We start from the raw sequence: 56,717 nt of genomic DNA, 5'->3' as shown, positions 1-56,717 counted from the left end.
CCGGCGGGGTGATCGGTCTACACTCCGGACTGCTACTGGCCGCCCAGACTGAAGGGGAGCTGGCGTCGGTACTGGCGCACGAACTGGCCCACCTCAGTCAGCGCCACTTTGCCGCCCAACTGGAGGAACAGCGCCGCAACCAGCCCTTCATGGTCGCCGCCCTGCTGGCCAGCCTACTGGTGGCCGCCGCCGACGGTGAAGCCGGTGGTGCCGCGCTCAGCTCGACGCTGGCCGCCAGCCAACGCGCCCAGCTGGCGTTCAGCCGCCAGAACGAACGCGAAGCCGACCGTATCGGCATGCAGAATCTGGTCGCCGCCGGCTATCCCGCCGACGCGATGCCGGCGATGTTCGGTCGCCTGCTGGAAGCCTACCGCTTCGCCTCCCGGCCGCCGGAGTTTCTGACCACCCACCCGGTCACCGAAGCCCGCATTGCCGATTCCGCCGGCCGTGCCGCACAGCTCGGTCGCAGCCGGGGGACGATCAGCGGCGACAGCCTCAGCTTCAGCCTGGTCAAACCGCGCGTCGTCGCCTACCACAGCGACAACCCGGAGCAGCTGCTGGCCCGCCTGCAGGGACAGCTCAAGGAGAGCAACCAGCCGCAACAGCGCCAGCAACTTCTGTACAGTGTATTCACCACCGCCGTGACAGCCCGCCGGTTCGAACAGGCCAACCAAGCCTACCAGCAGCTGAATGACAGCATGAAAACACACTGGCTGATCCGCCTGACCCGTGCCGAACAGGCACTGGCGGAACGACGGCATGAGGCCGCATTGAGTGAGCTGGAACAGCTACGCAAGCTGTACCCGGACCACTATCCGATTGAGCAGCGCTATGCCGAAGCCCTACACCAGGCAGGCCATTCGCGGCCGGCATTGCAAACTTACCGGGCATTGGCGCTGAAACGCCCCACCGACAGCCTGATCCACTACCAGTTGGCAGAGATGTACGGCCTGGCCGACGATCGGATTGGCGTGCACCAGGCACGCACCGAGTATTTCCTGCTGACCGGCAACGTGGACCGCGCCCTGCGCCAGATCAAGTTCGCACTGCGCGAGCCCGGCCTCTCCGATAGCGACCGGGCACTGCTCCAGCGCCTGGAGCAGGAAGCCAAACAGGTGCGCGAGGATATGGAACTCGACTACTGAGCCCGGCGACAGACGACCAACGGCCAAACCGGCATTGCGCCGGCCAGCGTGCGCCTCTATGCTAGCCTGTTCGCCTGCCCGTGCCCCTGAATGATGTCCGACAATATTGACTGGACCCGCGAGAAAGGGATCCGCAGCGGCCGGCCGTTGTTCAACCATTACAGCTAAAGTTGTTGCCCGCTTGAAAACCAACCGTCTTGCCGAAGCCCGGCTACTGTTCGCCCTCGGCGGCCCGATCATGATCGCCCAGTTGGCCTACGCCGCCATGGGCTTCGTCGACACCCTGATGGCCGGCCAGGTCGGCGCCCAGGACCTGGCCGCCGTGGCACTGGGGTCCAGCCTCTGGCTGCCGCTGTTCCTGGCGCTGCAGGGCATCCTGATGGCCACCACCCCGCTGGTCGCCCACCAGGTCGGCGCCGACCAAACCCGGGCCAGCGTCCACACCCTGCACCAGGGCAGCTGGATCGCCCTGGCACTCGGCGCCCTGGCCTGGTTGCTGCTGAACAACTGCGCCCCGGTCCTGCAGCTGATGCAGGTCGAACCGGCGCTAGCCGCCAAGACCAACGACTACCTGAAGGCGATCGCCTGGGGTTTCCCGGCGATCCTGCTCTACCAGGTTATTCGTAGCTATAGCGAAGGATTCGGCCAGACGCGACCGATCATGAAGATCGCGGTGCTCGGCCTGCTCTGTAACATTCCGCTGAACTATGTGCTGATCTACGGAAAATTGGGACTGCCGGCGATGGGTGGCGTCGGCTGCGGCTGGGCTACCGCGCTGGTGATGTGGATCATGCTGGCTTGCGGTACCCTCTACCTGAAAAGATCAACGCTGTTCCAACCGCTGTCGCCATTCGGGCGACTGCGCCGCCCCGACCCGGCCGCACTCTGGCCATTCCTGAAACTGGGCATCCCGATCGGCAGCGCACTGCTGATGGAGTCGAGCATGTTTTCGGTGATCGCCCTGCTGCTGGCCAGCCAGGGTGAGACCGCCATCGCCAGCCACCAGATCACGCTGAGTTTTACCGGTATGACCTTCATGGTGCCATTGAGCATCTCGATGGCGATCACCATCAGGGTCGGCCAGCTGCTCGGCCGCAACGACCGGGCAGGCGCCCGCTTCGCCGCATTTACCGGGTTGCAGCTGACCCTGCTGTGCGCACTCTGTTCTTCGAGCCTGATGCTGGGCCTGCCCGAGTTCATCGCCGGCTGGTATACCAGCGAAGCACAGCTGATCGAGCTGGCCGCGGGGCTACTCGGCATCGCCGCCCTGTTCCAGTTTTCCGACGCCATTCAGGTGGCCTGTGCCGGCGCTTTGCGCGGCTACAAGGATACCTTTGTCCCTCTGACACTGGTATTCGTCGCCTACTGGGTGATCGGCCTGCCGACCGGCTACCTGCTCGGCCTGACAGACCTGCTGCGTCCGGCAATGGGTCCGGCCGGCTTCTGGATCGCACTGGTCATCGGCCTAAGCGCCGGCGCTATACTGCTGTTATGCCGCCTGCTGATCATTACCCGCCGCTCACCCCCTCTGCCCGCCTCGGCCTGATTCTGCTGCTTCTGCTGGCCCTGGCCGGCTGCAGCCAGGAGCCAAGCCGGGCGATGCTGGAAAACTATCTATATCGGCTCGGCAACGCGACCGAGCAGTCGATCGATAAAGACCTGCGCCAACTGCCGCCAACAGCCGCCTACCCGCCACGCCGCGAGCGGTTGCGACCGGAACTGGAGCTCCGCGAAGGACTGGTAGATACCCTCAGGCTGCGACACTGCAACAACCTGCTCGGCTTGATTGCCGAACGCAACAGCTCGCTCGGCCGGGTGATGCCGGTATCGAAGAAACTGGTCTATGAATTGCGCTTCTTTACCGCGATCCGCGACTGTCGCACGGAACTGCCGGAAGACGCCGCAGCGGAACTGCGCCAGCAACTGGACGAAATCTACCAGCTGAAAAAGCGCAATCTGGACAACGTGGCTTGGAACGCGTTCTACAACGCGCCGGAGATGGAGGCTAACTTCGCCCTCGGCGAGCCACCGCTGGCACCCGCCGATGACGGCGGTATCGGCCCGGTGCTGGACGGCCTGAAGCGCTTCGAACAGCTGGCCCGGCTGATCCACCGCGACGATGGCTGGCAGCTACCGGCGTTCCTGGAACAGATCGAGCGGGATTACCAGATATTGAACAACAACCGCTTCGGCGCCCGCTGGCTCAGCGGCTTACGCCTGCTGACCGAGACCCTGGAGCGCGGCAGCGACGCCCTGCAGGCCCGACTGGAACAGCGCGCACTGTGCCCGCTCGGCCGCAGTACACCACAGGCCAAGATCCTGCACCGGGTGTTCATAAAATTTTATGCCGGCGAGGTACAGCCCTACATGGCACTGCTGCACCGCAGCGGACAGCGCTGGCTACAGCAGCAACAACAACTGCTCGAGCAGCTGGCGCACAGCGACCTGCTATCCGCGTACCGCGAGGCGGTGCTATCACCGCACAGCAAACTCTGGCGTGATTACGAGCAGGCCCGCCGCCGCCACGTAGAACTCTGGCAGCAACAACTCGGCCAGTGCGGCCTGATGCCGTCTCGCTCCTGATGCATCAGGCTGAGTGCGCACGCAGCCAGCTCAGCAGCTGATTCAACTCCATCACGCCCGCCTGGCGTGCCACTTCCCGACCGTTTCGAAAGATCAGCAGTGAAGGGATGCTGCGGATGGCATAGCGTGTCGCCAGCGACTGCGCCTGCTCGGTATCGATCTTGACCAGCACCGCCTCGGTCGTCAGCCGGGCGGCCGCTTCGGCAAAGATCGGCGCCATCATCTTGCAGGGGCCGCACCAGTCGGCCCAGAAGTCCACCACAACTGGCAGATCGGTATTCGCAATCAGCTTACCAAAGCCGGCCTCTTCCAACGCCAGTGGCTTGCCGGTCAACAGCGGCTGCCTGCAGCGCCCGCAATTGGGCCGCTGGGAAAGACGCTCGCTGGGTACGCGATTGGTGGTCAGACAGTGGGGACAGCTAAGGTGGGTAGTATCAGTCATACGGGAGCCCTTGTTCGATATACTGCGGATATATGGGCTCCCGCACTCTGCTTCAAGCAGACAGCCGGCAAGATAAAGATCAATCCTTGCGGTTTTTCTCCAGCAGCTGCTCGAGCTTGTTGCTCATCCGCTCTTCGCGTTCGCGCTCAACCTGTTGCTGGCGACGCTGCTTGTTGATATCGCGCAGCTTGTTCTTGGCGTGCAGCGCCTCTTCGGCCGTCACCAGGCCGGCCGGCTGACCATTGATGTCGATCCGCTCGACACCTTCACGGATCGAACGGATATAGTTCAATGAACGCACATAGCTGGCCAGGGCGCGCTTGATCTTGTTCTTGGCGACCTTCTCATCGGCGATCAGGTCCTCCTGAATGCCAATTTTCAGCGGCCGCATGTTGTTGCGATCGAACACGCTCGGGTAGGCGTCCATCAACTGCTGCAGAGCCGCCATGTTGGCCGCGCGGTTTTTGGACTTGGACTTACTGGTGCTGGGGGTGTTGCTGGGGGTTTCGCTCACCTTGGTGGCCCTTGTTTGCTGGCGCTGTTCCCGTTCCGTCAACATCTGGTCCAGCTGATCGATCAACTGAAAAGTTGCCGCGGTATCACGCTCAATCGAAGAATTCATTACTGCTCAGCTACCTTTGCGAATCAGATATTCAAACCGATCGTCCGCTGCCGCCTGGTCCAGCAACTCGTGGCCGAGGAAAGCGCAGAATTTGGGAATATCCCGCTGGGTCGAAGGGTCGGTGGCAATGACCCGCAACACCTCACCCGCGACCATATCGCGTACGCGGTTGTGCAGCATCATCACCGGTTCCGGACAATAGAGCCCGCAGGCGTCCATTTCATAATCGACTTGGATATCCAACGCAAAGTACCTGTACTCAAAATCAGCGCTATTGTCGCAAATTCGACAAGGGAGCGGAAGCGCCAGTCGCCACCCCGATCAGGCGCCAGCAACACCACCAGCGCCAGCGCCAGCGCCAGCGCCAGCGAAAAACCCGACCGCTCAGGCCGATGTCGCATTTCTACGGCAGTTACGCCATGATTAAGGCATCTGCGTGGCACAGTCAGTAAGGAGCACACTGATGATTCGTGTATTGATCGAACGCCATATCGCCGATGGTCTGGCGGAACATTACGAAAAGACAGCCCGGGAAACATTGCAGAAAGCGATGCAGGCACACGGCTTCATCACCGGTGAAGCTTTGCACAACACCGAGGACCCAAACCACCGGGTGGTGCTGGCGACCTACCGCACCATTCAGGACTGGCAACGCTGGGCCCGCTCGCCGGAGCGCCAGGAGATGCTGGACCAGCTGATGCCGATGCTGGAAAGCGAGGAAAAGGTCACCATCCTGGAGCACTGACCGCCGCCATTCATCAGGGGGCGGCCAACGAGCCAGCCGCCCCCCGATAAAATTCAGCCACGCCCCGGCCACGGGTTGCCTCAGAGCAACCGCAGGTGGCAGGTCACCTCTTCGCGGTCGTGATACAACTGCTTGGCACGCAGTTCATAGGGCAATCCCTGCTCCACCAACGCCTCGTCGATGAGCTGCAGGCAGCTGGCGGTTTCCTTGTAGCGCTGCTTCATCGGCAATTTAAGGTTGAAGATCGCTTCCCGGCACCAGCCGTTCAGCGCCCACTCCACCACCATCGCCGCGGTGCGGGCCGGCTTGTCGACCATATCGCAAACCATCCAGTCAACCGGCTTGTCTGGCCGATACAGGTAGCCGTCTTCGCGACAGTGCTCCACCTGCCCGGTAGCCATCAGATCGTCGTTCATCGGCCCATTATCGACCGCCGTCACGAACATCCCCCGCCGGACCAGCTGCCAGGTCCAACCACCGGGCGCCGCACCCAGGTCGACCGCCGTGCCGCCGGCAGCCAGACGCCGCTCCCATTCGGCGCTCGGCAGGAACCAGTGCCAGGCTTCCTCCAGCTTCAGGGTCGAGCGACTGGGCGCATCCTTGGGAAACTTCAAGCGCGGAATCCCCTGCAACCAGGGCGCAGAGTTTGCCGGCGGCACCACTCCCAGGTAGATCTGTTCACCGCTCACCACGAACAGCTGCAAGCGCAATGCATCGCCCGGCGCCCGCCGCTGCAGACGACCATCCCGCTTGAACTGCTGCGCCAGCGCCGAGCCGAACTTCCGGCTGAATGCGGCCAGTTCACGCCCGTCGGTGGTATCCGGATACTCCACCCATACTTCGGTGAAACCGGGCCAGCCGTCCATCTGCGCCTGCAACTGACCGATACGGTCGTCGCGCGCCAACGACAGCAGATCGGTACAGGCCATCCATTGGCGGACAAAGACCAGCTCGTCGAATTGCAGCTCCTGTACCGCCCGCCAGGCATCGCCCGGGTCATGGGGTATAAACAGCAGATAGCCCTGGTCATCCTGTAGCTGGCAATAACCGTAGATTCCCAGCGCACTCAGCCGATCGCTGATCTCGCCCGCCGCCTCTTTTTCAAATCCTGCCCGGCACTGCAGCAGCAACCGCGTTATGTTCTGCACTCGATGATATCCTTGATCTGGCTGATAACAGTCGCCAGGTGCTGTTCCTGGCTGTAGCCGGAAGCCTTGCGGGGCTTGAGGTCATGATTGCCATCCGGCAACCAGTGCAGCTGCACCCGGTCCGCCAGCGGATAGCCCGCCACTTCCGTTTCATCGCCCATGGTATCGCGACTACCCTGGAAGATGTGAATCGCCCGGGCCGGCGACTGCAAATGTTCGATGCGCAGATTATCCGGCTTACCCGGCGGATGGAACGGATAGCCAAACGCCCAGCCGCCCCGCCCAACCCCGTCGGCGGCCAGCATGGTGGCGACCCGGCCGCCCATCGACTTGCCCGCCAGCCAGAGCGGCAAGCCATCCTGCGGCAGCTGCTCAACCACCTGACGAAACGCCTCCAGCAGCTTAGGCATCCGATCCGGCGGACGCTTCTTGCCATCCTCACGCCGCTTCTGCATGTACGGAAACTCGAAGCGCACCACCTGCAAACCGATCCCGGCCAATCCGGCGGCGATATTTGTCATAAACTCAGTATCCATCGGGGCGCCTGCGCCATGGGCCAGAACAACCCGCCCATTTTCCGCCCGACCATCGATAATCATATTGCTCTCCGCGACCAAAACAGCGGGGCGAGATGATACACAAAAGCCGATTTGATCTATATCAAGCAAACCGGAAATACGCGTTACCGCACCCGCACAACAAGCTCCCCCAAAAGTATGGTTTTCGCTTAATTAAAGCGCGGACAAAGCCACCACCAAAATTACTAAAACACTTAATTTATCCTTATTATTCAACAAGTTAAGAGTCAGACACAAATATCGAAAGAAGGCCGACCGAAAGGTCTGAAAAAGCTGTTCCATATGCGACATTTTGCCCCACCAAACGCCCGGATCACATTGAAACCAAAGGCTGATTTCACGATAATGGCGCCCGAAACTCTACATTCCATAACTTAGCTTGTTGATGAGAGCCTGACATGAGCACAGCAACTGAACACCCCACCTACAACTATAAAGTGGTGCGCCAGTTCGCCATCATGACGGTGATCTGGGGCATTGTCGGCATGGCCGTCGGTGTACTGATCGCCTCACAGTTGGTATGGCCACAACTCAACTTTGAAATACCCTGGCTGACGTACGGTCGTCTGCGTCCGCTGCATACCAACGCGGTTATTTTCGCCTTCGGCGGTTGCGCCCTGTTCGCGACCTCCTACTACGTGGTACAGCGTACCTGCCAGGTTCGCCTGTTCTCCGACGGGCTGGCGGCATTCACTTTCTGGGGTTGGCAGGCTGTAATTCTGGCCGCAGCGATCACCCTGCCGCTGGGCATCACCTCCTCCAAGGAGTACGCCGAGCTGGAGTGGCCGATCGACCTGCTGATCACCGTGGTCTGGGTTGCCTACGCCGTGGTGTTCCTGGGCACCGTCAAGAACCGCAAGACCTCCCACATCTATGTGGGTAACTGGTTCTACATGGCCTTCATCATCACCGTAGCGGTACTGCACATCGTCAACAGCATGGCGATGCCGGTCACCTTCTGGAAATCCTACTCCGTCTACCCGGGTGCCGTGGATGCGATGGTACAGTGGTGGTACGGCCACAACGCGGTAGGCTTCTTCCTGACTGCGGGCTTCCTGGGCATGATGTACTACTTCGTACCGAAGCAGGCTGAACGCCCGATCTACTCTTACCGCCTGTCCATCGTGCACTTCTGGGCACTGATCGCCACCTACATGTGGGCCGGTGGCCACCACCTGCACTACACCGCGCTGCCGGACTGGACCCAGAGCGTTGCGATGGTAATGTCCCTGATCCTGCTGGCTCCGTCCTGGGGTGGCATGATCAACGGTATGATGACGCTGTCCGGTGCCTGGCACAAACTGCGCACCGACCCGGTTCTACGCTTCCTGGTGGTATCCCTGTCCTTCTACGGCATGTCCACCTTCGAAGGCCCGATGATGTCCATCAAGACCGTCAACGCCCTGTCCCACTACACCGACTGGACCGTTGGTCACGTACACGCCGGCGCCCTGGGCTGGGTTGCAATGATCTCCATCGGTGCGGTGTACCACATGATCCCACGCCTGTGGGGTAAGGCCCAGATGGCATCTGTTGGCCTGGTAAACACCCACTTCTGGCTGGCGACTATCGGTACCGTACTGTACATCTGCGCGATGTGGGTCAACGGCATCCTGCAGGGTCTGATGTGGCGTGCAGTAAACGAAGACGGCACCCTGACCTACAGCTTCGTTGAAGCACTGGAAGCGAGCCACATGGGCTACTTCGTACGTGCCCTGGGCGGCGCCTTCTTCCTGACCGGTATGCTGCTGATGGCATACAACGTATGGCAGACCGTTCGCAAAGACAGCACTGCGCCGGCAGCAGACGCTTCCGCACAGGCAGCTTAAGGTCGTAGGAGCAGATAACGATGATCAAACACGAAACGATTGAAAAGAACATTGGCCTCATGATCCTGCTGATCATCCTGGTGATCAGCGGCGGCGGCCTGGCGGAGATCGTTCCGCTGTTCTTCCAGAGCGCAACCACCAAACCGATCGACGGCCTGCGCACCTATTCGGCACTGGAGCTGGAAGGCCGTGACATCTACATCCGTGAAGGCTGCAACGTCTGTCACTCCCAGATGATCCGTCCGTTCCGCGCCGAAACCGAGCGTTACGGCCACTACTCCACCGCTGACGAAGGCGTTTGGGAACACCCGTTCCTGTGGGGCTCCAAGCGTACCGGTCCGGATCTGGCCCGCGTTGGCGGCCGCTACTCCGACGACTGGCATCGCGCCCACCTGTATGACCCGCGTGACGTCGTACCGGAGTCCAAGATGCCGGCTTACCCGTGGCTGTTCGAAAACCGCCTGTCCGGCAAGGATACAGCCAAGAAGATGGAAGCACTGCGCAAGCTGGGCGTACCGTTCGCGGACGAACAGATCGCTGGCGCACAGGACGCTGTCAACGGTAAGTACGAGATCGATGCTCTCGTAGCGTACCTGCAGGCGCTGGGCAAGCTGCATTCCAACTACGACAAACAGCGGTAAGTAACCTGTGAGTTACGATGTTTATGGTCCCTACCTGCCGGTGATCATGCTGATCACATTCCTCGGCCTGTTCGCCTGGGTGCTAATGCCCGGCAATAAGAAGAGGTTTGATGACGCAGCCAATCTGCCCTTCGCAGATGACGGTAAAACGGAAGGACAAGAGACCGATAACGGGAGAATCGAAAAATGAGTGCTTTTTGGAGCGCGTGGGTAACTGTAATTACCCTGGCCGTAATTCTGGGATGTGCCTGGCTGCTGTTTGCGACCAAGAAAAGCCAGAACTACGACGAAACTACTGATGAAACGCTGGGCCACGAGTTCGATGGCATCGCCGAGTACGACAACCCGCTGCCGAAGTGGTGGTTCCAGCTGTTCGTCGGCACCGTTGTGTTCGGCCTGGTTTACCTGGTGCTGTACCCGGGCCTCGGTAGCTTCCCAGGCCTGCTGAACTGGACCTCGACCGGCCAGTGGGAAGAGGAGATGTCGCATGCCGAGGAGAACTACCGCCCGCTGTTCGCCAAGTATGCGTCACTGAGCATCGAAGAGCTGCAGAAGTCGGAAAATGCCACCGGCCTGAAAATGGGCCAGCGCATGTTCGCCAACAACTGCGCCCTGTGCCACGGTTCCGCGGCTACCGGTGCGCACGGCTTCCCGAACCTGACCGACAATGACTGGCTGTACGGCGGCGAACCGGCCACCATCAAGCAGACCATCAGCGAAGGTCGTACCGGCGGCATGCCGCCGTGGGGCCAGGTACTGGGTGAAGACGGTGTACGCGACATGACTCACTACGTACTGTCGCTGAGCGGCCGCGAAGCGGACAGCGAAGCGATCGCCCGTGCCAAGCCGCAGTTCCAGGCTCTGTGTACTGCCTGCCACGGCGCCGACGGCACCGGCATGCAGGCGCTGGGCGCGCCGAACCTGACCGACGACATCTGGCTGTATGGCGGCACTTTCGAGAAAGTGGCCCACACCATCCGGACCGGTCGTAACGGCGTCATGCCGGCTCACAAGAACCTGCTGAGCGAAGACAAAATCCACCTGATCTCTGCTTACGTTTACAGCCTGTCCAACAAGTAAGGCGTAACGAAGCACACCGAAAAGGCGATATGATGCAGATCATATCGCCTTTTTTTTGCAGGGACTTATAATATTCAGGTTTTCTAATGGACGAGAGTCCATTAGAGGTGAGGTCAATAATACGTAGTGGTGAGCAGTGGTATGAACCAGATACCCGTACAAGATGTAACCCCGAAGAAGTCAAACGGCGGCAAGGAGCTCTATGCCGAGCGGGAACACATCTATGTGAAGTACTATCGCGGTTTGTTCAAGAACTTCCGCACCATCTCCAGCGCCATCATGCTGTTGATGTTCTTCGGTTTTTCCTGGGTCCAGTGGGATGGCCGCCAAGCGGTACTGTTCGACTTGCCGAACCGCCAGTTTCATGTCTTCGGCATGACTTTCTGGCCGCAGGACTTCATGCTGCTCTCCTGGCTGCTGATCATTCTGGCGTTCACCCTGTTCTTCGTCACCGTATTCGCCGGTCGGCTATGGTGCGGCTATGCCTGCCCGCAGTTCGTCTGGACCTGGTTTTTCATCTGGGCCGAGCGCATCACCGAGGGCGACCGCAACAAGCGGATCAAACTGGACAAGGCTCCCTGGAGTGGTGAGAAGATCCTCCGCAAAACCGCCAAACACCTGATATGGCTGACCATCGCCGTTGCCTCGGCAGTGGCTTTCGTCGGCTACTTCTCGCCGATCCGCGAGCTGCTGCCCAATATCCTGAGCTGGGAACTCGGCCCCTGGGAGACCTGGTGGCTGGGCTTCTTTGCGGTCGCCACCTACGGCAATGCCGGCTGGCTGCGCGAGCAGGTCTGCATCTACATGTGTCCGTACGCCCGCTTCCAAAGCGTAATGTTCGACGAGGACACGCTGGTCATCTCCTATGACGAGAATCGCGGCGAGAATCGCGGCAAGCGCAAGAAAGGCGCCGATTACAAGGCCCAGGGACTGGGTGACTGTATAGACTGCGGCAACTGCGTGCATGTCTGCCCGGTCGGCATCGATATCCGTAACGGCCTGCAGTACGAATGTGTCGCCTGCGGCGCCTGTGTCGACGCCTGCGACGACATCATGGATCGAATGAACTACCCACGCGGACTGATCCGCTACACCACCGAACACGCCCTGGAGGGTAAGACCACCCACCTGATGCGGCCACGCCTGATCGGCTATTTCGCCTGCCTGCTGGCCATGTGCATCGCCTTTGCCTACACCATTTACAGCCGGGTACCCGTGGAACTGGATATCATCCGCGACCGTGGCCAACTGTTCGTGGAAACCCCGAACGGGCTGATCGAGAACAGCTACATGTTGAAGATCGCCAACAAGAGCCAGATCGACCAGGTTTACCGGCTCAGCGTCTCCGGCCTGGACGGCATCAAGCTGATCGGCGACGAGCTGATCCGGGTCAAGACCGGTGAACTGGCCGATCACAGCGTACGGCTGCAGATCGAACCCAAATACCTCGATCAGGCCAACACCAACGTCAACTTCAGCATTACCGCCGAGGCTGACAGCAGCATCAGCACCACTGAAGAAAACCGATTCATCGGTCCCGCACCACGACGCTAGTCGCTGGCAGACCTAACAGGCTAAAATAGCTGCCCTGCACTGCCGAGCAGCTATTTTTTCTTTGAAGGATTTATATGAGTAAGCAGAATCCTGCCGTCGCCCCCTGGTACAAGCAGCCCTGGCTGTGGTTTATCCTGGCCCCGCTGATCGCGGTGTTCATCTATGGCACCTTTTTCCTCTACCTGTCGATCATCACCGCCGACGGGCTGGTGAAGGACGACTACTACAAGGTCGCCCGGGGTTTCGAACGGGACAGCAGCAAGACACTGGCGGCGGCCGACCTCGGCATCAAAGGAACGCTGACGGTCGACAACCTGACCGGCGACCTGGTGTTGCAGCTGACCGGCCAGCCGCAACAGTGGCCGGAACAGATCACCATGGAGCTGATCCACCCGACCCATCAGCAGTATGATTACCCGGTCACCCTGCGCCAGATTCCCGGCAGCCATGCCTACCGCGGCAGCCTGCGTAGCGCGCTGCAAGGCAAGCGTTATCTAGTCATCACCCCGCAGGACCAGAGCTGGAGCCTACGCAGCGAAATTCTGCCGCCGTTTGACCAGCGCACCTTCCAGATCAATCCGACCGGAAATTGATCGATGGCAGTAACGGATCGGGTGGCGGAGCCCTGCTACCACTGCGGGCTGCAGGTGCCAGAAAGTACCGATTTCATTACCCTCATCGACGGCCAGCCGCGGCGGATGTGCTGCCCCGGCTGCCTGGCGGTGGCGGAAACCATCGTCGGCAGCGGCCTGGACACCTACTACCGGCACCGTACCCAGCCGGGCAACTCGCCCGAGTTCAGCAGCCGTCAACTGCCGGAGCCGTTGCAGCAGGAGCTGGCGCTGTACAACCAGCCGGAGGTCCAGCGCAGTTTCGTAAACCAGTGCGACGCCGGATTGGAAGCGATCCTGGTCATCGACGGCATCACCTGTGCCGCCTGCGTCTGGTTGCTGGAGCACCACCTGCAGGGATTGGACGGCGTCAACAAGGCGTCCGTCAACCTGACCAACCATCGCGCCCGGATCCAGTGGTCACCGGAGCAGATCGAACTCAGCACCCTGCTCGGCGAGATCTACCGGATCGGCTACCAGGCCCACCCGTTCCATCCCGATAAAGAGGAACAGTTGCTGGCCCAGGAGCAGAAACGGGCGATCCGTCGGCTCGGCATCGCCGGGCTTGGCATGATGCAGGTGATGATGATGGCGATTGCGCTTTACGCCGGCACCCTGCAGGGGATCGAGCAGCAGTACCAAGCGTTTATCCGCTGGACCAGCCTGATCATTGCCACCCCGGTGGTGCTCTACGCCGCCCGACCGTTCTTCACAGCCGCCCTGCGCGACCTGCGTACCCGTCAGCTCAGCATGGACGTACCGGTCTCGCTGGCGATCGGTGGCGCCTACCTGGCCAGCATCTGGGCCACCGTTACCAACAGCGGCGAGATCTACTTCGATTCGGTGACCATGTTCACCTTCTTCCTGCTGATCGGCCGCTTCCTGGAGATGAAGGCCCGTCACCGTACCGGCCGGGCCGGCAACGCGTTGCTGAACCTGTTGCCGACCAGCGCCCTGCGGCTGCGTGACGGCGAAGAGGAACTGGTCTCGGCCGATCAACTGCAGTCCGGCGACCTGGTACGGGTCCGCCCCGGCCAGACCCTGCCGGCCGATGGCATCATCGAACAGGGCCACAGTTCGGTCGACGAATCGGCGCTGACCGGCGAATACCTGCCGATCCACAAGCAGTGCGGCGACAACGTGGTCGGCGGCACCATCAACGTGGAGAACCCGCTGTTGATCCGGGTTGCTGAAGTCGGTGCCGAATCCAAGTTGTCCGCCATCGTGCGGCTGCTGGAACGGGCCCACGAGGAGAAACCCCAGGTCGCCCGGCTGGCCGACCGGGTCGCCAGCTATTTCGTCGCGGCAGTACTGATCACCGCACTGGTGGTCGGCGTCAGCTGGTGGCTGATCACCCCGGAGCACGCCTTCTGGATAACCCTGTCGGTACTGGTGGTCACCTGCCCCTGCGCGCTGTCGCTGGCCACCCCGACCGCCTTGACCGCCGCCACCGGCACCCTGCGCCAGCACGGCTTCCTGATCACCCGCGGTCATGTGCTGGAGAGCCTGTCCAAGGCCACCCATATCGTGTTCGACAAGACCGGCACCCTGACCGAAGGCAACCTGAGGTTGCAGAGCACCCAGCCACTGGCCGCGCTGGACCGGCAGCAGTGTGAGCAGCTGGCGGCGGCGCTGGAACAGCATTCGGAACACCCGATCGCCCGCGCCTTCCACCACCTGCAACCGCAACAACCGGCCAGCGAGATCAGTGCCACCCTCGGCAAGGGGCTGGAGGGACAGATCGACGGCATCCGCTACCGGATCGGCCAGGCCGACTACGCCAGCGCCCTCTGCCCGGCGGACTGCCCAGCCCAGCCGAGCGAAGCCGGCCAATGGCTGTTGCTCTGCTCGGAACAGGCACCGTTGGCCTGGTTCCGCATCGACGACCAGTTGCGTCGCGAAGCGCGCGAAGCGCTCGACCAGCTGCGTGCATTGGGGCTGCAGTGCGAAATGCTGACCGGCGACAGCTCCGCGGCGGTACAGGAGATCGCGGCACAGCTCGGCATCGACCGGGTCACCAGCGGCGTCACTCCGGAGCAGAAGCTGCAGCACGTGGCTGCGTTGCAGGCCGAAGGCGCACAACTGATCATGGTCGGCGACGGCATCAACGATATTCCGGTACTGGCCGGCGCCCAGACCTCGATCGCCATGGGCAGCGCCAGCGACCTGGCCAAGACCAATGCCGATGCGGTGCTGATCAGCGGCGACCTGCGCCGACTGGTCGACGCCGTGCAGCTGTCCCGTCGCAGCCGCCGCATCATCAGCCAGAACCTGATCTGGTCGTTGAGCTATAACCTGCTGGCGCTGCCATTGGCGGCGCTGGGCTTCATCGCTCCCTACATGGCGGCGATCGGCATGTCGGCCAGCTCGCTGGTGGTGGTCGGCAATGCATTGCGGCTCTCTAAACTGAAGCGCCGCAATGCGGTAAACTCTCAGCGATCCCTCAACCCCCGTTAGGCTCAGCATGGATATCATCTACCTTCTGATCCCGATCGCCATCATCCTGGTGTCCTGTGCCACCTGGGCGTTCTTCTGGAGCGTCAACAGCGGCCAGTTCGACGACCTGGAAAGCCCGGCCCACAGCATCCTCTACGAGGATGATGACAAGCTGATCCCGGACGACGCCAAGCCACAGCGCGATGACCGCTGATCCGCTGGCACTGACCACCGCGCTGCTGCTGGGCCTGCTCGGCGGCGGCCACTGCCTGGGTATGTGCGGCGGTATCGCCGCCGGCGTGGCGCTGGGCACCCCACAGCAGAGCCAACGCGGTTTGATGCTGCTGGGCTATAACGGCGGCCGTATCCTCAGCTACAGCCTCGCCGGCGCACTGGTCGGCAGCCTCAGCTGGCTACTGCGCGACCAGCCGGTGATGCTGGCGCTACGCAGCCTGGCCGGCCTGATGCTGATCGTCATGGGACTCTACATCGGCCAGTGGTGGCAGGGCCTGCTGCGGCTGGAGCGGCTCGGCGGCCAACTGTGGCGACTGATCCAACCGCTGGCGCGAAACCTGCTGCCGGCCCGCACGCTGCCGCAGGCGTTTGCGCTGGGTGCCGTCTGGGGCTGGCTGCCCTGCGGCCTGGTCTACAGCACCCTGATCTGGGCCTCCGCCGCCGGCAGCTGGCAGCAGAGCGCGCTGCTGATGGCCGGCTTCGGCGCCGGTACCCTGCCGGCACTGCTGCTGACCGGCCTGCTGGCGCAACAGATGCAGCAACTGCTGCAGCGCCGGCTGACCCAGCAGCTGTTCGGCCTGCTGATCATCCTGTTCGGCCTGTTTACAATCCCCTGGCGCGGCCTGCTGCAAGCTTGATCGATATCAAGGCCGACCGTTCGTCCGGCGAATACACTGACCAGCAGTCAGTCGGGCTTGACCGATCATAGCTCAGTAGATCAGTGCTCGGTCCGACAGGCTGCCGCCGTTCATCTAACTCAAGGTATGTACGTCCGTGGATAACTCCAACCTGATCCAATGGGATCTCGATCTGATCAAGCGCTACGACCTGGCCGGCCCGCGCTACACCTCCTACCCGACCGCCTTGCAGTTCGATCCACTGCTGTCGTCCGCGCAGCTGGTCGAGACCGGTCGCAACAGCGCCGACAACAACGGGCCGCTTTCGCTGTACGTACATATCCCGTTCTGTGCCCATGTCTGCTACTACTGCGCCTGCAACAAGGTAATCACCCGCAATCGCAAGAAGGCGCAGCCGTATCTGGATACCGTCTATCGCGAGATGGCTCAGCTGGCCGAGTGGTATGCCGGCGACCGGATCGTCAACCAGCTGCACTGGGGCGGCGGCACGCCGACCTTCATCAGCGACCAGCAGATGGTCGAACTGATGACCGAGATGGGGCGCCATTTCAAGCTGCGTGACGACGACAAGGGCGATTACTCGATCGAGATCGACCCGCGCGAAGCCTCCGCCGACACCATCAAGGTACTGCGCGAGATCGGCTTCAACCGGATCAGCCTGGGGGTACAGGATGTACAACACAGGGTCCAGCAGGCGGTAAACCGGGTGCAGAGCACCGAACAAACCCAGGCGGTGCTGGACAACGCCCGCCGGGCCGGCTTCCGCTCGATCAATATCGACCTGATCTACGGCCTGCCCTACCAGAGCGTAGAGAGCTTCAGCGACACCCTGGACACGGTGATCGAGATGTCGCCGGACCGGCTGTCAATCTTCAACTACGCCCATATGCCGGACCGGTTCCGCTCACAGAAGCATATCGATGCCGCCACCCTGCCGAGCCCGGAAACCAAGCTGGCAATCCTGGAGGGCACCATCCGCAAACTGCTCGATGCCGGCTACGTCTATATCGGCATGGACCACTTTGCCAAACCGGACGACGAACTGGCGATCGCCCAGCGCAACGGTCAGCTGCACCGCAACTTCCAGGGTTATACCACCCACGCCGACTGCGACCTGGTCGCCATGGGGGTGTCCGCCATCAGCCAGGTGGGCAGCGTCTACTACCAGAACGAACACGAGATCGCCGCTTACAGCAACGCCATCGAAACCCGTGGCCACGCCATCAAGCGCGGCGTCAGCCTGAGCCGTGACGACCAGATCCGCCGTGAGGTAATCAAACAGCTGATCTGCCATTTCCAGTTGGATTTCGCCACTGTCGAACAGCAGTTCGGACTGGATTTCCAGCAATACTTCCAGGCGGAACAGGCCGAGCTTAACCAGTTCGCCGACGACGGCCTGATCTCGCTGAGCCCGGCGGGCATCAACGTCACGCCGCAGGGCCGTCTGCTGATCCGCCGCATCTGCATGGCATTCGACGCCTATATACCAAAGCAGCAGCCGACCCGCGGCTTCTCGCGCATCATTTAACAGGCTGTTGAAAAACGTTGGCGAGGCAGCCAGCACAAGAAAAAAATCGGCGAAATAAGGGAGTTTATGCGTTATAAATGACCGAATTGAGCCGATTTTTGACGCAGTGATGGCAACGCAGGTAGTTTTTTAAACAGCTTGTTAAACAGCCCACCCTTCCCGGCTACCGGGAAATGTTTCATAATCATCCGCGTAGCCAAATCAAAACAATGTGTACTAACGAATCAAGCAGGGCCTGTCCTATGAGTGAAATTAAAGCGACGGAAGGGAAGCTGCGTAGTCTACAACAGGCTCATTGCAGTACCTGTAGTTTGAGTTCGCTCTGTTTACCGGTCTCCCTCAACATGACTGAAATGGAACGTCTCGACAACATCATCGAGAAGAGTCGCCCGCTGAAGAAAGGCGACCACCTGTTCCACCAGGGAGAACCGTTCTCATCGGTCTATGCGGTACGGGCCGGCACCATCAAAAGCTATACCATCACCAATGAGGGTGAGGAGCAGATCACCGGTTTCTATTTCCCGGGTGAACTGGTTGGCCTGAGCGGCTTCGACAGTCAACAGTACCCGGTATCGGCCAAGGTGCTGGAAACCACCTCGGTCTGCGAAATTCCATTCGAGCGACTCGACGACCTGTCCGGCCAGCTGCCGGAACTGCGCCGCCAGATCCTGCGCACCATGAGCAAGGAGATCCGCGACGAGCAACAGATGATGCTGTTGCTGTCGAAGAAGAACGCCGAGGAGCGGGTCGCCACCTTCCTGGTCAAACTGTCGCAGCGTTTCAAGCAGCGCGGCTACTCTGCGGCCAACTTCCGGCTGTCGATGTCTCGCAACGAAATCGGCAACTACCTGGGCCTGGCGGTGGAAACGGTCAGCCGTATCTTTACCCGCTTCCAGAAGAACAACCTGATCCGGGTTGACGGCAAGGAGGTGGAACTGCAGGACCTGCAGGAGCTGTACCGGCTGTCCGGCGAATGCCCGATGGGTGAAGCCGGAGAAAGCGACAGCAGCCAGGCCGGCTGAACCCTTCCTGCTTGCCAATAAAAAAGCGTCCACAGCCATGCCGTGGACGCCAAAATAGTTGCACAATGAAGTAGCCATCTCAATGTGTAACCCAACGCCCCTATTAGACTCTTTCGGCTCCTGATCTGACATTGAGCCATATCAACTAACCTGACGACCTTTTTGATTCACCAAGGAGAGATCCATGTCCTATGACGAGTGCTATGTAAAGTCCGTCATTCGAACCATCCAAGACTGGCCGGAACCGGGCGTGATGTTCCGAGACATCACACCGATCTTCAAAGATCCGAAAGCGCTCCGCATGGTCTCCGACGCCCTGATCCAGCGATATATCGACAGCGAAATCACCCATATCGCCAGCATCGACGCCCGCGGCTTCCTGATCAGCTCGATCATGGCCTATCAGCTGGGCATTCCGCTGGTGCTGGTACGTAAGAAAGGCAAGCTGCCCGGCGAAACCATCCACGAAGAGTATCAGCTGGAATACGGCAGCTCGGTGGTCGAGATGCAGCTGGATTCGGTCGCCAAAGGCGACAAGGTACTAATCTTCGACGACCTGATCGCCACCGGTGGCACCATCCTCGCCGCCAGCACCCTGATCAAGAAGCTCGGCGCCAGTGTCACCGAAGCGGCCGCGTTGATCGACCTGCCCGACCTGCAGGGCTCCTCCCGTATTCAGGAAGCCGGTATCCCGGTACATACCCTGCTGGCCTACGAAGGTCTGTAACAGTCTGCCATGCCCCTTCGGGGAGCTTACAAGCCGCATGCTGAAAGCGATAAGCGACGTAGCGGACTGATACCCGAAAGCGGCCATTGGCCGCTTTTCCGGTTATTTGCTAGTTCTTTTCCGACTAACAGCCCGGCAGGGTGAGCAGCTCTTTTGTTCCCATCCGCTAATCGCTCTGATTTCCGGTAATAGCCGGGTTGATCATAATAATGTTCACTTAAGGCAATGTGCCTTTGCGACTTGAGCAAAGCCTCTATCAGGAGTGGCAGAGCCTTGTAGGGGGTACCACCGCAGGCGGTTGTGGAGCCCTGCGGGCTCCTGGTCGACTAATAACCAAAGGGCACACCGAGTCGACCCTACAGCCATCGTTCCAGCCACTTAACCGAACGCTACTACGGGTAGATCGGCGTTTAATCCTACGCCCCGCTTCCACATAGTTATCACCGACGGCCTATACCCAGCCGAACGGGCCATTCTCCAGCTGGAGACAAAAAAAATGTGCCCACCCTGGTTAACTGCTCTACAATTTCGCCCCGGAACGCCGGCCGCTCCGCAATCGGCCCGCAGGCGAACTTCAAGCAATTGCAATAAAAGGCACCTCTCCATGTGGTTCAAGAACCTGATCTTCTACAAACTGACCGAGCCGTTCGAATACGGCGAAAACCAGCTGACGGAGCTGCTGGCCGAGCAGGCCTTTACCCCCTGCGGTAGCCAGGAGCTGTCCCGCTACGGCTGGAACTCGGCCAGCAACGGCCTGGGCGACGCGCTGCTGCACAGCGTCAGCGGTTTCCTGATGGTCAGCGCTCTTAAGGAGGAGAAGATCCTGCCCGGCAGCGTGGTGCGCCAAGCGGTCGAGGAGAAGGTCGCGGTCATCGAGCGTGAGCAGGCTCGCAAGGTCTACCGCAAGGAGCGCGACCAGTTGAAGGACGAGGTGGTCATCGACCTGCTGCCGCGCGCCTTCAGCCGCTTCCAGCAAACCCGGGCGCTGATCGCGCCGAAGCAGGGTTTTATCATGGTTGACGCCAGTGCCCATAAGCGGGCCGAAGAGTTGCTGAACCTGTTGCGCAACACCCTGGGCTCGCTACCGGTGGCCCTGCCCGATGTAGCCCAGTCGCCCTCCGCGGTGATGAGCCACTGGCTGCAGCAGCCGCAGGAGCGCCCGGTCGATCTGGCGGTAATGGACGAGTGCGAACTGCGCGACAACCTGGCCGAGAACGGCGTGATCCGTATCAAGGGGCAGGAGCTGGAAAGCGACGAGTTCATCGCCCATCTCGAAGCCGGCAAGCGGGTGGTCAAGGTGGCGATGGAGTGGCAGGAGAAGCTCGGATTCGTACTGGATGAGAGCCTGAGCCTGAAGCGATTGAAACTGACCGACCAGATGAAGGAGTCGCTCGACAGCGAATACCAGGACGAGGAGTGGGCCCGTTTCGACACCGATATGACCCAGATGGGGCTGGAACTGACCCGGCTGATCCCCGCCCTGCTGCACGCTTTCGGCGGCGATGTGAACGCCAAGGCCTGAGCTTCCACTGCGCGGGATGGCCAGCCGTCCCGCCACCCCATGCCCGCCGCGTATCAGCGACCTGATAAGCGATAGCGCCAGCGGATATACTGAAAAACAGCCTGAGCAGCCACCGGCAGGCCCCTTGCAGTCGCGCGGCGGCAAGGTAGACTAGCGCCTTCTTTCCAGAGTTGCCTTTTTCCAGAGTCCCGATCGATGTACACAGTCAAAGAGATCTTCTACAGCTTGCAGGGCGAAGGCGCCCAGAGCGGTCGCACCGCGCTGTTTTGCCGCTTTGCCGGCTGCAACCTGTGGAGCGGTCGCGAGCAGGACCGGGACCAGGCGGTCTGCGATTTCTGCGATACCGATTTCGTCGGAAGCGACGGCAATAACGGCGACAAGTTCGCCGATGCCGACGCGCTGGTCGCACGGTTGCTGCAGCTCTGGCAGGCCACCCCGGCGCAAGCCGGCACCCCCTATGTGATCTTCACTGGCGGCGAGCCGGCACTGCAGCTGGACCAGATGCTGGTCGACCGCTGCCACCAGGCCGGTTTCGAAGTGGCCATCGAAACCAACGGCACCCGCCCGCTGCCGAAGCGGATCGACTGGATCTGCGTCAGCCCGAAAGCCGACACTGAACTGCTGATCACCCACGGTGACGAGCTGAAGCTGGTCTATCCGCAGCCACTGGCCCTGCCGGAACGGTTCAGCGAATTGGCGTTCGACCATTTCTACCTGCAGCCGATGGACGGCCCGGCCCGCGAGCTTTATACCCGGGATGCGGTCAACTACTGCCTGCAACACCCACAATGGAAACTGAGCCTGCAGCTGCACAAACTGCTTGGGATCGAATAAGCAGTAGTCTTAATAAAGTTGAGCCAACAACAGTTTCTCGCAGCTTCGTGAAAAGATAGTCAGTTAACGGTTCTGAGTTTACAGAGAGCCTGCCGGCTCTACTGAGCCCCTGTTAACTCAATACCGTTACTCGCTACTGTTCGTCGCTCAAACGCAAGCGGTAACAATTCAGGCCGGTTAAAACGGGAGTGCCGGCCGGCTTCGAGCCCCCAGGTTTGGTCGTCCGCCGAACGAGCTGCTACCGATAGCCACGTTTTATATACACCCGCTCCAGCAGCGTAGGGATACCGTAACAGCGGGCTCTGACCGCGACAGACCGGCTTCGCTCCGCGGGCGACAGAATCGGCTCCAATAGAGCCCGTCGAGAGCCCGTTACCCCAGCCTGCCGGCCTCCCGCCTCTGCCGCCGGGGCCGGTTGCAGTACAAAATCAGCGCCAGCGCCGGCAGGTTCATCAGTACTCCATAGATCAACGCGCTGGCGGACATGGTCGGGTTCTGCAGGATGCCACCGGTCACCAGCAGCGCGGTACCAGCATTCTGGATGCCCACTTCAATGGCGATGCAGGTCGCCTGCTCACCGGCCAGCCGCAACCGCTGGGCTACGCCGTAACCGATCAGCATCGCCAGCAATACCAGGCTCAACACCGCCGGCCCCAACTGCTTTACCAATGCCGGGAAAGCGTCCCAGTTGGCGCGCAGGATGCCCACCACCACCAGTAGCAGGAACAGCAGCGACAGCCATTTGACCGGCCCGACCATGCGCTGGCAGAAAACCGGCCAGCGATAGCGCACCAGCATCCCGAGCAGTACCGGCAGCAAAGCGATCAGTACCAGCTTGGCCATGGTGGCTAAAACCGGAAAATCGATCACCTGGCCATCGGCCAGCTGCCACTGCAGCACCCACAGGGTCAGCAGCGGCAGTGTAAAGGGGGTAATCAGGCTGACCAGCGCAGTCAGCGAGACGGACAATGCGGTATCACCTCGGCACAGGTAGGTGATCATATTGGAGGTGGCACCACCGGGCGTCAGCGTCAGGATCATCAGGCCGCAGGCCATTAGCGGCGGCAGCGAGAACAGCAGCACCACCAACGCCCCCAATACGGGCAATACCAGTAGCTGCAGCGTCAGCCCGACCGCCACCGCCAGGGGGCTCTGCCAGACACGACGAAAATCTGCCGGCTGCAATGAAAAACCGACTCCCAGCATGATAAAAAACAGCGCCGCCGGCAGTATCAGCTGAGAGATTATATTTGCCGCCATATTCGTTCAGCCCCTGCTTGCTGACAGATCGTCAGCGCATGTTAGGACGAACGTCCAGCGCTGGCAACAGAGCCCTGGCCCGCCAACGCCCGTCACTGCGGGGCTCGCGCCGACTACCCACATACCCTGTGGATAACTTTGTGAGTATTGACCGAAAAAAGTCATAGAAGGCACGGATTCTTTACCCTTCAGCAAATTGATTATTTTTTGATCAGTGAAAAATATATTTATATTTATCAATAAGTTAAAAATGTCAACATGGTAACAATTGAAATTTTAAGCCGTTTCATCCTGCCAGTTGCCGGCACCGTGCACAGCAACCCGCCGGGCTGAACAATCACAGGCCGCACTGGTGGGATAGCCTACCAAAAAGCTAAAATCAGTCTTTAACCTGCAATCGAAGCCATACATGACCGAAACTGAGCAGCAACATAGAGCCGCGATCCGCATCACCCTGATCGGTTCATTGATCGATACCCTGCTGGGAATTAGCAAAATCGCCTTCGGCATGCTGTCCCATTCGGCCGCCCTGGTGGCGGATGGCATCCATTCGCTGTCTGACCTGGCCACCGATGCGCTGGTACTGGTGATGTTGCGCATCTCCGCCCAGGACCCCGACAAGGACCATCCCTGGGGGCATGGCCGCTTCGAAACGGTCGGCACGGTATTTCTCGGCAGCGCCTTGATCGCGGTGGCCGGCGCCATGGCCTACGAAAGTCTGCAGAACCTGCTTCAGGTCAGCAGCCTGAAGATTCCGGAATGGCCGGCACTGGTGGTCGCAGCGGTTTCTATCGTCGCCAAAGAGGGGATCTATCGCTACTCGCTGCAGATCGCCAACCAGGTCAATTCCGACCTACTGCGCGCCAACGCCTGGCACAGCCGCACCGATGCGCTGTCGTCGATCGTGGTTTTTGTCGGCGTGGCCGGCGCGATGTCCGGACTTCCCTGGCTGGATTCGGTCGCCGCCATCGCGGTAGCGCTGTTCGTCGCCCGAATCGGCTGGCGCTTCGCCTGGCAGAGCCTGCTGGAGCTGGTCGATACCGCGCTGCCGGACGAACAGCTGAAGCCGCTGCAGGCCTGTGTGATGAGCATCGATGGCATCCGCAATGTGCACAGTTTCAAAAGCCGCCGGGTTGGCAACCAGAGCGTGCTGGAGATGCATATCCAGGTGGCCCCCTACCTGAGTGCCTCGGAGGGCCATTTTCTCGGTGATCGGGCGGTCTGCAAGCTGCACGAGCAGTTCGAGGATATCGGCCACGTGATCTACCATATCGACACCTACGACGACGAACTCGAGCAGGTTTGCCATAGCCGGCCGTTGCGACCGCAGATCGAAGCACAACTGGCGCCACTGCTGGTTGAGCTGCCGCTGGGCCTGCAGCTGAAACGGCTCGACCTGCACTACCACCACCAGCAGATCGACCTGGAGCTCTGCTTCCTGTGGACCGAGTACCAGCACCCGAGCCCGGAACAACTGGCCTGCCAGGTCCGTGAGCAGCTGGGCAACCCGGCCTGGCTACACCGGGTCCAGATAAGCTTCGGAGCGGACGGATGAGCTACCAGCGTCCGGCCGGGCCCCATCGGGTCGAACTGGAGATCAAGAACAGCTCCTTCCTGGCGCTGGCGATGCCGGTTGATTCAGTCGACGACGCCCAGCAACAGCTGGAGCAGATCCGCCAGCAGCACCCGAAAGCCAACCACCACTGCTGGGCCCGCATCTGCGGCCGGCCGGATGACGGTCAGCTATGGAGCTGCAGCGACGACGGCGAGCCACGCGGCACCGCCGGCCAGCCGATGCTGCAAGTACTGCAGCACAGCGGCCTGGGCCAGATCCAGGTGGTGGTGGTGCGCTATTTCGGCGGTATCAAGCTGGGCACCGGTGGCCTGGTTCGGGCGTATAGCCAGTCGGTACAGGCGGTGCTGGAAACGCTACCGCTGGAAGCCGTGGTGGCCCGCCAACCGGTCACCCTGGCGGTGCCCCACTCGCTGACCGGCGAACTCGAGCAGTTGATCCGCCAACTGCAGCTGCCGGTCGACGAACGCCGTTGGCTGGCGGCATTCGAGGTGGATTGTCGGCTGACCGAGGCGCAACTGGACGCTGTCAGAGCCGAGCTGAACCGTTTTTCCGGCCAGCTGGAGCTGCGCTAAGCGCCAATCAACTTCTGCAGGGCATCCTCCAGCGCCTGGGCCCGGCTTTCGATGCAGTGCCCCTCCGGTACCAGCCGCAACACCCGCATCCGGGTCATGATATCGGTCACCACCGGGTTCATACCGACCAGGTAGAGCTGGCGGCCCGCTTGATCGGCTTCCAGCAGCAGCTCTTCAATTGCCATCGCAGTGGTAACGTCGATCAGCGGCACCCGGCTGAAATCCAGCAGCAGCGCTTCGTGGCCCTGGCTATCGGCCAGTTTGCGGCGGATACCGCGCGCAGCCGCGTAGCTGACCGGGCCGTTGAACTGGTAGAGCAACAACCGCCCCTCGGCGGCACGCAGTATCTCCAGCTCGCGCGGGGCCAGATCCTGGAACGCCTGCTCGGTTTCGCGGTGATAGACCCGGATCGCGTCCAGTTGGGTATCGGACAGCCGCTTGACGGTGATCACATTGGCCAGGAAGACACCGACCACAACGGCCGTGATCAGATCGACAAACACCGTCAGCACCAGCACCAGCAGCATCAGGCCGACCACGAATAGCGGCGCCCGATGCAGCCGGCGCAGGAAATTCCAGTCGATGATATCCAGCCCGACCTTGACCAGGATACCGGCCAGCACCGCGTGGGGGATCTGTTCGGCCAGCGGCCCGGCGCCCAGCACGATCAGCAACAGTGCCAACGCATGCACCACACCAGACAGCGCGCTACGCCCGCCAGCGCGGATATTGACCACCGTGCGCATGGTGGCGCCGGCACCGGGCAGACCGCCGAGCAGCCCTGCCGCCACGTTGCCTACCCCCTGGCCGATCAGTTCCCGGTCGGAGTCGTGATGGACCTTGCTCATATTGTCGGCCACCAACGAGGTCAGCAGAGAGTCGATCGAACCCAGCGCCGCCAACATCAATGCCGCCACCAGCATCTGCTGCAGCAGGTCGAGACTGAACTGCGGCAGCACCAAGCTCGGCAGACCGCTGGGGATCTCACCGATCACCGCCAATGAACCTTCAGGCAGAATCCAGTAAGCCACCAAACTACCCAACAACAGTGCCGCCAGCGGTGACGGCAGCAGTGCCGCCAGCCGGCGTGGATAGCACAGCTGCAACGCCAATATCGCCAGCCCCAGCAGCAGCGCTGGCCAGCCAGGTCCGGCGAGGTAGTGCGGCAATTGTCCGACCACGTCGGCCACCCCTGCAGCGGCGGGATAGCCGAACAGCGGTGGCAGCTGCAGCAGAATGATGATCACGCCGATGCCGCTCATGAAGCCGGAGATCACCGGAAACGGCACCAGGGTGATGTAGTTGCCCAGCCTGAGCAGGCCAAACAGAATCTGCAGGGCGCCGGCCATCATCACCACGGTAAAGGCCAGCAGCGGGCCGCGTTCCGGGTCGGCCGCCATGAACTGAGTCATCACCCCGGCCATCACCACCGTCATCGGCCCGGTCGGCCCGGATACCTGGGCTGGCGTACCGCCGAACAGCGCGGCAAACAGGCCGACACAGACCGCACCGTAGAGACCGGCAACCGCACCGGCGCCGGACGAGACACCAAAGGCCAGCGCCAACGGCAGCGCCACCACCGCCGCCGTCAGACCGCCATAGAGATCGCCACGCAAGCTATTGAAAGCCGGTAGATTCAACATCGCAGTGCTCCAGGCAACGGATGATCGCTAATGTCATCAACATAACCGGCAAATTGCGACGAATAAATCGAGCAATCGTCTTAGACGGGAGGTTCAGACCACCCTATACGGGCACGGGGACTGGTCGAAAATGATATAAGGCACCAGCGGAACTGGGCCAAGGCATTCTCCGCGTGGGCACAGACAACGTGCCCACCTTACCGGGCTGTAAACTCACAACTGTTAACTCAACACTTATCGCTGATCGACCAGCGGGTAGTCATCCCAGTGGTATACATCGCGGCGGAACTGCAATATACCGTCCGGTTCCACCCAGGCGGTCCAGTAGGTCAGGAACAGCGGCACTTCGCGCGGCAGCGGCAGTTCCAGGGTCTGCTCGCCGGCCAGCAGCACATCCAGATCCACCGTATCGTCCGACTCGTTGTCCATCAGCCTCTCGGCCAGTCGGCGCGGGTGCTCGATCCGGATACAGCCGGAGCTGAAGGTACGAAACGGCTCCCGGAACAGCGAATGTTGCGGGGTGCCGTGGATATAGACGGTATAGCGGTTGGGAAAGGTGAACTTGATATTGCCCAATGCGTTCTTGCGACCGGGCGGTTGCCAGAAACGCTGCTGCTGCGACCAGCGCCCCAAGTACAACCGCTGGAAATCGAGCTGCGACGGATCGAGCAGTTGCGGCGGCTTATCGTAACCCTGTACCAGTTTTAGACCGAGCCGGTTCAGTACCCGCTCGGGATTACGTCTCAGGTACGGAATAATATCGCGGTAGGCGATCCCCTTGGGTACGTTCCAGGCGGGATTGAGCACCACCGACTGTAGCTTCGAGCGTAGCTGCGGCGTCGGCCGGTCGGGCTGGCCGACAATCGCCCGCATCTGCAGTTCCAGCTGCCGGTCACGCACGTAACTCAACTGGTAGGCGGGGATATTGATCTGCAGGTATTCAGCCGGCGGCTCGGCGGGAAAGTCCGCCTGGCGATAGATATTCAGGGCGATCTGGTCGGCCCGCTGGTCAGGCGCCACGCTCAGTTCTGCACGGGTATTGGGCCCGATAATGCCATCGACCTTCAAACCATGACGGCTCTGGAAGCGACGCACCGCGTCATATAACGGCCGGTCATAATACTCGGAATTCACATGCCAGGGCTGCCAGGCGTTGTGATCGCCCAGAATGCTGAGTCGGCGCCGGATCTCAGACAGTTGCGGGTCGATCATGCCGAGGGTCAGATAGGGCCCGTCCGCCAGGCTTGACCAGCGCTCGCCCGGCGCCAACGAACGGTAGCGGCTCAGGGCTTCCGCCAGCGAGTGGTCCCGCACCGGTTGAAAGCTGGGTTCGGCGAATCCGGACGCCGACGCCACCTGATCCGCCGACGGCATCAGCACCTGAACTGGCGCGCCCTGTGCGGCCAGGCTGAAACAGAGGACAACGAGCGCTATAGCGCCGAGCATGCCCATTATTAGCGTCTCCCGGTTCAGTGAGACTGCAGAATTAAACTTTTCGACCGGCCAGCCGCTAAACAGTTCGATGGCGAGCAGAGATTGGCGTGCCAATTAATGATTGCGCCGCCCGGCGGGGAAATCGTCCCCTGCCCGTTGCCAGATCAATGTACGCCGGTCGCCATCCGGTGATACTTGTGGCCGTTTACGCGCCGGCGGGATCTTGTGGTACATTGCGCGCCCCGCTGCTGCTGCCGCAAAGGTAGTATTTGAACCGGCCGAATCCACCTGACACAGGATTACGATGAAGTTTACTGATAATGCCAGCCAGGCGGCGGACTATCTCCGCCAAGCAGTGCCATTGATGGTGAAGTACAACATTCCACCGAATCCACTCAACTATGCACTCTGGTACACCTACGTATCGGAGCGTTTACCGAAGCTCAATGCCCGTCTGGACGAGGCACTGGACACCTACGGCACCTGCCCCAACGTGGTCAGCGAACAGATCTTCCGCGACCACCTGATCCGCGAAGAGATCGGCGCCGCCGACGAACAGCAGGAGGCGTTGCTGGCGCTGATCAATCAGCTGGGCAGCCATGCGACCGAGACCGCCGCCCATACCGAAAACTACTCCACCGTGCTGGAAGACAGCCTACTGGCGTTCGACCGGCCCGATGACCAGCTCGACGCCCTGCCGCTGGAAGCGATCATCCGCAACCTGGCGGCCAACACCCGCGAGATCAGCGAAACCACCCGCGAGTTCCAGCGCCGAATCGATGACGCCCAGGCCGAAATCGAATCGCTGCGCAGCGAACTGAACAAGACCCGCCAGGATGCCCACTTCGATCCGCTGACCGGGCTCTACAACCGCCGGGTGTTTGACAGTGAACTGGAGCAGTTCACCCAGTTGGAGCAGGCCGGCAAGCTGACCCTGGTGATGCTGGATGTCGACCACTTCAAGCGGTTCAACGACAGCTACGGTCACCTGATGGGCGACAAGGTGCTGCAGTATGTCGGCCGGCTGTTGCGCGAAAGCTGCCCGGACCCGATGATGGCGATACGCTTCGGTGGCGAAGAGTTCGCGGTAATGATGCCCGGCTCCAAGCTGGCCGACGGCATCGAGCTGGCGGAGCGGCTGCGCGCCAAAATCCATGCGATCCGCATCAAGCAGAAACGCTCCGGCGATGTGATCAGTTCGATTACCGCCTCGTTCGGGGTCAGCCAGCTGCAACCTGGAGACAGCGCCGGCCAGCTGATCGACCGGGCCGACGGCGCGCTCTACAACGCCAAGAAACAGGGCCGCAACCGGGTCGTAACGGGTTAAACAGCGTCAGCCGTATTTTCGATTAAGAGAGCGCTGCCAACAACACCTGGTCGGCGGCGAAGCCCAGTGTCAGCGGCTGGCCCGGCGCCGGCAGCTCGCTCAGCGCACTGCTCTCCAGCTGGGCATAGAGCCGGTCCTGCGGCGACAACGCCAGGCTCAGCTCCAGCCGTTCACCCTGTTCGCTGCAACTGATCACCTCGCCAGCCAAGCGGTTGTCCAAGTCCGCCCGGTTGTCAGCCAGCACCACCGCCGGGGCCTTGATCAGCGCCAGCACCTCCTTGCCGGGCTGCAACGCCAGCCGCTGGCAACTGCCGCGGGTGATCTCGGCCTCGATCGGCGTACCACCGGCCAGCCGCAGCCGCACCCGATCATTCAGGCCGCGCGGCTCGATCGCTTCAACCACGCCGAACAGCTGGTTGCGGGCGCTGGTCTGCAGCGAGAATCGCGCCATCGCCCCCAACAGGCTGTGCAACGGCACCGACTCGTCCTGCAGCGCCCGCAGTGCCATCTGCTGGGTTTGCTCCAACAGCTCGTACAGCTGCAGCAACCGCTCCCCCAGCCGGGAAAGCGCGGCACCGCCGCCGCCCTTGCCGCCGACCGAACGCTCCACCAGCGGCTGACCGGCCAGCCGGTTCATCGTCTCAACCGCGTCCCAGGCGGTCTTGTAGCTGACGCCCGCCTGGCGGGCACCCTGGCTGATCGAACCGGTCTCCCCGATCTGCCGCAGCAAGCGGATCCGTTTGGGATCGGCGAACAACTGCCCCTGCTGACGCAACGTCAACGCGATATCCAGCTCCATCTCTCCCCTCTGCAGTGAGCCCATTGATGGTGATCAAGGGTAAGCACATTTTACGGCTTTTCCCAGCCGGCTGGCGTCCGACAAACCGCTATATACCTTGCTATATAACGATAGCCCGGGTTATCTTCAACTTTCGTTATTCAAGGGAGAATCGCTGCCGTGAAATGGCTGACCACCTGGCTGCTGCCGCTGATGCTGATTGCATCCGGCGCCCGCGCCGAGGAACGGATCTACCTGTTCGCCGCTGCTTCGATGAGCAACGCACTGCAGACACTGGCAGAGCGCTACCAGCGGCAACAGGACGTTCGTATTGTCGGCTCCTTTGCCGCCTCCTCGGCACTGGCCCGCCAGATCAGCCAGGGTGCACCGGCCGACATCTATATCTCGGCCAACCAGCGCTGGATGGATTACCTGGAACAACAGCAACAACTGGCTGCCGGCAGCCGCCGCACCCTACTGGGCAATAGCCTGGTGCTAATCACTCCGCAGCACAGCACGCTGGAGGCATTCCAGATTGACAGTCATTGGCCGCTGGCAGAGCAGCTGGGCGACGGCCGTCTGGCGGTCGGCGACCCGGACCACGTACCGGCCGGCCGCTATGCCCGGCAGGCGCTGGAGACGCTCGGCCTATGGCAACGGGCGGCACCCCGCCTGGCCCGTACCCACAATGTGCGCGCTGCCCTGGCCCTGGTTGAGCGCGGCGAGGCGCCGCTGGGGATCGTCTACGGCAGCGACGGCCTGGTCTCAGAAAAGGTGCGGGTACTGGCCCGCTTTCCGTCCGACAGCCATCAACCGATCGAGTACCCGGTGGCGATTGTCGAGGGCCACCGGCGACCGGCGGTCGAGGCGTTCTACCGCTATCTGCAGTCAGCCGAAGCCAACAAGGTCTTTGTGCAATACGGCTTTTCACCGGTGGTGCAACCATGATGCTGAGCGCCTACGAATGGGAAGCGCTGCAGCTGAGCCTGCGGGTCTCCGCCGTGGCGGTGCTGTTCAGCCTGCCCTTGGGAATCTTCTTTGCCTGGCTGCTGGCCCGCCGACAGTTCCCCGGCAAGGCGCTGCTGGACGGCCTGATCCACCTGCCGCTGGTGCTGCCGCCGGTGGTGGTCGGTTACCTGCTGCTGGTGCTCATGGGACGACAGGGAGCGATCGGCAGCTGGCTGAACGACTGGTTCGGCCTGTCGTTCAGCTTCAGTTGGCGGGGCGCCGCGCTGGCCGCGGCGGTAGTTTCCTTCCCACTGATGGTGCGGGCGATCCGGCTGGCGCTGGAGGCGGTCGACAGCCGGCTTGAACAGGCCGCCCGCACACTTGGCGCCAGCCGGGCGAAAGTGTTCCTGACCATCACCCTGCCGCTGACCCTGCCCGGCATCCTGACCGGCACCCTGCTGGCATTTGCCCGCAGCCTGGGCGAGTTCGGCGCCACCATCAGCTTCGTCTCCAACATCCCCGGCGAGACCCGCACCCTGCCGTTGGCGATGTTCAGCTTTATCGAAACGCCGGGCGCCGAAGCCGAAGCGGCCCGCCTCTGCGTGATCGCAATCCTGATTGCGCTGGCCTCGCTACTGATTTCGGAATGGCTGACCCGGCTCAGCCGGCGCCGGCTGGAGGCCGCATGCTGAAGATCGAAACCCGCCAGCGGCTGGGCACCCTGAACCTGGAGACCGACCTGCAACTGCCGGCCAGCGGAGTGACCGCGCTGTTCGGCCGTTCCGGCTCCGGCAAGACCTCGTTGATCAACCAACTGGCCGGCCTGAGCCGACCAGACAGCGGCCGTATCCAGCTCAATGACCAGCTGCTGTTCGACAGCAGGCGGCGCATCAACCTGCCACCGGAAAAGCGCCGGGTCGGCTACGTATTCCAGGACGCCCGCCTGTTCCCGCACTACCGGGTGCGGGGCAACCTGCTGTACGGCCAGCGCCGACGGAACCCGGAGAAACTGGCGCGGATCGTCGATCTGCTCGGCATCGGCCGGTTGCTGGAACGCTACCCGGCCACCCTGTCCGGTGGCGAAAAACAGCGGGTGGCGATCGGCCGGGCGCTACTGAGCGATCCGCAGCTGCTGTTGATGGACGAGCCACTGGCCTCGCTGGACCTGCCCCGCAAACGGGAACTGCTGCCCTGGCTGGAGCGGCTGGCCCGCGAGGTCCGACTGCCGATTCTCTATGTCAGCCACAGCCTGGAGGAGGTATTGCACCTGGCCGATCGGATGGTATTGCTGAACAGCGGCCAGGTGGTCGCCCAGGGGCCGCTGGAGCAGGTCTGGCAATCGGAACAGCTGCAACCCTGGCTGCCGGCGGAGCAGCGTAGCAGCCTGCTGCAGGCCGAGATCGCAGAACACCATCCGCAATACCGGCTCAGCGCGCTGTCATTGTCCGACGAGCTGCGCCTGTGGGTGCCGCAATTGGCCCATCCGCCCGGCCGGCCGGTGCGGCTGATGGTCGCCGCCCAGGACGTATCGCTCTGCCTGCAACGGCCGCAACAGACCAGCATCCGTAATATTCTGCCGGCACGGGTCAAGGCGATCCGTCCAGACCCGGATGGCCCCACGGTGCAGGTTGAGCTGGCTGTCGGCCGGCAGACCCTGTTCGCCGCAATCACCCACTGGGCCTTGCAGGAGTTGCAGCTTTCAACAGGCCAGTCGCTGTTCGCCCAGCTCAAGAGCGTCAGCATCAGCCAGCAGGACCTGGCCGAACCACCGACCGGCACTGAGCAAGCCTAGATCTGATCGATCAACTATTACACAGCAAATGCTGTACAACGCTCCGCCAGTTGAACTACACTTCTGACGATCCGTCACACAAGGCATCTATCGCCGCTGATCAGTCAAAGGGACTTGATGATGAACAGCATCTACCAGCCGCAGGGCGCGGCGCTATTCACTCAATTAGATTCCACTTCCGACCAGCCATCCGGTCAGTCGTTGCCGGCTTCGGCAATCACCGAGTTTCGCCATATCTGGCAGCAGATTCTTCACCTGTTCGAGGAACACCTGTTCGCACTGGACCTGACGCTCAGGAAAAAGATCGCCGCCGACCTGGCGCTGCCGGATGACCAGCCGTTCAGCCTGTACCAGAGCTGGGACCGGCTGCAGCACGGCCACCCACTGCTGATCGCCAACCGCCACCCGCCGCAGGTCCACCCCTGTTCGGCGCAGATTCATGGCTATCTGGAACGCCATCACGAACAGTTGGAACGGTTCAGCCTGCTGGCCCGGCGGGAACGGGAATATCCGCCGTTCGCCCAGTGGATGGCGGCACACGGCTTCGACGCCGGCAAGGAACAGAGCCTGCTTGAGGCGCGTGAATTGCTCCAGCAGATGCAGCAACAGCTCAAGTCGTTCACTCTTCGGACTGTGTCGGATGCCGCCGATGAGCTAGAGATGGCCGAGTCGGCCTGAATTCGAGCCAGGATGTAAAAACAAGCCCCGCAGTTGCGGGGCTTGTGCTTTTCCGGACAGGCCGACAGATCAGCTGCTGGCCGGCTCGCGCATGGTAACGAACTCCTCCGCCGCCGTCGGATGGATGCCGATGGTGGCGTCGAACACCGCCTTGGTGGCGCCCGCCTTCAATGCGACGGCGATCCCTTGGATGATCTCGCCGGCCTCCGGGCCGACCATATGTACGCCCAGCACCCTGTCGCTATCGCGATCGACGATCATCTTCATGAAGGTTTTCTCGCTGCTGCCGCTGAGGGTGTGTTTCAACGCCCGGAAGCTGGACTTGTAGATATCCACCGCCGCATAGCGTTCGCGGGCCTGCTCCTCGGTCAGCCCGACGGTACCGATATTCGGCTGGCAGAACACCGCGGTCGGTATCAGCTCATAATCCACCTTCTGGCTCTGGTTGCCGTACAGGTTACGCACCAACGCCATCCCCTCGGCCAGCGCCACCGGGGTCAGCTGCACCCGGTCGGTAACGTCGCCGATCGCGTAGACCGATGGCACGCTGGTCTGGAACTGGTCGTTGACCACGACGGCGCCGTTGTCGCGCAGCTCGACGCCCAGCTGCTCCAACCCCAGCCCGGTCACCTTCGGCACCCGGCCGGTGGCGTACATGATGCAGTCGGCATCCAGCACCGTACCGTCGGTCAGGTAGGCCTGCAGGCTGCCGTCGGCCAGTTTCTCGATCTTCTCGATATTGGTGCCAAAACGCAGGTCGACGCCCTTCTTGCGCACCTCTTCGGCGGTAAACTCGCGCACCTCGTTGTCGAAACCGCGCAGGAACAGCTCGCCCCGATAGATCAGGCTGGTCTGGGCGCCCAGGCCGGCGAAGATACCGGCGAACTCCACGGCGATATAGCCGCCGCCGACCACCAGCACCCGCTCTGGGAACTGGTCCAGGTAGAACGCCTCGTTGGAGCTGATCACATGTTCGCTGCCCGGGAACTCGGGCACATAGGGCCAGCCGCCGACGGCAACCAGAATCCGCTCGGCGCTATAGGTCTTGTCGCCCACCGCCACCGTGTGCGGGTCGACCAGCGTGGCGCGGCCGTCGATCAGGGTGCAGCCGGAGTTGACCAGCAGGTTGCGGTAGATACCGTTCAGGCGTTCGATCTCGCGGGTCTTGTTGTCACGCAGGGTCGGCCAGTCGAAATGGGCTTCGCCCGGCAGCCAGCCGAAACCACGCGCCTCTTCGAAATCGTCGGCGTAGTGCGAGGCGTAGACAAACAGCTTCTTCGGCACACAGCCGACGTTGACGCAGGTACCGCCCAGGTGACGCTCTTCCGCCACCGCGACCCGCACGCCCATCGCCGCCGCCATGCGGCCGGCACGGACACCGCCGGAGCCGGCACCGATCACAAACAGATCAAAATCGAATTCTGACACCTTATCCCCCCATTTCCCTGAGCTAGCAACCTGTCGGACTAGGCTGCTAAGCAAATATCGGCACTGTACCGACAAACCGGCCGAACCACCAATAGAGATCGGCTAACAGCACCATTGGCCGCCGCTATCCGCCAGTGGCGCCGGGCATGATAGACTGGCCGCTTTTCAGGAAGTTCAGAATTGGGAGATCGGACGGATGAAACTGGTCTGTTTTAACGTCAACGGCCTGCGCTCGCGGCTGCATCAGCTGGCAGCGGTGATCGACAAGCACCAGCCGGACATCATCGGCCTGCAGGAAACCAAGGTGGTCGACGAGCTGTTCCCGGCCGAGGAGATCCGGCAGATGGGTTACCATGTCGAGTACCACGGCCAGAAGGGACATTACGGCGTCTGCCTGATCTCCAAACAGCCGCCGCTCAAGTTGCAGAAAGGTTACCTGACCGACGACGAAGACGCCCAGCGCCGGATGATCATCGGCGAATACGGCGACGGCAACGGCGGCAGCTTCACCGTGTTGAACGGCTACTTCCCGCAGGGGGAGAACATCGCCCATGAGATCAAATTCCCCGCCAAGCGCAGATTCTACGCAGACCTGCAGGCCCACCTGGAGCAACATTGCGACCCGGCCCAGCCGCTGGTGGTGATGGGCGACCTGAACATCTCACCGCAGGACTGCGATATCGGCATCGGCGAGGACAACCGCAAGCGCTGGCTGCGCAGCGGCAAGACCAGCTTCCAGCCGGTAGAGCGGGAATGGCTGCAGCGGCTGCTGGCCTGGGGGCTGCACGACACCTTCCGCCAACTGCATCCGGACAATGCGGAGACCTTCAGCTGGTTCGATTACCGCTCACGCGGTTTCGAGCGCGAGCCCAAGCGCGGCCTGCGAATCGATGCGATCCTGGCGACCGACAGCCTGATGCAGCGTTGCGTCGATGCCGGCGTCGACTACGAGATCCGCGGCATGGACAAACCGTCCGATCACGCACCGATCTGGGCCGAGTTCAAGTAACCCAATACGGCCCCTGGCGGATCATCCTATCGCGGCAACCGGGCTGACGAAGTCCGGTTGCTTGACCACCAGCAGGTCGCAACTGATCTTATCCATCACCCGCCGCACGGTACTGCCCAGCAGCAACCGGTCGACCATATCGCGATCGGCCTCGCCCAGCACCAGGATGTCCAGATTTCGCTCGGCGGCGTAACGCGGCAACGACACGTGGCATTCGCCGGACAGGAAGTTGAGCCCGGTCTCGGGCGGCAGCTCGCTACCGGCCACGAACTCCGACACTACCGTGCGATGCTCGCGGTTGACCTTGTCTTTCAGCGCTTCGTAGTCGGTCACCACATGCTCGTCGAAGATCGCCGAATGGGGCAGGCTGTGGATACTGTGCAACACCTCCGGTACCACGCCGAAGCCGGCCGCCAGCTTGGCGGTGACGCTAAGCAGTTGCTGGTCCAGCGACACCGGAACCTCGCTCTGATGGAACGGGTCCAGCCCCACCGCCACCAGCGGCTGTTCGCGCCAGCGGTGCTCCTTGGCCAGCAGCAGCGGCATCGGGCAGAGCCGAACCAGCTCCGCCTCCATCTCACCGAACAACCGTTGCAGCAACGTGTGTGGCGCCAGTTCGACCACCACCAGGTCGGCCTCGTAACGCAGCGCCTTCTGCACGATGCCGTGCGCCTGCTTCTTCTGCCAGCAGGCATCGACACCGACCTTGATGCCGGCCTTCTCCAGCGCGCTGGCCATCGACTCGAGGCGCTCTTCGATCTGTTTGACATAGCCGTGCTCGGCATGGACTTCGGCCGCGTGGTCGAACATGTAGCTCTGTTTCAGCGAGCGATTGAAACAGCAGTCGAACAGCTCGACCTGGGCATTGAAGCGACCTGCTAGCTGGATCAGCTTGTCCACCAGCACATCGTGATCAGGCATCGGATCCACATGAACCAGAATTCTTTCGAACATCGGATACTCCCCGGGTCGTTGATTTTCAGCGCCGTCCGATTCCTTTCTCTGTTCCAAGATAGTTCAGCAGCAACCCGACTGGCCAAGAAAGCCTTCAAACAAGCCCTGCTTGCATTGCCACTACAGGGGCAACCCGGCAACAGATACCCCCAAGCAATTTCCCATAACGCTTTACATTAGGGATATCTAATTTAATATAAGCTTATTCCTTAAATAAAAGTGGAGCCCACCATGAGCCTTAACGCCGCCCTACGCCTGACGGCCGGCAGTTTCATTCTGATCAGCCTGATCCTCGGCTATTTCCTGACCCCTTACTGGTACTACCTGACCGGTTTCGTCGGTCTGAATCTGCTGCAATCCGGCTTCACCCGCTGGTGCCCGGCCATCAGCCTGTTTCGCCGGCTGGGCCTGAAAGAGGAAACCTGCGGCGGCCGACCATCCGTGCAGCAGGGAGTCCACCTGATCGCCGGCCTACTGGTACTTACAACCGTGGCACCGGTGCTGTTCATGCAAGCGAGTCAAAACTGGCTGCTGCTGACCGCAGTGATCGGTGCCAGCCTGGGGCAGTCCGCTTTCAGCGGCTGGTGCCCGGCGATGACATTCGCCCGCCTGCTGGGTTGTAAACCGGCTCAATAATCCCTGCCGACATTCACCCGGGCCGCGTCTGACGACCCTGATCGACTCTCGTCACACAGAGATTGCACGGCCAACCTTCCAGCCCGTCCACCGCTGCCCCTTGGTACATCCAAGATTGACGCCAACACCTTGTCGAGCAACACCTTTCCGACCGGTTATGGTAGAGTCTGCGTTTCCGCTCAACCCCTGGTGTATGAAGGAACACGCGTTGGCATTTCGCATTTTCCGGCTGCTGTTTCCGGTTGTCCTGTTGCTTGGCGGCGCCACCGTCGCCCTGAACAGCGTGAATGACCTGTCCGCTGAATATCAGACCGTGCTGACCCTGGTGCCTTATCTGCTGGCCCTGGTCGCCGTCCCGCTTGGTTACAGCTTCAATCGCAGCCGGGTGGTGCTGGGTGCGCTGAACCTCTGCGCCGCCTATTGGTTGATCCAGACCGGATTGCAGACCAGTCTCGACCAGCCGCACACCTTCGTACTGTTCAGCCTGCTGGCCATCGTGCTGCCACTCAACACCGGCCTGATCGCGCTCTACCAGGAACGCGGCCTGCTGACGCCTCTCGGTGCCGTCCGGCTGGCGGTAGTGGTGCTGAGCTACAGCCTGCTCTACCTGCTGTGGCAGAACCAGCAGTTAGGCTACTTCCTACCCGAATTGCCGATGCTGATGCTGGAGATGCTGCTGCATAACCACTACATGAGCCAAGCCTCGGCGATCGCCTTTCTGGTCGCGGCACTGCCGGTAATCGCCTCGCTGGCATTCCGGCGCACCCATACCGACGGCGCGCTGCTGGCGTCGCTGCTGGCGGCCGGCATCCTGCTGATCTGGTTCGACCAGCCGCTGATCTCGGCGCTATTCGTCTCCGCCGCACTGATCACCCTGTGCACATCGGTGGTGCAGAACTCGCACAGCATGGCCTTCCTCGACGAACTGACCGGCATTCCGGCGCGGCGCGCGCTGATGGACAAACTGAGCACGTTAGGCCGGCGCTATACCATCGCGATGATGGATGTCGATCACTTCAAAAAATTCAACGACACCTACGGCCACGATATCGGCGACCAGGTGCTGCGGATGGTGGCCAGCCAGATCCGCCGGGTCGGCGGCGGCGGCAAGGCGTTCCGCTACGGTGGCGAGGAGTTCACCGTGGTGTTCGCCGGCAAGACAGAAGAGGAAGCGCTGGTCTACCTGGAGGAGGTGCGCGAACGGATCGCCAACTACCCGATGCATATCCGCAGCCAGCAGCGGCCGCAGAACAACGAGACCGGCCGCCAGCTGCGCAACATGGGCGATAAGAGCGAAGTGGTCAGTGTGACCATCAGTATCGGGCTCTGCGAAAAGGACAGCGAACACGCCGACGCGATGGCGGTGATCAAGGCTGCCGACCAGGCATTGTATGCCGCCAAGAACCATGGCCGCAACTGCTCGGTGGCGGCCCACAATCCCCCCGCCCGCAAGCAGCGCCGCTCCAGAACCGATTTCGCCAACTGAAGCGCATACTTCTTAAGATGACAGCTACTTTAGAGAAGGGCTTCAGCCACGGCAGGGTTGGTACAGTCCGTGGATATCGCCCTCGGTACCCAAGGGGCATACCAAGCGGGCTGCTACAAATCTGAAGCCCTTGTAGCAGCGGGCTCCGACCGCGACAGGGTTGGCACGACCGCAGATGTCGCCCTCGGTACCCAAGGGGCATACCAAGCGGGCCGCTGCGAAGCTGAAGCCCTTGTAGCAGCGGGCTCCGACCGCGGCAGGGTTGGCACGGCCGCAGATATCGCCCTCGGTACCCAAGAGGCATACCAAGCGGGCCGCTACAAAGCTGAAGCCCTTGCAGCAGCGGCTTGGCATGCCCTTTGGGTACCGACCGCGGCAGCGGTTGATACCAGCAGCCAATTTAGAGAAGCGCATGGCCCAGTCCGAAAGACCGAAAGACCGAAAGACCGAAAGACCGAAAGACCGAAAGACCGAAAGACCGAAAGAAAACGATACAGCGCTTTCCAGCGCGAAAAAACGAAAAAACCAGCCACTAGGGCTGGTTCTTCTGGAATCTGGAGCGGGAAACCGGGTTCGAACCGGCGACCTCAACCTTGGCAAGGTTGCGCTCTACCAACTGAGCTATTCCCGCAATGGCGTCCCATAGGGGGTTCGAACCCCTGTTACCGCCGTGAAAGGGCGGTGTCCTAGGCCACTAGACGAATGGGACGCTGTAGCCGTTGCCTTAACAACGGGAGCGAATATTAAAGATATGTTTCAGAGCGGTCAAGCCCTTCTTTGCAAAAAATTTGTCTTTTCAATATGTTAGCTAATTTTTAATCAGCTCTTCCCTGGTTGGCTACAGCTGCTGATCGGCCGCAAAGCCACCTGCCCACCGCTGACGAACAGGCACAAAAAAGCCGCGATTGACGCGGCTTACTGGCGGGCCGGATAACCGTTTACTGCGCCCGATCGACGAACAGTTGCACCGCCGCCTTGATCTGGCCTTCGTCGCAGTTCATGCAGGTCCCTTTCGGCGGCATTGCGCCTTTGCCGGTCAGTACCGTCTGGGTCAGTGCGTCCAGGCCTTTGGCCAGGCGCGGCGCCCAGGCAGCCTTGTCACCCGGCTTCGGCGCTCCGCCCAGCCCAGCCGTATGGCAGGCCTCGCAATGGCCCTTGAACACCGCCTCGGCATCCATCGCCTGAGCACTGGCCGACAGCAGTACCAACGCCGCCAGGCCAGCCGTCATTCCGATCATCCGTTGCATTCTCACTCTCCTCATTGATTCTGCGGACAGTTCAGCACAGATGCCCACGGCAGCTGTTGATACCGGTCAGCATTCGAGCGCCGACAACGAAAAAGGGCCGCTAATGCGACCCTTTTCGAAGCGTGGTTTAATGGCCGGCTTACTGGCTCAGTTCCAGCAACAGCTTGTTGAGTCGGGACACGTAAGCCGCCGGGTCGTCCAGCTGGTCACCGGCGGCCAGGCCGGCCTGTTCGAAGATCACCAGCGCCAGGTCGGCGAAGCGGTCTTCATCGGCTTCCTGATCCAGCTTGCTGATCAGCGGATGCTGCGGGTTGATCTCGAAGATCGGCTTGCTGTCCGGTACCGCCTGACCGGCCGCCTCCATGATCTTGCGCATCTGGGCGCCCATGTCGTAGGCACCGATCACCAGGCAAGCCGGCGAGTCGGTCAGACGGTGGGTCACCCGCACCTCGGAGACCTTCTCCTTCAGCGCGCCGTTAAGACGCTCGACCAGCCCTTCCAGCTCCTTGGCGGCCGCTTCCTGCTCCTTCTTCTCCTCCTCGGACTCGGTCTCGCCCAGGTTCAGCTCGCCCTTGACGACATCCTGGAACGACTTGCCGTCGAAGTCGAACAGCTGGCTCATCATCCACTCGTCGATCCGGTCGGACAGCAGCAGTACCTCAATCCCTTTCTTACGGAAGATCTCCAGGTGCGGGCTGCTCTTGGCGGTGTTGTGGGAATCGGCCACCACGTAGTAGATCTTGTCCTGGCCTTCCTTCATGCGGGAGATGTAGTCTTCCAGCGAGACCGTCTGCTCGGCGCTGTCGGTGTGGGTGGACGCGAAGCGCAGCAGCTTCATCACCTTGTCACGGTTGGCGTGGTCTTCCGCCGGACCTTCCTTCAGCACCTGACCGAACTCCTTCCAGAAGGTCTGGTACTTTTCAGCGTCGTTCTTGGCCAGCTTGGCCAGCATGTCCAGCACCCGCTTGGTCAGCGCGCTGCGCAACTTGTCGACGTTGGCATCCTGCTGCAGGATCTCGCGGGAAACGTTCAGCGACAGGTTGTTGGAGTCCACCACCCCCTTGATGAAACGCAGATAGATCGGCAGGAACTGGTCCGCCTGGTCCATGATGAACACCCGCTGGATGTACAGCTTCAGCCCCTTCGGCGCTTCGCGGTTCCAGAGGTCGAACGGCGCCCGCTCCGGCAGGTACAGCAGGCTGGTGTACTCCAGGTTGCCTTCAACCCGGTTGTGGGCCCAGCTCAGCGCATCGGAGAAGTCGTGGGAGATATGCTTGTAGAACTCCTGATACTCCTCGTCCTTGATCTCGCCCTTGTTGCGAGTCCACAGGGCGGTAGCGCTGTTGACGGTTTCCTCTTCCGGCGCCTTGTCGGCAGCCTCCTTGGTCTCCTCGTCATCGCCACCCAGCTCCTCTTTCTGCATCACCACCGGGATGGAGATGTGGTCGGAGTACTGGCGGACCAGCTGGCGCAGTTTCCAGCCGTCGGCGAACTGCTCTTCACCCTCTTTCAGGTGCAGCACGATACGGGTACCGCGCTCAGCTTTATCGATGGTGGCAACTTCGAACTCGCCCTCACCCTCGGATACCCAGTGCACCCCGTCAGCGGCATCGACGCCCGCCTTGCGGGTAAACACTTCGACCTTGTCGGCGACGATGAACGATGAGTAGAAGCCGACGCCGAACTGACCGATCAGCTGGCTGTCCTTGGTCTGGTCGCCGGTCAGGCTGGCCAGGAACTGGGCGGTGCCGGACTTGGCGATGGTGCCGAGGTGTTCGACCACATCATCGCGGGTCATACCGATACCGTTATCTTCGACGGTCAGAGTCTTGGCGTCCTTATCGAAACTGACGCGGATCCGCAGGTCGCCGTCATTCTCGTAAAGGCTGCCATCGGACAGCGCAGCGAAGCGCAGTTTTTCGGCCGCGTCGGAGGCGTTCGAGATCAGTTCACGCAGGAAGATCTCCTTGTTGGAGTACAAGGAGTGGATCATCAGCTGCAGCAGTTGTTTGACTTCGGTCTGAAAGCCGTGGGTTTCTTTACGGGTTTCGGTCGTCATAGGTGATCAGTCCCTAACTCTGTCTGTGTTACTGGAAGCTTCGGAGCTGGCCGATCGTGGTGATCGGGCCAGATCCGCTGGGCTTCTATGTTTGGGTTAGCTGTTCACAGAGATGGGGACCGTCAGCGGGATTTCAAGAGCGCAAGCAAAATTCCTTTTCGAATCAACCGTTGCCGAGCAGGAAGTGGGCCCGGGCGGTGGCGATCGGTTCACGTTTGCGGCCCTGCCAGGCGGTCACCGAGCAGTTCGCCACCCGGCGGCCCTGGCGAGCCACTTCGCACATTGCGTAGGTGTCCTTGGCCAAGCCGGCGCGCATATAGTCGACCGAGAAATCGATGATCTTCGGCAGCGTTGGCGCCTGTTGCTGCAGCATCAGCTGAAACACCGCGGTCAGCTCCAGAAAGGAGGCGATCACCCCGCCATGCAGCGCCGGGATGGTCGGGTTGCCGATATTGTCGCCGTTGAACGGCAGCCGGAAGATCATCTCGTCACCGAGCCGCTCGCAGCGCACGCCGATGATGCGGGCATAGGGGATCAGGTCGATCAGCGGCTGGTACTCGCCCTGCTCGTGCGCCTGGCGCAAAACATCGTTCAAGGGTTCGGTCATGGTGCCTCTCCTTCGATCAGCGCCTTGAAATCCGGATCGGTATGGCCGGCGCCGGGCCGCATGAAGGTGGCGATGGCGTAAGCCACCGGTCGGTCGGTACGATCCTGCTGGTAGAGCGTGGCGCGGGTGAACAGCACGCTGTTGGTGACCCGGTAGCACTCGGCGTCGACCCGCAGCGGCTGGTCCTGGCGCGGTCGCGCCATATGGTCGATACGCAGGTCCAGCGTCGGGCAGAGCTCGAACGCCTCCAGCGCGCACAGAGTGGCGGCGCTGCTGGCGTGGTCCACCATGGTGGTCAGCACCCCGCCGTGCAGGTAGGTGTTTACCTCGCAGCTGTACAGCCGCTCCTGCACCGGCAGCTCGATGGTCACCCGGTAGGGCTGGGCGGCGACCACCCGCAGGCCGAGCAGCCGCATATGTGGCTGGGCGCTCAGGAAACGCTCGCAGCGGCCCTGCAGTTGTTCGTTGCTCAAGGTCATTGGCCATCACTCATCATCAGCGTCTTCAGGGTCGAAGACTTGAACTCACGGCGGTACAGCACGAACACCACGCCGAACGACAGTGCCATGAAGATCCAGGGGTTGATAAACCAGCCCAGCACCGCCATCGCGAAATAGTAGGTACGCAGGCCGATATTGAAGTTATTGGCCGCCATCGAGGTCATCTTGGCGATCCGGGCGGCGTGGGCCTGCAGCTCCTGCTCGGAGGGCTGCTCGGCCGGGGTCGGCGCGCCGCCGACCATCACCGATACGAAGCCGTACTGGCGCAGACTCCAGGTGAACTTGAAGAAGGCGTAGACGAACAACGCGATCAGCAGCAGGATCTTCAACTCCCACTCCTGGCGTGTCGCCGGATAGGCGAACGGGATATCGTCGATGATATTGATTGCTTGCTCGGTGGAGCCCAGCACGGTCATCAGGCCGGCCAGGATCAGCATGGTGGTGGAGGCGAAGAACGACACGCTGCGCTCCAGGTTGGCAATCACCGTGGCATCGGCGATCCGCATCTCGCGATCCAGCATGCGCCGCATCCACTCGGTCCGGTAGAGGTGCAGCACACTGGCCAGGCAGGTATGGCTGTAGCTCTGCTTGCGGGCGTAGTTCATATAGCCCTTGAAACAGAACAGGAACCAGACCAGCGCCAGCAAGTTGAGCCAGTTCGAAACCAGAAACGGGGTTAAGGCGTCCATCATTTTTTCCCGGCAGTGGCCAAGCCGAACGGATATAATCGCCGCGCCGGCGGGCCCACCACCGCTTACCCACCGGCAAAGGAACCTGTGAGCAAGTTCCTAAGCCATTGTAATACAAGGACAGGAAAGGACCGAGACAAAGTTGGAGCAACAGCAGAACCTGGCACTGGGCGTGACCCTGGCGCTGGCCACCGCGCTGGCGATGAGCGTCACCGCGGCCCTGATCAAGTACACCTCGGCGATGGTCAGCATCGAGATCATCGTCGTCGTCCAGTACGCCATCAGCCTGGCGGTGATGCTACCCTGGCTGTTTCGCAAGGGGCTCACGGCGATCCGCACCGAGCGGCCCTGGCTGCATCTGGTGCGCGGCCTGTCCGGCTGGGCCTGCTTCTACACCTACTACCTGGCGATCGAGCATATCCCGCTGGTCGATGCCGCCCTGCTACGTAACGCCGCGCCGCTGTGCGTGCCGCTCTGGCTGCTCTGCTGGCTCGGCATCCGGCTCTCCTGGCTGCGCTGGCTGCCACTGCTGGCCGGCTTCGCCGGCATCGCGCTGATCCTGCAGCCGGACGAGGGTAAACTGAGTTTCTGGCACCTGGTCGGTTTCGGCTCGGCGATCTCGCTGGCCGGCTCGATCGTCACCACCCGGGTACTGACCCGCAGCGAGCCGACCAACCGGATCCTGTTCTACTATTTCCTGATCTCCACTCTGGCAGCGTTGCCGCCGGCGTTGAGCCAGTGGCAGCCGATACCGACTGCCGCCTGGTTACCGATGCTGGCGATTGGGCTGTCGATCTGGCTGGTGATGTGGCTCTACACCCAGGCCTACCGCTTCGCCCGCGCCTCGGTGATCTCACCATTGAGTTACAGCGGAGTGGCCTTCACCGGTTTCTGGGGCTGGCTGTTCTGGGACCAGATACCCAACCTGCTGACCCTGCTCGGCATCCTGCTGGTGATCGGCGGCGGCATCGCCTCGATCATGCTGGCCGACCGCGACTGAGGCCGGCGCTCAGGACACTCCGTCGGCTAACCCCAGCGTAGCCAGCCAGGCCTGCACACCGCTCAGGTCATCGCTTTCGACCACGAACTCCTGGCCGCGATAGGCCGCCTGCAACTGCAAGCCATCATCACGGGCCTGCCAACGCCAGGGCTGGCGGTGGTAGCTCAGTACCCGGTGGCAGTTCTGCGGCGCGAAGCAGTCCGGCAGCCGCCAGGTGGAGCGGTTCTCGCCCGGCCAGGTCAGCCGATGTGACTCGCGTAATCGCTCGAACTGGCCGGCACCGGGCAGTTCGGTTGGACGGCCGAACAGACTCAATCGCTCGGTTGGCAGATAGAGGGTGTTAAACGGGTAGCGCTTGTTCAGATGCGGATGCCGGACCAACGCCGGGTAGCGCTGCGCCAGATTGCTGTCCACCGAACAGATCTCGCCGACCTGCAACCAGCCGTACAGCAGGTGCAGGTCCGGCGCGCCGCTGACGAAGCGCCATCTGCCACGGTAGCACTCCGCCTGGCGGAACCAGCCGAAGAACAGGAACAGATCGCCCTGCGCGACCCGCTCCTGCTCCAGATGGCGCTGGGCCGCACCGCTCTGGCCGAAGCTCGGCAGCCAACCGGCGGGACGCTCCAGCAGTGTCGGAACGAGGTCCGGGTCCAGGTGGCAGCCGCCGCGCCACTGCTTGCCGCCCAGCTGCTTGATCAGGCTGGACAGGGTCTGGCCCGCATGACGCAACTCGGAAAAGCGCACCGGCCCGTCCGCCTGCGGAATCGGCAGCGGCAGTAAGCGGCCATCCGGCAGGACCGGACTGGGGATGCCGCCGGCGCTGGAGTCGAAGCCTTTGCGGCTGAGGATGATTTTCATGAGGAAGTTAACAGTATACAGGTCGGAGTTAACAGCTTGAGGTCATCGATAATTGTTGCGGTAAAACCAAGATCGCGAGATTTTGTGCTTCGTAGCAGCCCGCTTGGTATGCCCCTTGGGTACCGAGGGCGACATCCTCGAACTAGGCCAACCCTGTCGCGGTCAGAGCCCGCTGCTACAGGGCTCTACGTTGTAGGAGGGACTTCAGCCGCGACCGGCATTACCCATCGATGCAGCAAGATCCGCCCCCTTGTAAGGACCGCTCGAAGACGGCCAGTTTACCTACCACGATCATGAACTCAAGGCGGGCAGATCTGCCCGCTATACACTCCCCTCTTTCTCCACCACCAACACCCGGGCCTCGCCCTGCGGGTGGGCGACATGCTCGGTGCCGGTCGAGGCGAAGAAGATATCGCCGCTCTCAAGCATCACCGACGTTTCGATGCCCGCCTGCCGGTAGCGCATCTCAACCCGGCCATCCAGCACTACAAATACCTCTTCGCCATCGTTGATATGCCATTGGTAGGGCTGGTCGGTCCAGTGCAGCCGGGTGGTGATGCCGTCCATATTGGCGATATCGAGGGCACCCCAGGCCCGTTCGGCGGTAAAGGCCTTGCCGTTGATTACTTTCATCAGTTTGCTCTTTTGGTATCAAGTAGTAGAACCGGTAGGTTGGGCTTCGCTACGCTCAGCGCCCACCTACGAAACTAGCCGGTAAAGTTCGTCCTGACTTATTAAGAAAAAGAAAAACGTTAAGCTGCGGCAGCATCCGCCTGGGGCTCGGCGCGGAACCACCAGATCACCGCCATCGCCCACAGCAGTACCGGTACCATCAGCACGTTCATCGTTGCCCAGCCGACACTGGACTCCAGCCAGCCGGTGCTCAACGCGGCCAGGGTGGTCATGCTGAACACCAGGAACTCGTTGGCCGCCTGGCTCTTGGCTTTCTCGGCCGGCCGGTAGCAGCGGGTCACCAGTTGGGTGGCACCGATAAACATGAAGTTCCAGCCCACGCCAAGCAGCAGCAGCGCCAGCATAAAGTGCCATTCGCTAGTGCCGTGCAGGTTGATCGCCGTGCAGAGCAGCATCAGCAACGCGCCCAGCTGCATCATCGGTCGCACACCGAAGCGGCCCAGCAGCCTGCCGGTAAAGAACGACGGCACGAACATCCCCAGCACGTGCCACTCGATCACCTGGGCGGCACTGCCGAAACTGTAGCCGCAGCGGGCCATCGCCAGCGGCGTGGCGGTCATCAACAGCACCATCACCGCGTAGCTGACCATGCCGGCCACCACCGCACTGATAAAGGCCGGCTGCGCCAGAATCTCCCGCATCGGCCGCTGACTGCCGGCCAACGCATCGGCCGGGGCGGGATTGAAGTGAATCCGGCTCAGCAGCACCAACGCCAGCACGTAGAGCCCCAGCAGCCCGGCGAAGGCGCCGATGAACGGCTGGGTGTCGAACCACTGCCGGCTGTAGACCGCCAGATTCGGCCCCAGCACCGCCGCCAATACGCCGCCGGCCATCACCAGCGAGATCGCCCGGCTGTGCTGTTCCGGCTCGCAGGCATCCACCGCCGCAAAGCGGTACAGGGTGCCGAAGCCGATACCGACACCGAGCAGTAGCGTGCCGACACTGAACAGCCAGAAACTGGCTTGCTGCAACGCCAGCAGGCAGACCAGGGCACCGGCGATACCGATGCTGTTGCCCAGGTAGAAGCCGTTGCGGCGGCCAATCCTGCCCATGATCAGCGAGGCGGGAATGGTCGCCGCCATCAGGCCGACAAACTGAAAAGCCACCGGCAGGGTGATCAGCGCCGCCGATGGCGCCAGCTCCCGGCCAATCAGCGCGTTGACCGCCACCAGCAGGATGTTGCCGGTGACCAGCAATGCCTGGCAAAGCGATAGTAGAATTACGTTCCTGTTCATCAAAATACTTCCTTGGCAAAACGTTTACGGTAGTCCGACGGGGTCACTCCCAGGCGGCGCAGAAACAGCCGCCGCAGGCTGTCGGCCGATGCCAGGCCGCACTGCTCGGCGATCACCTCCAGTCCCAGCCGGTGCTCTGCCAGCAGTTCGCGGGCCCGTTCGACACGCAGCTGCTCGATATACTCGACCGGGGTGCGGCCCAACTGCTGCTTGAACAGCCGTGCCAGGTGACGTGCGCTGACCGACGCGATCTCGGCCAGATCTGCCAGCGCCAGCGGTTGCTCCAGGGACTGGTGAATATGCTCGATCACCCGCTGCAACGGTCCCGGTACGCAACCGGGCAGTTCCTCGCGAGCACTGAACTGGGCCTGACCGCCGGGCCGGTGACGAAACACCACCAGCTCACGGGCAACTGCAGCCGCCAGCGCCGGGCCCCGGTCCTCCTCCAGCAGCGCCAGCGCCAGATCGATACCGGCGGTGACGCCGGCCGAGGTGTAGAGGTTCTGCTGTCGAATATAAAGCGCATCCATCTCCACCTCCAGCCGCGGATAGTCAGAGGCCAGCCGCTGGCAGCTACCCCAATGGGTAACCACCCGTTTGCCGTCCAGCAGGCCGGCTTCCGCCAGCAGGAAGGCGCCGGTACAGACCGATCCCAGCCGGCGCACCTGGCTGGCCTGGCCTCGAAGCCAGTCGATTAATATTGGGTTGTGAAGTTGCTGCCTGATGCCACTGCCGCCGGCCACCAGCAGGGTATCCAGCGGCGGGTTATCGTCCAGCGTCCAGTCGGCCAGCAGGTTCATACCGCTGTTGGTACGTAGCGGACCTGGCCGTTCGGCAATGATGCCGACCCGGTAGGCGGGCCGGTCAAGCTGCTGATTGGCGCTGGCGAACACCTGCAGCGGGCCGACCAGATCGAGCATCTGACAGCCGCTGAAACCCAGCGCGGCAATATGCTTCATCGGCACTCCGGTTATTCGTTATCAAAACCCGGTCAGTATGAAGCGGCGGCGGAATGTCCACAATGACCAGTTTCCGTCATATATGGACATATCAGGGAGGCACCTAGGCGAAAAAACGCCATTTTTTGAGCATGTTGTCGCCGCGAGGACGCGCCCCCACCAATCTTAGCCATAGGCACAGGCCGGTAGGAGGCGCGCCCCGCGGCGACTTTTTCAACGCCCAATCAGAGCCAAATCGCATCCCACAACGGATACTCTCGTACCGAGTTTACCAATCCGGCTCGTATGGGATTCATAACGATATAGCGGGCGATAGCCTGTAGATCCTCCTCTCGCCGCAATGCCCGGTCATGGAACCCATCTTGCCAGATCGGGCCATGCCGCTTGAGGTGTTTATTCATTCTGTGCGCAGAAACTGATTTAACCTGCTGCACGACCTTGGAAAGGGAAGCGTGGTCGCCCAGTTGCATCAGCCAGTGGAAGTGGTCCGGCATTACCACGAATGCCAAGGTTATTGTGTTGGATTCGGTGCACCGAAAGCAGTCAACCAACATTCGGCCATGGTAGAAATCTCGAAACCAAGAGACGCGATTCTTTGTAGTGGCGGTGACCAGATAGATTCTATTGGGTTCGGAATATCTTCCTTTACGCAAACACTGTGAGCCCGCTCTGACTGTCCTTGTCATTCGGAAAACTCCATTTTTTGAGCATGTTATCGCCGCGGGGCGCGCCTCCCACAAATCTTAGCCATTGGCACAGGCCGGTAGGAGGCGCGCCCCGCGGCGACTTTTTCAACGCCCAATCAGAGCCAAATCGCATCCCACAACGCATACTCTCGTACCGAGTTCACCAATCCGACTCGTATGGGATTCATGTCGAATTCTCGAAACCAAGGGGCACGATTTTCTGTGGTGGCGGTGATCAGATAGATTCGATTGGGCTCCGAATATCGTCCATATCGCAAACGTTTCGAGCCCGCTCTGACAGTCCTTGTCATTAGGGAAACTCCATTTTATGAGCATGTTATCGCCGCGGGGCGCGCCTCCCACAAATCTTAGCCATTGGCGCCGACCGGTAGGAGGCGCGCCCCGCGGCGATTTTTTCAACGCCCAATCAGAGTCTTGTAGGGTGGGCACGTTTTTTGTGCCCACGCGGGATTGTTCACCGGAAGGAGATGTTTCCCGCTAGTCCGCGAAGCACCAAAGATCAGAGCGCGAGAATATCGATCATCTGCGGCATCTTGTTGTCGTCCGGCTGTTCCGGGTCGACGATGCCGTGGGCGTAGCCCAGTTGCAGGTTCTTGAAGTCGAACAGCTGGGTGTCGGCCAGGTGGGACGGCACCACGTGCTGCAGCGAGCGGAACATGGTCTCGATCCGGCCCGGATGCTGTTTGTCCCAGCTCTGCAGCATCTCCTTGATGATCTGGCGCTGCAGGTTCTCCTGCGAACCGCACAGATTGCACGGGATGATCGGGAACTGCTTCAGTTCGGCGTATTCGGCGATATCCTTTTCGCGGGCGTAGGCCAGCGGACGGATCACCATGTTCTTGCCGTCGTCGGAGACCAGCTTCGGCGGCATCGACTTCAATTTGCCGCCGTAGAACATGTTCAGGAAGAAGGTTTCCAGGATATCGTCGCGGTGGTGGCCCAGGGCGATCTTGTTGGCGCCAATCTCTTCGGCGAAACCGTACAGGGTGCCGCGACGCAGCCGCGAGCAGAGTGCGCAGGTGGTCTTGCCCTCGGGCACCACTTCCTTGACCACCGAGTAGGTGTCGCGCTCGACGATATGGAAAGGCACGCCGATCGACGCCAGGTATTCCGGCAGCACGTGCTCCGGGAAGCCCGGCTGTTTCTGGTCCAGGTTGACCGCCACCAGCTCGAACTGGATCGGCGCGCTCTTCTGCAGGTTCATCAGGATGTCCAGCATGGCATAGGAGTCCTTGCCGCCGGACAGGCAGACCATCACCTTGTCGCCGTCCTCGATCATATTGAACGCCTCGATCGCCTGGCCCACCTCGCGGCGTAGCCGCTTCTGCAGCTTGTTCAGGCGGGTTTTCAGTTTCTTGGCTTCGGCGTCATTAGCCACAGGCTGGGCAACGGTATCGGTCATGGTCGGTTTGGATGAATGGTTGTTTCAGGAAGGCGCGAATTATACGCCAAGCCAACGGCAGCTGACTAACCCGATCTGCTCCCCGCCTTATTTATGGTTCATCGAGGAATGGCGGAAAGCATCTACATCCGGTGAACAAGCTTCGCGTGGGCACAAAAAACGTGCCCACCCTACAAAGCTTTGAGTCAGTCTACTGCCAAGCGATCTCCCGGGCGGTCTGCGGGCCGATCACTGCCTCGTCCAGGCTGCGCGGCATCAGCGCGATCCCCTCGGTCACCGGAATCCGGCCAGCCATGATCTCCGCCCGCTGCTGCGGCAGCCTTGGCTGGCGCGCCGGCTCGGCATAGCCCTGCGGGAAAGCCGGCAGATTGGTACTCAAGTCGTACTTGTCGCTGGCACCGAGCGTGTGCAGCAGTTCGTGGGCGGCGATGAAGTTGTTGCGTGGCTGGTAATCGATACTGGCGATGCCGTTGACCAGCCCGATCCGGCCGTCGCGCAACCCCATCGAGTGCGGCGGCAGTTGATCGTTGTGGTGGGAGTGGAATCGCATGAAGATGCGGATATCCGGCGTGCCCTCCGGCCAGTCGTCGTGGCGCCAGGCCCAGACGCGCATCCGCAGCCCCCACAGCGCCGCCTCCAGCCGGTTGGCATCCAACATCAGCTCCGGCGGCTGATCCTGCACTTCACCGGCCAGCCGCACCCGCACCGGACGGGTGACCGGCAACCGGTAACGCTCGCCCTGGCGGGCCAGGAAGTGCTCGATATCCTCGAAATGTTCATCGTCGAGGGCGGCGATGTACTGGCCGGTATCCCACTGCCGATCGGCGTTGATCGGGTAGATCACCACCCGCAACGGCGTCCGCCAATCGAGCTGCGGACTGGCCGACAACCAGAGGTTGCTCAGCGATACCAGCAGAATCAGGCCGATCAACAGCCAGCGGACCTTATGCATCTCCTCCCCCGCCCGTTCGCCCGGCCCCGCCACTCGCAGACCGGCCATCGATACTTACCGGTGTACTGCGGAACGCCGCAAATGGCAAATGCCCGCCTACCTATTCAGGGTATACCCGCAACAACGCCCGGCTCCTAGACTTGGCAACCAAGCTCAGAAAACAACATTAAAAGCCAGGAGCCCCCCGATGAGTTTCTTCGAAAACATCAGCAAGCCGACTTACGACGCCCAGGAGATCTGGCGCAAGGATCGAGACCACCACCTGCACCCCTGGCAGGTGTTCGACGTCTTTCGTGAAGAAGGTGCACTGCCGATCGTCGAGGGGCGTGGCAATTATATTTTCGATGCCAACGGCAAACGCTATTTCGATGCGGTCGGCGGCCTCTGGTGCAACAACATCGGCCTGGGCCGTAAAGAGATGGCCGAAACCATCGCCGAGCAGGCGTACCGGCTCTCCTACGCCAGCCCGTTCGTCGATCTGACCAACGCACCGGCCGCCGAACTGGCCGCCAAGCTGGCTGAACTGGCACCGGCTTCGCTGAACCATGTGTTCTTTACCTGCGGCGGTTCCACCGCGGTGGACACCGCGTTCCGGCTGATCCACTACTACCAGAACTGTCGCGGCAAGCATGACAAGAAGCATGTGATTTCACGGCTGAACGCCTACCACGGCACCACCTACGCGTCGATGTCGATCGGTGGCAAGCCGGGCGATCATCCGCCCGAGTTCGATTTTATCAGCGATACCATCCACCACCTGGGCTACCCGAACCACTACCGGGCCCCGGAGGGGATGAGCGAAGCCGAGTTCGTCGACAGCCTGGTGCAGGAATTTGAAGACAAGATCGCCGAGCTGGGCGGGCCGGACAAGGTCGCCGCGTTTTTCGCCGAACCGATCATGGGTGCCGGCGGGGTGATCGTGGCGCCGGACGGCTACCTGCAGCGGATGTACGAGGTCTGCAAAGAGAACGATATTCTCTATGTCTCCGACGAGGTGGTAACCGCGTTCGGACGACTGGGCCACTGGTTCGCCTCCGAAGAGGAGTTCGGCATCCAGCCGGATATCATCACCTGCGCCAAGGGGCTGACCTCCGGTTACCAGCCGTTGGGCGCGACGATCTTCTCCGACGAGATCTTCGCGGTACTGAACGCGCCGGACAGCGGCCGCTGCTTCGCGCACGGCTTCACCTACTCCGGTCATCCGGTGGCCTGCGCCGCGGCACTGAAGAATATCGAGATTCTGGAGCGCGAACAGCTGCTCGAGAACGTAAAAGAGGTTGGCCCCTACTTCGAGCAGCAGTTGAAGACGCTGGAAGACCTGCCGATCGTCGGCCAGGTGCGCGGCCGCAAGTTCATGATGTGCGTGGAATACGTGGCGGACAAGAACAGCAAGGCGCTGTTCCCAGAGGAGCTGGATATCGGCAAGCGGGTCTCCAACCAGGCCGATGCACGTGGCCTGATCACCCGCGCCATCGTGCACCTGAATGTGATGTCGCCGTCGCTGACGATGACCCGTGAGGATGTCGACTTTATCGTCGCCACCCTGCGCGAAAGCATCGAAGCCACCGTCGCCGAACTGCGTAACGAAGGCCTGCTGGCCGCTTAACTGGATTACCTGGAAATCTGCCATGAAGATTTACGACAAGCTTTATATCGACGGCCAGTGGACCACTGCCAACAGCACCGGCACCATCGAGGTGGTCAACCCGGCCACCGAACAGATCATCGCCCGTACCGCCAAGGCCGACGCCACCGATGTCGACCGCGCGGTACGCGCCGCCCGCCGCGCCTTCGCCGACTGGTCGCGCACCAGCAGCGAACAGCGGGCCGACTATATCAGCCGCCTGGCCGACGAACTGGAAAAGCGTTGCGACCAGATGGTACAGACCGTCACCGCCGAGATGGGCGCACCTTTGGGCTTCAGCCGCGAAGTGCAGGTGGAAGACCCGATCGACGCCCTGCGCAAGCACGCCGCTCGTTGCGCCCTGCTGGACGAAAGCCGCCAGGTCGGCAACGCCCAGGTAATCCGCGAGCCGGTCGGTGTCTGCGCCTTTATCAACCCGTGGAACTACCCGCTGCACCAGATGATCGGCAAGATCGCGCCGGCACTGGCGGCCGGCTGCACCATGGTGGTCAAACCGAGCGAGATCACCCCGCTGCACGCCTTCCTGCTGGCCGAAGCGGTCGATGCCGCAGGCCTGCCTGCCGGGGTATTCAACCTGGTCAACGGCGACGGTCCGGAAGTGGGCGAACCGATGTGCACCCACCCGGAAGTGGACATGGTGTCGTTCACCGGCTCCACCCGCGCCGGGGTACGGATCGCCCAGATGGCGGCCCCGACCATCAAACGGGTCTGCCAGGAGTTGGGCGGCAAGTCACCGTTCCTGATTTGCGAAGACGCCGATCTGGAAACCGCGGTCAAGCTGGGCGTCGACGACGTGATGCTGAACTCCGGCCAGACCTGCACCGCGCTGACCCGGATGCTGCTGCCGCAGAGCCGCTACGAGGAAGCGGTGGCGATCGCCAAAGAGTATGCCGAATCGCTGAAGGTCGGCGATCCGCTGGCTGAAGACACCTTCCTCGGTCCGATGGTCTCCAAGGCACAGCTGGAAACCGTGCGGCGCTACATCGGCATCGGCGTCGAAGAGGGTGCCCGACTGGTCACCGGCGGCCTGGAGCCCCCGGCCGGCCTGAACAAAGGCTACTACCAACGGCCGACGATCTTTGCCGACGTGAACAACCAGATGACCATCGCCCGCGAGGAGATCTTCGGCCCGGTACTGTGCATGATCCCCTACCGGGATGTCGCCGAAGCGGTCGAGATCGCCAACGACACGCCGTACGGCCTGTCCGCCCGCGTCTGGGCAGCCAACACCGACTACGCCAGCGCGCTGGCACGCCAGATCCGCGCCGGCCAGGTGTATATCAACGACGGCTTCTGGAACAACGAAGCGCCGTTCGGCGGCTACAAGCAGTCCGGCAACGGCCGAGAACTGGGCGACCACGGCGTCGAAGAATTCTTTGAAACCAAGGCACTGATCAGCTGAGAGACCTTTTGTTGTTGTGGGTACATCTCCGTAGAGTGCTTCTTGTCTGCACTGTGCCAAAAGACAAGTTTGGCGGGAGCCCTGCTCCCGCATTTTTAATTCCTTAGCTACCTGCCGCGCCCCTGCGTGGCAGGCAGCTGCCAAGCACGTCCAAGCGGCCCGCGTCCCAGGGCCTGGGCGCCTGTTTGCTCCGTCCGTCAATGGATGCTCTAGCAGCCTGTCGGGCTTGACCAATCGTCGCGAGGGAAAGCGGGATTGAGGCAGATTTTTCGAACGATTGAGGCGAATAGCGAGCTATTTAACGAGATCGTTCGGAAAAGATGAACAATATCCGTTTTCCGCACGACTGCATGGATGCAGGAGTTAGGGCGAAGCAGGAAGCCAGAGCCGAGTAGATTAGAGTCAGGTCCGGCAGGCTGCCAGCCAAATACCGTTGATACCGTTGTCACGGTTGGCCTTCTGCCCCACCCGGCAGACTTTCTTGGCGGGAGCCCTGCTCCCGCATTTTTTTCTTTTCTTTTATTATTTTTATTTTTATTTTTATTTTTATTTTTATTTTTATTTTATTAGGCTAAGTGAAATACGCGCTCTGGTCATGCGTTTCATCGCCCCTTTCCAGCACCCAAGTTGTTGAAGCGTTTCTGGCCGAACAGGCCCAGCCACGGCTGGATCCTACCCCCTATTCCACACCCCGTCGCCCGCAGAGCGGGCTGCTACCAAGCTCGGTTTCGTTGTAGGAGGGGGTTTATCCGCGACCGGCCCCTACCCCCGCTGCCACACCCAGTCGCCCTCAGAGCGGGCTGCTACCAGGCTCGGTTTCACTGTAGGAGGGGATTCATCCGCGACCGGCCCCTAACTCCGCTGCCACACCCCCTCGCCCTCGGAGCGGGCTGCTACCAAGCTCGGTTTCGTTGTAGGAGGGGATTTATCCGCGACCGGCCCCTACCCCCGCTGCCACACCCAGTCGCCCTCAGAGCGGGCTGCTACCAGGCTCGGTTTCACTGTAGGAGGGGATTTATCCGCGACCGGCCCCTACCCCCGCTGCCACACCCAGTCGCCCTCAGAGCGGGCTGCTACCAGGCTCGGTTTCACTGTAGGAGGGGATTCATCCGCGACCGGCCCCTACCCCCGCTGCCACACCCAGTCGCCCTCAGAGCGGGCTGCTACCAAGCTCGGTTTCACTGTAGGAGGGGATTCATCCGCGACCGGCCCCTACCCCCGCTGCCACACCCCGTCGCCCTCGGAGTGGGCTGCTACCAAGCTCGGTATCACTGTAGGAGGGGATTCATCCGCGACCGGATCCAAAAACCCGCTGCCACACC

The 56,717-nt window shown here is 61.5% G+C and carries 54 protein-coding genes and 2 tRNA genes (1 of these 56 running past the window's edge); 31 read left to right on the top strand and 25 right to left on the bottom strand.

All coding sequences use genetic code 11. The features are described 5' to 3' along the window. The 3 genes from K6T12_RS14555 to K6T12_RS14545 all read left to right on the top strand — a co-directional run. Positions 1-1,145: the 3' portion of a M48 family metalloprotease gene (locus K6T12_RS14555; protein WP_222223594.1), read on the top strand. The gene continues 307 nt to the left of window position 1, outside the view; the window shows 1,145 of its 1,452 coding nt (coding positions 308-1,452); its start codon lies off the left edge, out of view; the stop codon is at positions 1,143-1,145. Between the two features lie 181 nt (positions 1,146-1,326). Beyond that, a complete protein-coding gene (locus K6T12_RS14550) occupies positions 1,327-2,691 on the top strand; it encodes an MATE family efflux transporter (RefSeq protein WP_255611751.1) in 1,365 nt (454 codons plus the stop codon). Continuing rightward, positions 2,637-3,728 (top strand): DUF3080 family protein, encoded by a 1,092-nt coding sequence (locus tag K6T12_RS14545; RefSeq protein WP_255611750.1) that lies wholly within the window; start codon positions 2,637-2,639, stop codon positions 3,726-3,728. Before K6T12_RS14550 ends, K6T12_RS14545 begins: the two co-directional genes overlap by 55 nt. Positions 3,729-3,732: 4 nt before the next feature. Here the strand turns inward: K6T12_RS14545 and trxC are convergent, their stop codons facing one another. From trxC to tusA, 3 genes are all read right to left on the bottom strand, one after another. Further along, entirely contained in the window at positions 3,733-4,170 is a 438-nt protein-coding gene (trxC, locus tag K6T12_RS14540; RefSeq protein WP_222223592.1) for a thioredoxin TrxC, read from the bottom strand. Between the two features lie 79 nt (positions 4,171-4,249). Further along, positions 4,250-4,792 (bottom strand): ProQ/FINO family protein, encoded by a 543-nt coding sequence (locus tag K6T12_RS14535; RefSeq protein WP_255611749.1) that lies wholly within the window; start codon positions 4,790-4,792, stop codon positions 4,250-4,252. 6 nt (positions 4,793-4,798) lie between these two features. Then, on the bottom strand, positions 4,799-5,035 hold the full coding sequence (gene tusA / locus K6T12_RS14530) for a sulfurtransferase TusA (protein WP_255611748.1): 237 nt from the start codon (positions 5,033-5,035) through the stop codon (positions 4,799-4,801). A gap of 220 nt (positions 5,036-5,255) precedes the next feature. Here tusA and K6T12_RS14525 point away from each other — a divergent pair, with 220 nt between their 5' ends. After that, entirely contained in the window at positions 5,256-5,537 is a 282-nt protein-coding gene (locus K6T12_RS14525; protein ID WP_222223591.1) for an antibiotic biosynthesis monooxygenase family protein, read from the top strand. A gap of 80 nt (positions 5,538-5,617) precedes the next feature. On the opposite strand, the gene rlmM is transcribed toward K6T12_RS14525, so the two are convergent. Further along, on the bottom strand, positions 5,618-6,685 hold the full coding sequence (gene rlmM / locus K6T12_RS14520; protein ID WP_315853611.1) for a 23S rRNA (cytidine(2498)-2'-O)-methyltransferase RlmM: 1,068 nt from the start codon (positions 6,683-6,685) through the stop codon (positions 5,618-5,620). Beyond that, positions 6,673-7,284, bottom strand: a complete 612-nt coding sequence (locus K6T12_RS14515) for an alpha/beta fold hydrolase (protein ID WP_222223590.1) — start codon at positions 7,282-7,284, stop codon at positions 6,673-6,675. The genes rlmM and K6T12_RS14515 overlap by 13 nt, the downstream gene beginning before the upstream one ends. Positions 7,285-7,661: 377 nt before the next feature. Between K6T12_RS14515 and ccoN the strand changes: the two genes are divergently transcribed. The 14 genes from ccoN (at position 7,662) to queE (ending at position 21,919) form a co-directional block, all read left to right on the top strand. Next, positions 7,662-9,092: a cytochrome-c oxidase, cbb3-type subunit I gene (ccoN, locus tag K6T12_RS14510; RefSeq protein WP_222223589.1), complete on the top strand. Its 1,431-nt coding sequence runs from the start codon at positions 7,662-7,664 to the stop codon at positions 9,090-9,092. 20 nt (positions 9,093-9,112) lie between these two features. Further along, on the top strand, positions 9,113-9,733 hold the full coding sequence (ccoO, locus tag K6T12_RS14505; protein WP_255611746.1) for a cytochrome-c oxidase, cbb3-type subunit II: 621 nt from the start codon (positions 9,113-9,115) through the stop codon (positions 9,731-9,733). A gap of 7 nt (positions 9,734-9,740) precedes the next feature. Then, entirely contained in the window at positions 9,741-9,923 is a 183-nt protein-coding gene (locus tag K6T12_RS14500; RefSeq protein ID WP_390879086.1) for a cbb3-type cytochrome oxidase subunit 3, read from the top strand. Next, entirely contained in the window at positions 9,920-10,813 is an 894-nt protein-coding gene (ccoP, locus tag K6T12_RS14495) for a cytochrome-c oxidase, cbb3-type subunit III (RefSeq protein WP_222223588.1), read from the top strand. The genes K6T12_RS14500 and ccoP overlap by 4 nt, the downstream gene beginning before the upstream one ends. A 141-nt stretch (positions 10,814-10,954) precedes the next feature. Next, positions 10,955-12,367, top strand: coding sequence for a cytochrome c oxidase accessory protein CcoG (gene ccoG, locus K6T12_RS14490; protein ID WP_222223587.1), 1,413 nt, complete (start codon positions 10,955-10,957; stop codon positions 12,365-12,367). 74 nt (positions 12,368-12,441) lie between these two features. Beyond that, positions 12,442-12,960 (top strand): FixH family protein, encoded by a 519-nt coding sequence (locus tag K6T12_RS14485; RefSeq protein ID WP_222223586.1) that lies wholly within the window; start codon positions 12,442-12,444, stop codon positions 12,958-12,960. A gap of 3 nt (positions 12,961-12,963) precedes the next feature. Beyond that, positions 12,964-15,435 (top strand): heavy metal translocating P-type ATPase, encoded by a 2,472-nt coding sequence (locus K6T12_RS14480; RefSeq protein ID WP_222223585.1) that lies wholly within the window; start codon positions 12,964-12,966, stop codon positions 15,433-15,435. A 7-nt stretch (positions 15,436-15,442) separates the two neighbouring features. Next, complete coding sequence (ccoS, locus tag K6T12_RS14475) at positions 15,443-15,628, top strand: cbb3-type cytochrome oxidase assembly protein CcoS (protein ID WP_222223584.1); 186 nt, start codon at positions 15,443-15,445, stop codon at positions 15,626-15,628. Continuing rightward, positions 15,618-16,286: a sulfite exporter TauE/SafE family protein gene (locus K6T12_RS14470; RefSeq protein WP_222223583.1), complete on the top strand. Its 669-nt coding sequence runs from the start codon at positions 15,618-15,620 to the stop codon at positions 16,284-16,286. The genes ccoS and K6T12_RS14470 overlap by 11 nt, the downstream gene beginning before the upstream one ends. A gap of 136 nt (positions 16,287-16,422) precedes the next feature. Continuing rightward, the gene (gene hemN, locus K6T12_RS14465) at positions 16,423-17,814 is read left to right on the top strand and encodes an oxygen-independent coproporphyrinogen III oxidase (protein ID WP_222223582.1); all 1,392 of its coding nucleotides are present in this window, start codon (positions 16,423-16,425) and stop codon (positions 17,812-17,814) included. A gap of 242 nt (positions 17,815-18,056) precedes the next feature. Then, positions 18,057-18,836: a fumarate/nitrate reduction transcriptional regulator Fnr gene (fnr, locus tag K6T12_RS14460; RefSeq protein ID WP_222223581.1), complete on the top strand. Its 780-nt coding sequence runs from the start codon at positions 18,057-18,059 to the stop codon at positions 18,834-18,836. A 184-nt stretch (positions 18,837-19,020) separates the two neighbouring features. Continuing rightward, positions 19,021-19,563 carry an adenine phosphoribosyltransferase gene (locus K6T12_RS14455; protein ID WP_222223580.1) on the top strand — a complete coding sequence of 181 codons (543 nt, stop codon included), beginning with the start codon at positions 19,021-19,023 and terminating at the stop codon, positions 19,561-19,563. Positions 19,564-20,167: 604 nt separating this feature from the next. Further along, the gene (gene rdgC, locus K6T12_RS14450; protein WP_222223579.1) at positions 20,168-21,085 is read left to right on the top strand and encodes a recombination-associated protein RdgC; all 918 of its coding nucleotides are present in this window, start codon (positions 20,168-20,170) and stop codon (positions 21,083-21,085) included. Between the two features lie 195 nt (positions 21,086-21,280). Next, the gene (gene queE / locus K6T12_RS14445; RefSeq protein ID WP_222223578.1) at positions 21,281-21,919 is read left to right on the top strand and encodes a 7-carboxy-7-deazaguanine synthase; all 639 of its coding nucleotides are present in this window, start codon (positions 21,281-21,283) and stop codon (positions 21,917-21,919) included. A gap of 372 nt (positions 21,920-22,291) precedes the next feature. Here queE and K6T12_RS14440 read toward each other — a convergent pair whose 3' ends face one another. Further along, positions 22,292-23,179 carry a bile acid:sodium symporter family protein gene (locus tag K6T12_RS14440; RefSeq protein WP_222223577.1) on the bottom strand — a complete coding sequence of 296 codons (888 nt, stop codon included), beginning with the start codon at positions 23,177-23,179 and terminating at the stop codon, positions 22,292-22,294. 409 nt (positions 23,180-23,588) lie between these two features. On the opposite strand from K6T12_RS14440, the gene K6T12_RS14435 reads away from it, so the two are divergent. Then, positions 23,589-24,734 carry a cation diffusion facilitator family transporter gene (locus K6T12_RS14435; RefSeq protein WP_222223576.1) on the top strand — a complete coding sequence of 382 codons (1,146 nt, stop codon included), beginning with the start codon at positions 23,589-23,591 and terminating at the stop codon, positions 24,732-24,734. Then, a complete protein-coding gene (locus K6T12_RS14430) occupies positions 24,731-25,327 on the top strand; it encodes a YigZ family protein (protein WP_222223575.1) in 597 nt (198 codons plus the stop codon). Before K6T12_RS14435 ends, K6T12_RS14430 begins: the two co-directional genes overlap by 4 nt. Here K6T12_RS14430 and K6T12_RS14425 read toward each other — a convergent pair. Both K6T12_RS14425 and K6T12_RS14420 read right to left on the bottom strand, forming a co-directional pair. Beyond that, a complete protein-coding gene (locus K6T12_RS14425; RefSeq protein WP_222223574.1) occupies positions 25,324-26,970 on the bottom strand; it encodes a SulP family inorganic anion transporter in 1,647 nt (548 codons plus the stop codon). The genes K6T12_RS14430 and K6T12_RS14425 overlap by 4 nt on opposite strands. Before the next feature lie 234 nt (positions 26,971-27,204). Beyond that, positions 27,205-28,422 (bottom strand): L,D-transpeptidase family protein, encoded by a 1,218-nt coding sequence (locus K6T12_RS14420; RefSeq protein WP_222223573.1) that lies wholly within the window; start codon positions 28,420-28,422, stop codon positions 27,205-27,207. A 286-nt stretch (positions 28,423-28,708) separates the two neighbouring features. Between K6T12_RS14420 and K6T12_RS14415 the strand changes: the two genes are divergently transcribed. Then, entirely contained in the window at positions 28,709-29,731 is a 1,023-nt protein-coding gene (locus K6T12_RS14415) for a GGDEF domain-containing protein (protein ID WP_222223572.1), read from the top strand. Positions 29,732-29,753: 22 nt separating this feature from the next. On the opposite strand, the gene K6T12_RS14410 is transcribed toward K6T12_RS14415, so the two are convergent. Beyond that, entirely contained in the window at positions 29,754-30,530 is a 777-nt protein-coding gene (locus K6T12_RS14410; protein WP_222223571.1) for a TOBE-like domain-containing protein, read from the bottom strand. A 159-nt stretch (positions 30,531-30,689) separates the two neighbouring features. On the opposite strand from K6T12_RS14410, the gene modA reads away from it, so the two are divergent. The 4 genes from modA (at position 30,690) to K6T12_RS14390 (ending at position 33,927) form a co-directional block, all read left to right on the top strand. Beyond that, on the top strand, positions 30,690-31,457 hold the full coding sequence (modA, locus tag K6T12_RS14405) for a molybdate ABC transporter substrate-binding protein (protein WP_315853610.1): 768 nt from the start codon (positions 30,690-30,692) through the stop codon (positions 31,455-31,457). Continuing rightward, positions 31,457-32,149 carry a molybdate ABC transporter permease subunit gene (modB, locus tag K6T12_RS14400; protein ID WP_255611754.1) on the top strand — a complete coding sequence of 231 codons (693 nt, stop codon included), beginning with the start codon at positions 31,457-31,459 and terminating at the stop codon, positions 32,147-32,149. Before modA ends, modB begins: the two co-directional genes overlap by 1 nt. Beyond that, on the top strand, positions 32,143-33,249 hold the full coding sequence (gene modC / locus K6T12_RS14395) for a molybdenum ABC transporter ATP-binding protein ModC (protein ID WP_222223569.1): 1,107 nt from the start codon (positions 32,143-32,145) through the stop codon (positions 33,247-33,249). Before modB ends, modC begins: the two co-directional genes overlap by 7 nt. A gap of 120 nt (positions 33,250-33,369) precedes the next feature. Then, positions 33,370-33,927 carry a hypothetical protein gene (locus K6T12_RS14390; protein ID WP_222223568.1) on the top strand — a complete coding sequence of 186 codons (558 nt, stop codon included), beginning with the start codon at positions 33,370-33,372 and terminating at the stop codon, positions 33,925-33,927. 69 nt (positions 33,928-33,996) lie between these two features. Here K6T12_RS14390 and gorA read toward each other — a convergent pair whose 3' ends face one another. Continuing rightward, the gene (gene gorA, locus K6T12_RS14385) at positions 33,997-35,355 is read right to left on the bottom strand and encodes a glutathione-disulfide reductase (RefSeq protein ID WP_222223567.1); all 1,359 of its coding nucleotides are present in this window, start codon (positions 35,353-35,355) and stop codon (positions 33,997-33,999) included. A 196-nt stretch (positions 35,356-35,551) separates the two neighbouring features. Between gorA and xthA the strand changes: the two genes are divergently transcribed. Continuing rightward, positions 35,552-36,364 carry an exodeoxyribonuclease III gene (xthA, locus tag K6T12_RS14380; RefSeq protein ID WP_222223566.1) on the top strand — a complete coding sequence of 271 codons (813 nt, stop codon included), beginning with the start codon at positions 35,552-35,554 and terminating at the stop codon, positions 36,362-36,364. A gap of 21 nt (positions 36,365-36,385) precedes the next feature. Here the strand turns inward: xthA and K6T12_RS14375 are convergent, their stop codons facing one another. After that, positions 36,386-37,318 carry a universal stress protein gene (locus tag K6T12_RS14375; protein WP_222223565.1) on the bottom strand — a complete coding sequence of 311 codons (933 nt, stop codon included), beginning with the start codon at positions 37,316-37,318 and terminating at the stop codon, positions 36,386-36,388. Between the two features lie 231 nt (positions 37,319-37,549). On the opposite strand from K6T12_RS14375, the gene K6T12_RS14370 reads away from it, so the two are divergent. Both K6T12_RS14370 and K6T12_RS14365 read left to right on the top strand, forming a co-directional pair. Continuing rightward, on the top strand, positions 37,550-37,954 hold the full coding sequence (locus K6T12_RS14370) for a YgaP family membrane protein (RefSeq protein ID WP_222223564.1): 405 nt from the start codon (positions 37,550-37,552) through the stop codon (positions 37,952-37,954). A gap of 208 nt (positions 37,955-38,162) precedes the next feature. Beyond that, positions 38,163-39,440, top strand: coding sequence for a GGDEF domain-containing protein (locus K6T12_RS14365; protein ID WP_222223563.1), 1,278 nt, complete (start codon positions 38,163-38,165; stop codon positions 39,438-39,440). A gap of 555 nt (positions 39,441-39,995) precedes the next feature. Here the strand turns inward: K6T12_RS14365 and K6T12_RS14360 are convergent. The 7 genes from K6T12_RS14360 to K6T12_RS14330 form a co-directional block, all read right to left on the bottom strand. After that, a tRNA-Gly gene (locus K6T12_RS14360) sits at positions 39,996-40,071 on the bottom strand. A gap of 2 nt (positions 40,072-40,073) precedes the next feature. After that, positions 40,074-40,149 (bottom strand) — tRNA-Glu (locus tag K6T12_RS14355). A gap of 229 nt (positions 40,150-40,378) precedes the next feature. After that, positions 40,379-40,687, bottom strand: a complete 309-nt coding sequence (locus tag K6T12_RS14350; RefSeq protein ID WP_255611745.1) for a c-type cytochrome — start codon at positions 40,685-40,687, stop codon at positions 40,379-40,381. Between the two features lie 139 nt (positions 40,688-40,826). Then, positions 40,827-42,746, bottom strand: coding sequence for a molecular chaperone HtpG (gene htpG, locus K6T12_RS14345; protein ID WP_222223562.1), 1,920 nt, complete (start codon positions 42,744-42,746; stop codon positions 40,827-40,829). A gap of 163 nt (positions 42,747-42,909) precedes the next feature. After that, entirely contained in the window at positions 42,910-43,353 is a 444-nt protein-coding gene (locus K6T12_RS14340; protein WP_222223561.1) for a PaaI family thioesterase, read from the bottom strand. Further along, a complete protein-coding gene (locus K6T12_RS14335) occupies positions 43,350-43,832 on the bottom strand; it encodes a PaaI family thioesterase (RefSeq protein WP_222223560.1) in 483 nt (160 codons plus the stop codon). Before K6T12_RS14335 ends, K6T12_RS14340 begins: the two co-directional genes overlap by 4 nt. Continuing rightward, on the bottom strand, positions 43,829-44,542 hold the full coding sequence (locus K6T12_RS14330; RefSeq protein WP_222223559.1) for a DUF599 domain-containing protein: 714 nt from the start codon (positions 44,540-44,542) through the stop codon (positions 43,829-43,831). The genes K6T12_RS14335 and K6T12_RS14330 overlap by 4 nt, the downstream gene beginning before the upstream one ends. 142 nt (positions 44,543-44,684) lie before the next feature. Between K6T12_RS14330 and K6T12_RS14325 the strand changes: the two genes are divergently transcribed. Then, entirely contained in the window at positions 44,685-45,542 is an 858-nt protein-coding gene (locus tag K6T12_RS14325) for a DMT family transporter (protein WP_255611742.1), read from the top strand. 9 nt (positions 45,543-45,551) lie between these two features. Here the strand turns inward: K6T12_RS14325 and K6T12_RS14320 are convergent, their stop codons facing one another. The 7 genes from K6T12_RS14320 to K6T12_RS14290 form a co-directional block, all read right to left on the bottom strand. Next, positions 45,552-46,400 carry an Nmad3 family putative nucleotide modification protein gene (locus K6T12_RS14320; RefSeq protein WP_222223558.1) on the bottom strand — a complete coding sequence of 283 codons (849 nt, stop codon included), beginning with the start codon at positions 46,398-46,400 and terminating at the stop codon, positions 45,552-45,554. A 321-nt stretch (positions 46,401-46,721) separates the two neighbouring features. Beyond that, the gene (locus tag K6T12_RS14315) at positions 46,722-47,033 is read right to left on the bottom strand and encodes a cupin domain-containing protein (protein WP_222223557.1); all 312 of its coding nucleotides are present in this window, start codon (positions 47,031-47,033) and stop codon (positions 46,722-46,724) included. A gap of 119 nt (positions 47,034-47,152) precedes the next feature. Then, positions 47,153-48,328 (bottom strand): MFS transporter, encoded by a 1,176-nt coding sequence (locus tag K6T12_RS14310; RefSeq protein WP_222223556.1) that lies wholly within the window; start codon positions 48,326-48,328, stop codon positions 47,153-47,155. Then, on the bottom strand, positions 48,328-49,287 hold the full coding sequence (locus tag K6T12_RS14305; RefSeq protein ID WP_222223555.1) for a GlxA family transcriptional regulator: 960 nt from the start codon (positions 49,285-49,287) through the stop codon (positions 48,328-48,330). Before K6T12_RS14305 ends, K6T12_RS14310 begins: the two co-directional genes overlap by 1 nt. A 224-nt stretch (positions 49,288-49,511) precedes the next feature. Continuing rightward, complete coding sequence (locus tag K6T12_RS14300) at positions 49,512-49,973, bottom strand: REP-associated tyrosine transposase (RefSeq protein WP_222223554.1); 462 nt, start codon at positions 49,971-49,973, stop codon at positions 49,512-49,514. A gap of 520 nt (positions 49,974-50,493) precedes the next feature. Further along, on the bottom strand, positions 50,494-51,396 hold the full coding sequence (gene ttcA, locus K6T12_RS14295) for a tRNA 2-thiocytidine(32) synthetase TtcA (protein WP_222223553.1): 903 nt from the start codon (positions 51,394-51,396) through the stop codon (positions 50,494-50,496). Between the two features lie 190 nt (positions 51,397-51,586). After that, complete coding sequence (locus K6T12_RS14290) at positions 51,587-52,396, bottom strand: hypothetical protein (RefSeq protein ID WP_255611740.1); 810 nt, start codon at positions 52,394-52,396, stop codon at positions 51,587-51,589. A gap of 139 nt (positions 52,397-52,535) precedes the next feature. Here K6T12_RS14290 and K6T12_RS14285 point away from each other — a divergent pair, with 139 nt between their 5' ends. Both K6T12_RS14285 and K6T12_RS14280 read left to right on the top strand, forming a co-directional pair. Then, positions 52,536-53,954, top strand: a complete 1,419-nt coding sequence (locus tag K6T12_RS14285) for an aminotransferase (protein ID WP_222223552.1) — start codon at positions 52,536-52,538, stop codon at positions 53,952-53,954. A 22-nt stretch (positions 53,955-53,976) separates the two neighbouring features. Beyond that, on the top strand, positions 53,977-55,395 hold the full coding sequence (locus K6T12_RS14280) for an aldehyde dehydrogenase family protein (protein ID WP_222223551.1): 1,419 nt from the start codon (positions 53,977-53,979) through the stop codon (positions 55,393-55,395). Positions 55,396-56,717 lie beyond the last annotated feature (1,322 nt).

The organism is Marinobacterium arenosum (genome assembly GCF_019795155.1).
In the GTDB taxonomy this organism is placed as follows: domain Bacteria; phylum Pseudomonadota; class Gammaproteobacteria; order Pseudomonadales; family Balneatricaceae; genus Marinobacterium_C; species Marinobacterium_C arenosum.
Note: the sequence above shows the minus strand (reverse complement) of the source record. Positions and strands in the feature narration are given on the sequence as shown.

Coding starts and splice junctions, on each gene's coding strand:
- K6T12_RS14545 (WP_255611750.1), top strand. CDS start 2,637: ATGCCGCCTGCTGATCATTACCCGCCGCTCACCCCCTCTGCCCGCCTC.
- trxC (WP_222223592.1), bottom strand. CDS start 4,170: ATGACTGATACTACCCACCTTAGCTGTCCCCACTGTCTGACCACCAAT.
- K6T12_RS14535 (WP_255611749.1), bottom strand. CDS start 4,792: ATGAATTCTTCGATTGAGCGTGATACCGCGGCAACTTTTCAGTTGATC.
- K6T12_RS14525 (WP_222223591.1), top strand. CDS start 5,256: ATGATTCGTGTATTGATCGAACGCCATATCGCCGATGGTCTGGCGGAA.
- K6T12_RS14515 (WP_222223590.1), bottom strand. CDS start 7,284: ATGATTATCGATGGTCGGGCGGAAAATGGGCGGGTTGTTCTGGCCCAT.
- ccoN (WP_222223589.1), top strand. CDS start 7,662: ATGAGCACAGCAACTGAACACCCCACCTACAACTATAAAGTGGTGCGC.
- ccoO (WP_255611746.1), top strand. CDS start 9,113: ATGATCAAACACGAAACGATTGAAAAGAACATTGGCCTCATGATCCTG.
- ccoP (WP_222223588.1), top strand. CDS start 9,920: ATGAGTGCTTTTTGGAGCGCGTGGGTAACTGTAATTACCCTGGCCGTA.
- ccoG (WP_222223587.1), top strand. CDS start 10,955: ATGAACCAGATACCCGTACAAGATGTAACCCCGAAGAAGTCAAACGGC.
- K6T12_RS14485 (WP_222223586.1), top strand. CDS start 12,442: ATGAGTAAGCAGAATCCTGCCGTCGCCCCCTGGTACAAGCAGCCCTGG.
- K6T12_RS14480 (WP_222223585.1), top strand. CDS start 12,964: ATGGCAGTAACGGATCGGGTGGCGGAGCCCTGCTACCACTGCGGGCTG.
- ccoS (WP_222223584.1), top strand. CDS start 15,443: ATGGATATCATCTACCTTCTGATCCCGATCGCCATCATCCTGGTGTCC.
- K6T12_RS14470 (WP_222223583.1), top strand. CDS start 15,618: ATGACCGCTGATCCGCTGGCACTGACCACCGCGCTGCTGCTGGGCCTG.
- fnr (WP_222223581.1), top strand. CDS start 18,057: ATGAGTGAAATTAAAGCGACGGAAGGGAAGCTGCGTAGTCTACAACAG.
- K6T12_RS14455 (WP_222223580.1), top strand. CDS start 19,021: ATGTCCTATGACGAGTGCTATGTAAAGTCCGTCATTCGAACCATCCAA.
- rdgC (WP_222223579.1), top strand. CDS start 20,168: ATGTGGTTCAAGAACCTGATCTTCTACAAACTGACCGAGCCGTTCGAA.
- queE (WP_222223578.1), top strand. CDS start 21,281: ATGTACACAGTCAAAGAGATCTTCTACAGCTTGCAGGGCGAAGGCGCC.
- K6T12_RS14440 (WP_222223577.1), bottom strand. CDS start 23,179: ATGGCGGCAAATATAATCTCTCAGCTGATACTGCCGGCGGCGCTGTTT.
- K6T12_RS14435 (WP_222223576.1), top strand. CDS start 23,589: ATGACCGAAACTGAGCAGCAACATAGAGCCGCGATCCGCATCACCCTG.
- K6T12_RS14430 (WP_222223575.1), top strand. CDS start 24,731: ATGAGCTACCAGCGTCCGGCCGGGCCCCATCGGGTCGAACTGGAGATC.
- K6T12_RS14425 (WP_222223574.1), bottom strand. CDS start 26,970: ATGTTGAATCTACCGGCTTTCAATAGCTTGCGTGGCGATCTCTATGGC.
- K6T12_RS14420 (WP_222223573.1), bottom strand. CDS start 28,422: ATGGGCATGCTCGGCGCTATAGCGCTCGTTGTCCTCTGTTTCAGCCTG.
- K6T12_RS14415 (WP_222223572.1), top strand. CDS start 28,709: ATGAAGTTTACTGATAATGCCAGCCAGGCGGCGGACTATCTCCGCCAA.
- K6T12_RS14410 (WP_222223571.1), bottom strand. CDS start 30,530: ATGGAGCTGGATATCGCGTTGACGTTGCGTCAGCAGGGGCAGTTGTTC.
- modB (WP_255611754.1), top strand. CDS start 31,457: ATGCTGAGCGCCTACGAATGGGAAGCGCTGCAGCTGAGCCTGCGGGTC.
- modC (WP_222223569.1), top strand. CDS start 32,143: ATGCTGAAGATCGAAACCCGCCAGCGGCTGGGCACCCTGAACCTGGAG.
- K6T12_RS14390 (WP_222223568.1), top strand. CDS start 33,370: ATGAACAGCATCTACCAGCCGCAGGGCGCGGCGCTATTCACTCAATTA.
- xthA (WP_222223566.1), top strand. CDS start 35,552: ATGAAACTGGTCTGTTTTAACGTCAACGGCCTGCGCTCGCGGCTGCAT.
- K6T12_RS14375 (WP_222223565.1), bottom strand. CDS start 37,318: ATGTTCGAAAGAATTCTGGTTCATGTGGATCCGATGCCTGATCACGAT.
- K6T12_RS14370 (WP_222223564.1), top strand. CDS start 37,550: ATGAGCCTTAACGCCGCCCTACGCCTGACGGCCGGCAGTTTCATTCTG.
- K6T12_RS14350 (WP_255611745.1), bottom strand. CDS start 40,687: ATGCAACGGATGATCGGAATGACGGCTGGCCTGGCGGCGTTGGTACTG.
- htpG (WP_222223562.1), bottom strand. CDS start 42,746: ATGACGACCGAAACCCGTAAAGAAACCCACGGCTTTCAGACCGAAGTC.
- K6T12_RS14340 (WP_222223561.1), bottom strand. CDS start 43,353: ATGACCGAACCCTTGAACGATGTTTTGCGCCAGGCGCACGAGCAGGGC.
- K6T12_RS14335 (WP_222223560.1), bottom strand. CDS start 43,832: ATGACCTTGAGCAACGAACAACTGCAGGGCCGCTGCGAGCGTTTCCTG.
- K6T12_RS14330 (WP_222223559.1), bottom strand. CDS start 44,542: ATGGACGCCTTAACCCCGTTTCTGGTTTCGAACTGGCTCAACTTGCTG.
- K6T12_RS14320 (WP_222223558.1), bottom strand. CDS start 46,400: ATGAAAATCATCCTCAGCCGCAAAGGCTTCGACTCCAGCGCCGGCGGC.
- K6T12_RS14315 (WP_222223557.1), bottom strand. CDS start 47,033: ATGAAAGTAATCAACGGCAAGGCCTTTACCGCCGAACGGGCCTGGGGT.
- K6T12_RS14310 (WP_222223556.1), bottom strand. CDS start 48,328: ATGAACAGGAACGTAATTCTACTATCGCTTTGCCAGGCATTGCTGGTC.
- K6T12_RS14305 (WP_222223555.1), bottom strand. CDS start 49,287: ATGAAGCATATTGCCGCGCTGGGTTTCAGCGGCTGTCAGATGCTCGAT.
- K6T12_RS14300 (WP_222223554.1), bottom strand. CDS start 49,973: ATGACAAGGACAGTCAGAGCGGGCTCACAGTGTTTGCGTAAAGGAAGA.
- ttcA (WP_222223553.1), bottom strand. CDS start 51,396: ATGACCGATACCGTTGCCCAGCCTGTGGCTAATGACGCCGAAGCCAAG.
- K6T12_RS14290 (WP_255611740.1), bottom strand. CDS start 52,396: ATGGCCGGTCTGCGAGTGGCGGGGCCGGGCGAACGGGCGGGGGAGGAG.
- K6T12_RS14285 (WP_222223552.1), top strand. CDS start 52,536: ATGAGTTTCTTCGAAAACATCAGCAAGCCGACTTACGACGCCCAGGAG.
- K6T12_RS14280 (WP_222223551.1), top strand. CDS start 53,977: ATGAAGATTTACGACAAGCTTTATATCGACGGCCAGTGGACCACTGCC.